Source organism: Nonomuraea turcica, from assembly GCF_030718205.1.
Taxonomy (GTDB): domain Bacteria; phylum Actinomycetota; class Actinomycetes; order Streptosporangiales; family Streptosporangiaceae; genus Nonomuraea.
Genome location: NZ_JAUZQF010000006.1, coordinates 391,656 through 448,202 on the forward strand (window position 1 = coordinate 391,656; position 56,547 = coordinate 448,202).

At 66.8% G+C, this 56,547-nt stretch carries 54 protein-coding genes and 3 pseudogenes (2 of these 57 running past the window's edge); 32 read left to right on the top strand and 25 right to left on the bottom strand.

Translation table 11 applies throughout. The features are described 5' to 3' along the window. The 4 genes in view from Q9G87_RS18635 to Q9G87_RS18650 are tightly spaced (at most 28 nt apart) and all read right to left on the bottom strand, a layout consistent with a single transcriptional unit that may run on beyond the window. On the bottom strand, positions 1-224 hold the 5' end (the start) of the coding sequence (locus Q9G87_RS18635) for a GTP-binding protein (RefSeq protein ID WP_305917639.1). Its footprint begins 349 nt before the window's first position; 224 of the gene's 573 nt are visible here — the first part of the coding sequence; its start codon is at positions 222-224; its stop codon lies off the left edge, out of view. Continuing rightward, positions 205-570 (bottom strand): DUF742 domain-containing protein, encoded by a 366-nt coding sequence (locus Q9G87_RS18640; RefSeq protein WP_305917640.1) that lies wholly within the window; start codon positions 568-570, stop codon positions 205-207. The genes Q9G87_RS18635 and Q9G87_RS18640 overlap by 20 nt, the downstream gene beginning before the upstream one ends. Before the next feature lie 2 nt (positions 571-572). Next, positions 573-1,004, bottom strand: a complete 432-nt coding sequence (locus tag Q9G87_RS18645) for a roadblock/LC7 domain-containing protein (RefSeq protein ID WP_305917641.1) — start codon at positions 1,002-1,004, stop codon at positions 573-575. A gap of 28 nt (positions 1,005-1,032) precedes the next feature. Continuing rightward, positions 1,033-2,715, bottom strand: a complete 1,683-nt coding sequence (locus Q9G87_RS18650; RefSeq protein ID WP_305917642.1) for a sensor histidine kinase — start codon at positions 2,713-2,715, stop codon at positions 1,033-1,035. Positions 2,716-2,903: 188 nt separating this feature from the next. Here Q9G87_RS18650 and Q9G87_RS18655 point away from each other — a divergent pair. Together Q9G87_RS18655 and Q9G87_RS18660 are read left to right on the top strand one after the other, a co-directional pair. Next, a pseudogene (locus tag Q9G87_RS18655) lies at positions 2,904-3,100 on the top strand (IS110 family transposase); the annotation flags it as partial. A gap of 80 nt (positions 3,101-3,180) precedes the next feature. Further along, a complete protein-coding gene (locus tag Q9G87_RS18660) occupies positions 3,181-3,735 on the top strand; it encodes a GAF domain-containing protein (RefSeq protein ID WP_305917643.1) in 555 nt (184 codons plus the stop codon). Positions 3,736-5,269: 1,534 nt separating this feature from the next. On the opposite strand, the gene Q9G87_RS18665 is transcribed toward Q9G87_RS18660, so the two are convergent. Further along, positions 5,270-6,325 carry a DUF4331 family protein gene (locus Q9G87_RS18665; RefSeq protein ID WP_305917644.1) on the bottom strand — a complete coding sequence of 352 codons (1,056 nt, stop codon included), beginning with the start codon at positions 6,323-6,325 and terminating at the stop codon, positions 5,270-5,272. Between the two features lie 12 nt (positions 6,326-6,337). Further along, positions 6,338-6,901, bottom strand: a complete 564-nt coding sequence (locus Q9G87_RS18670) for a hypothetical protein (RefSeq protein ID WP_305917645.1) — start codon at positions 6,899-6,901, stop codon at positions 6,338-6,340. Positions 6,902-7,642: 741 nt separating this feature from the next. On the opposite strand from Q9G87_RS18670, the gene Q9G87_RS18675 reads away from it, so the two are divergent. After that, positions 7,643-7,882, top strand: coding sequence for a hypothetical protein (locus tag Q9G87_RS18675; RefSeq protein ID WP_305917646.1), 240 nt, complete (start codon positions 7,643-7,645; stop codon positions 7,880-7,882). Positions 7,883-7,981: 99 nt separating this feature from the next. Here the strand turns inward: Q9G87_RS18675 and Q9G87_RS18680 are convergent, their stop codons facing one another. Continuing rightward, positions 7,982-8,266, bottom strand: a complete 285-nt coding sequence (locus Q9G87_RS18680) for a transposase (RefSeq protein WP_305917647.1) — start codon at positions 8,264-8,266, stop codon at positions 7,982-7,984. A 265-nt stretch (positions 8,267-8,531) separates the two neighbouring features. Between Q9G87_RS18680 and Q9G87_RS18685 the strand changes: the two genes are divergently transcribed. Beyond that, a complete protein-coding gene (locus Q9G87_RS18685) occupies positions 8,532-10,076 on the top strand; it encodes a type 1 periplasmic-binding domain-containing protein (RefSeq protein WP_305917648.1) in 1,545 nt (514 codons plus the stop codon). Here Q9G87_RS18685 and Q9G87_RS18690 read toward each other — a convergent pair. From Q9G87_RS18690 to Q9G87_RS18705, 4 genes are read right to left on the bottom strand one after another with little or no spacing between them, the layout of a single operon-like run. Beyond that, positions 10,066-11,256, bottom strand: coding sequence for an FHA domain-containing serine/threonine-protein kinase (locus tag Q9G87_RS18690; RefSeq protein ID WP_305917649.1), 1,191 nt, complete (start codon positions 11,254-11,256; stop codon positions 10,066-10,068). The two genes, Q9G87_RS18685 and Q9G87_RS18690, sit on opposite strands and share 11 nt — an antisense overlap. After that, complete coding sequence (locus Q9G87_RS18695; protein WP_305917650.1) at positions 11,257-12,294, bottom strand: protein kinase family protein; 1,038 nt, start codon at positions 12,292-12,294, stop codon at positions 11,257-11,259. Between the two features lie 21 nt (positions 12,295-12,315). Beyond that, entirely contained in the window at positions 12,316-13,341 is a 1,026-nt protein-coding gene (locus Q9G87_RS18700) for a protein phosphatase 2C domain-containing protein (protein ID WP_305917651.1), read from the bottom strand. Positions 13,342-13,388: 47 nt separating this feature from the next. Then, positions 13,389-14,090, bottom strand: coding sequence for a vWA domain-containing protein (locus Q9G87_RS18705; protein WP_305917652.1), 702 nt, complete (start codon positions 14,088-14,090; stop codon positions 13,389-13,391). Positions 14,091-14,638: 548 nt separating this feature from the next. Here Q9G87_RS18705 and Q9G87_RS18710 point away from each other — a divergent pair. From Q9G87_RS18710 to Q9G87_RS18755, 10 genes are all read left to right on the top strand, one after another. Further along, the gene (locus Q9G87_RS18710; protein ID WP_305917653.1) at positions 14,639-15,091 is read left to right on the top strand and encodes a hypothetical protein; all 453 of its coding nucleotides are present in this window, start codon (positions 14,639-14,641) and stop codon (positions 15,089-15,091) included. A 528-nt stretch (positions 15,092-15,619) separates the two neighbouring features. Then, on the top strand, positions 15,620-15,970 hold the full coding sequence (locus tag Q9G87_RS18715; protein WP_305917654.1) for a hypothetical protein: 351 nt from the start codon (positions 15,620-15,622) through the stop codon (positions 15,968-15,970). Continuing rightward, a complete protein-coding gene (locus Q9G87_RS18720; RefSeq protein WP_305917655.1) occupies positions 15,963-16,226 on the top strand; it encodes a hypothetical protein in 264 nt (87 codons plus the stop codon). The genes Q9G87_RS18715 and Q9G87_RS18720 overlap by 8 nt, the downstream gene beginning before the upstream one ends. A gap of 419 nt (positions 16,227-16,645) precedes the next feature. Then, positions 16,646-17,506: a phosphotransferase enzyme family protein gene (locus Q9G87_RS18725; RefSeq protein ID WP_305917656.1), complete on the top strand. Its 861-nt coding sequence runs from the start codon at positions 16,646-16,648 to the stop codon at positions 17,504-17,506. A gap of 658 nt (positions 17,507-18,164) precedes the next feature. Further along, positions 18,165-18,449 carry an AbrB/MazE/SpoVT family DNA-binding domain-containing protein gene (locus tag Q9G87_RS18730; RefSeq protein WP_305917657.1) on the top strand — a complete coding sequence of 95 codons (285 nt, stop codon included), beginning with the start codon at positions 18,165-18,167 and terminating at the stop codon, positions 18,447-18,449. Positions 18,450-18,485: 36 nt separating this feature from the next. Then, positions 18,486-19,652 (top strand): DUF418 domain-containing protein, encoded by a 1,167-nt coding sequence (locus Q9G87_RS18735; RefSeq protein ID WP_371825790.1) that lies wholly within the window; start codon positions 18,486-18,488, stop codon positions 19,650-19,652. A 92-nt stretch (positions 19,653-19,744) separates the two neighbouring features. Next, the gene (locus Q9G87_RS18740) at positions 19,745-20,752 is read left to right on the top strand and encodes a LuxR family transcriptional regulator (RefSeq protein WP_305917658.1); all 1,008 of its coding nucleotides are present in this window, start codon (positions 19,745-19,747) and stop codon (positions 20,750-20,752) included. A gap of 722 nt (positions 20,753-21,474) precedes the next feature. Beyond that, positions 21,475-22,116: a hypothetical protein gene (locus tag Q9G87_RS18745; RefSeq protein ID WP_305917659.1), complete on the top strand. Its 642-nt coding sequence runs from the start codon at positions 21,475-21,477 to the stop codon at positions 22,114-22,116. A 10-nt stretch (positions 22,117-22,126) separates the two neighbouring features. Next, positions 22,127-22,867, top strand: coding sequence for a hypothetical protein (locus tag Q9G87_RS18750; protein WP_305917660.1), 741 nt, complete (start codon positions 22,127-22,129; stop codon positions 22,865-22,867). 224 nt (positions 22,868-23,091) lie between these two features. Continuing rightward, a complete protein-coding gene (locus tag Q9G87_RS18755) occupies positions 23,092-23,631 on the top strand; it encodes a tyrosine-type recombinase/integrase (RefSeq protein ID WP_305917661.1) in 540 nt (179 codons plus the stop codon). 42 nt (positions 23,632-23,673) lie between these two features. Here the strand turns inward: Q9G87_RS18755 and Q9G87_RS18760 are convergent, their stop codons facing one another. The 4 genes from Q9G87_RS18760 to Q9G87_RS18775 form a co-directional block, all read right to left on the bottom strand. Next, the gene (locus Q9G87_RS18760) at positions 23,674-24,069 is read right to left on the bottom strand and encodes a toll/interleukin-1 receptor domain-containing protein (RefSeq protein WP_305917662.1); all 396 of its coding nucleotides are present in this window, start codon (positions 24,067-24,069) and stop codon (positions 23,674-23,676) included. Positions 24,070-24,888: 819 nt separating this feature from the next. Beyond that, positions 24,889-25,221: a hypothetical protein gene (locus tag Q9G87_RS18765; protein WP_305917663.1), complete on the bottom strand. Its 333-nt coding sequence runs from the start codon at positions 25,219-25,221 to the stop codon at positions 24,889-24,891. 218 nt (positions 25,222-25,439) lie between these two features. Continuing rightward, positions 25,440-26,063 carry an NADPH-dependent F420 reductase gene (locus Q9G87_RS18770; protein ID WP_305917664.1) on the bottom strand — a complete coding sequence of 208 codons (624 nt, stop codon included), beginning with the start codon at positions 26,061-26,063 and terminating at the stop codon, positions 25,440-25,442. A 176-nt stretch (positions 26,064-26,239) separates the two neighbouring features. After that, complete coding sequence (locus Q9G87_RS18775) at positions 26,240-26,974, bottom strand: SDR family NAD(P)-dependent oxidoreductase (RefSeq protein WP_305917665.1); 735 nt, start codon at positions 26,972-26,974, stop codon at positions 26,240-26,242. A gap of 138 nt (positions 26,975-27,112) precedes the next feature. Between Q9G87_RS18775 and Q9G87_RS18780 the strand changes: the two genes are divergently transcribed. Both Q9G87_RS18780 and Q9G87_RS18785 read left to right on the top strand, forming a co-directional pair. Beyond that, positions 27,113-27,742 (top strand): TetR/AcrR family transcriptional regulator, encoded by a 630-nt coding sequence (locus Q9G87_RS18780; protein ID WP_305917666.1) that lies wholly within the window; start codon positions 27,113-27,115, stop codon positions 27,740-27,742. Between the two features lie 52 nt (positions 27,743-27,794). After that, positions 27,795-28,148 (top strand): tyrosine-type recombinase/integrase, encoded by a 354-nt coding sequence (locus tag Q9G87_RS18785; protein WP_371825791.1) that lies wholly within the window; start codon positions 27,795-27,797, stop codon positions 28,146-28,148. A gap of 625 nt (positions 28,149-28,773) precedes the next feature. Here the strand turns inward: Q9G87_RS18785 and Q9G87_RS18790 are convergent. After that, positions 28,774-29,337: a GNAT family N-acetyltransferase gene (locus tag Q9G87_RS18790; protein WP_305917668.1), complete on the bottom strand. Its 564-nt coding sequence runs from the start codon at positions 29,335-29,337 to the stop codon at positions 28,774-28,776. Positions 29,338-29,760: 423 nt separating this feature from the next. Here Q9G87_RS18790 and Q9G87_RS18795 point away from each other — a divergent pair, with 423 nt between their 5' ends. From Q9G87_RS18795 to Q9G87_RS18810, 4 genes are read left to right on the top strand one after another with little or no spacing between them, the layout of a single operon-like run. Further along, positions 29,761-30,819, top strand: a complete 1,059-nt coding sequence (locus Q9G87_RS18795) for a tyrosine-type recombinase/integrase (protein WP_305917669.1) — start codon at positions 29,761-29,763, stop codon at positions 30,817-30,819. Continuing rightward, the gene (locus tag Q9G87_RS18800) at positions 30,816-31,832 is read left to right on the top strand and encodes a hypothetical protein (RefSeq protein WP_305917670.1); all 1,017 of its coding nucleotides are present in this window, start codon (positions 30,816-30,818) and stop codon (positions 31,830-31,832) included. The genes Q9G87_RS18795 and Q9G87_RS18800 overlap by 4 nt, the downstream gene beginning before the upstream one ends. After that, a complete protein-coding gene (locus Q9G87_RS18805; RefSeq protein ID WP_305917671.1) occupies positions 31,829-32,854 on the top strand; it encodes a tyrosine-type recombinase/integrase in 1,026 nt (341 codons plus the stop codon). Before Q9G87_RS18800 ends, Q9G87_RS18805 begins: the two co-directional genes overlap by 4 nt. A 16-nt stretch (positions 32,855-32,870) precedes the next feature. Then, the gene (locus Q9G87_RS18810) at positions 32,871-33,143 is read left to right on the top strand and encodes a hypothetical protein (RefSeq protein WP_305917672.1); all 273 of its coding nucleotides are present in this window, start codon (positions 32,871-32,873) and stop codon (positions 33,141-33,143) included. Here the strand turns inward: Q9G87_RS18810 and Q9G87_RS18815 are convergent, their stop codons facing one another. Next, positions 33,144-33,665, bottom strand: a complete 522-nt coding sequence (locus Q9G87_RS18815) for a hypothetical protein (RefSeq protein WP_305917673.1) — start codon at positions 33,663-33,665, stop codon at positions 33,144-33,146. Between the two features lie 285 nt (positions 33,666-33,950). After that, on the bottom strand, positions 33,951-34,985 hold the full coding sequence (locus tag Q9G87_RS18820) for an alpha/beta hydrolase family protein (RefSeq protein WP_305917674.1): 1,035 nt from the start codon (positions 34,983-34,985) through the stop codon (positions 33,951-33,953). Between the two features lie 440 nt (positions 34,986-35,425). Between Q9G87_RS18820 and Q9G87_RS18825 the strand changes: the two genes are divergently transcribed. Further along, on the top strand, positions 35,426-35,803 hold the full coding sequence (locus Q9G87_RS18825; RefSeq protein ID WP_305917675.1) for a tyrosine-type recombinase/integrase: 378 nt from the start codon (positions 35,426-35,428) through the stop codon (positions 35,801-35,803). A 1,095-nt stretch (positions 35,804-36,898) separates the two neighbouring features. On the opposite strand, the gene Q9G87_RS18830 is transcribed toward Q9G87_RS18825, so the two are convergent. Further along, positions 36,899-37,069: a hypothetical protein gene (locus Q9G87_RS18830; RefSeq protein ID WP_305917676.1), complete on the bottom strand. Its 171-nt coding sequence runs from the start codon at positions 37,067-37,069 to the stop codon at positions 36,899-36,901. 647 nt (positions 37,070-37,716) lie between these two features. Between Q9G87_RS18830 and Q9G87_RS18835 the strand changes: the two genes are divergently transcribed. Beyond that, positions 37,717-38,154, top strand: a complete 438-nt coding sequence (locus Q9G87_RS18835; RefSeq protein ID WP_305917677.1) for a hypothetical protein — start codon at positions 37,717-37,719, stop codon at positions 38,152-38,154. Between the two features lie 359 nt (positions 38,155-38,513). Here Q9G87_RS18835 and Q9G87_RS18840 read toward each other — a convergent pair. Beyond that, positions 38,514-39,125 (bottom strand): annotated as a pseudogene (locus Q9G87_RS18840) (IS701 family transposase); the annotation flags it as partial. Here Q9G87_RS18840 and Q9G87_RS60695 point away from each other — a divergent pair. From Q9G87_RS60695 to Q9G87_RS61345, 3 genes and pseudogenes are all read left to right on the top strand, one after another. Beyond that, a complete protein-coding gene (locus Q9G87_RS60695) occupies positions 39,069-39,278 on the top strand; it encodes a hypothetical protein (protein ID WP_371825792.1) in 210 nt (69 codons plus the stop codon). The pseudogene Q9G87_RS18840 and the gene Q9G87_RS60695 overlap by 57 nt on opposite strands. Positions 39,279-39,435: 157 nt before the next feature. Beyond that, complete coding sequence (locus tag Q9G87_RS18845) at positions 39,436-42,225, top strand: AfsR/SARP family transcriptional regulator (protein WP_305917678.1); 2,790 nt, start codon at positions 39,436-39,438, stop codon at positions 42,223-42,225. A gap of 274 nt (positions 42,226-42,499) precedes the next feature. Beyond that, positions 42,500-42,661: pseudogene (locus Q9G87_RS61345) on the top strand (competence protein CoiA family protein); the annotation flags it as partial. A 345-nt stretch (positions 42,662-43,006) separates the two neighbouring features. On the opposite strand, the gene Q9G87_RS18850 reads toward Q9G87_RS61345, so the two are convergent. Further along, positions 43,007-43,129 carry a hypothetical protein gene (locus tag Q9G87_RS18850; RefSeq protein WP_305917679.1) on the bottom strand — a complete coding sequence of 41 codons (123 nt, stop codon included), beginning with the start codon at positions 43,127-43,129 and terminating at the stop codon, positions 43,007-43,009. Positions 43,130-43,266: 137 nt separating this feature from the next. Here Q9G87_RS18850 and Q9G87_RS18855 point away from each other — a divergent pair, with 137 nt between their 5' ends. From Q9G87_RS18855 to Q9G87_RS18870, 4 genes are all read left to right on the top strand, one after another. Further along, on the top strand, positions 43,267-43,515 hold the full coding sequence (locus Q9G87_RS18855) for a hypothetical protein (protein ID WP_305917680.1): 249 nt from the start codon (positions 43,267-43,269) through the stop codon (positions 43,513-43,515). A 636-nt stretch (positions 43,516-44,151) separates the two neighbouring features. Next, positions 44,152-44,865 carry a hypothetical protein gene (locus tag Q9G87_RS18860; RefSeq protein ID WP_305917681.1) on the top strand — a complete coding sequence of 238 codons (714 nt, stop codon included), beginning with the start codon at positions 44,152-44,154 and terminating at the stop codon, positions 44,863-44,865. 200 nt (positions 44,866-45,065) lie between these two features. Further along, positions 45,066-45,368, top strand: coding sequence for a hypothetical protein (locus Q9G87_RS18865; RefSeq protein ID WP_305917682.1), 303 nt, complete (start codon positions 45,066-45,068; stop codon positions 45,366-45,368). 25 nt (positions 45,369-45,393) lie between these two features. Continuing rightward, positions 45,394-45,630, top strand: coding sequence for a DUF6247 family protein (locus Q9G87_RS18870; RefSeq protein WP_305917683.1), 237 nt, complete (start codon positions 45,394-45,396; stop codon positions 45,628-45,630). Positions 45,631-45,799: 169 nt separating this feature from the next. Here Q9G87_RS18870 and Q9G87_RS18875 read toward each other — a convergent pair whose 3' ends face one another. After that, entirely contained in the window at positions 45,800-46,420 is a 621-nt protein-coding gene (locus Q9G87_RS18875) for a hypothetical protein (protein WP_305917684.1), read from the bottom strand. A 61-nt stretch (positions 46,421-46,481) separates the two neighbouring features. Between Q9G87_RS18875 and Q9G87_RS18880 the strand changes: the two genes are divergently transcribed. Together Q9G87_RS18880 and Q9G87_RS18885 are read left to right on the top strand one after the other, a co-directional pair. Further along, entirely contained in the window at positions 46,482-46,931 is a 450-nt protein-coding gene (locus tag Q9G87_RS18880) for a hypothetical protein (protein WP_305917685.1), read from the top strand. A 697-nt stretch (positions 46,932-47,628) separates the two neighbouring features. Then, positions 47,629-47,778 (top strand): hypothetical protein, encoded by a 150-nt coding sequence (locus Q9G87_RS18885; RefSeq protein ID WP_305917686.1) that lies wholly within the window; start codon positions 47,629-47,631, stop codon positions 47,776-47,778. A 100-nt stretch (positions 47,779-47,878) separates the two neighbouring features. On the opposite strand, the gene Q9G87_RS18890 is transcribed toward Q9G87_RS18885, so the two are convergent. The 3 genes from Q9G87_RS18890 to Q9G87_RS18900 form a co-directional block, all read right to left on the bottom strand. Further along, positions 47,879-49,441, bottom strand: coding sequence for an outer membrane protein assembly factor BamB family protein (locus Q9G87_RS18890; protein ID WP_305917687.1), 1,563 nt, complete (start codon positions 49,439-49,441; stop codon positions 47,879-47,881). 841 nt (positions 49,442-50,282) lie between these two features. Further along, positions 50,283-52,037, bottom strand: a complete 1,755-nt coding sequence (locus Q9G87_RS18895; protein ID WP_305917688.1) for an outer membrane protein assembly factor BamB family protein — start codon at positions 52,035-52,037, stop codon at positions 50,283-50,285. 104 nt (positions 52,038-52,141) lie between these two features. Continuing rightward, entirely contained in the window at positions 52,142-52,303 is a 162-nt protein-coding gene (locus Q9G87_RS18900) for a hypothetical protein (RefSeq protein WP_305917689.1), read from the bottom strand. A 519-nt stretch (positions 52,304-52,822) separates the two neighbouring features. On the opposite strand from Q9G87_RS18900, the gene mobF reads away from it, so the two are divergent. After that, positions 52,823-56,547, top strand: partial view of a MobF family relaxase gene (mobF, locus tag Q9G87_RS18905; protein ID WP_305917690.1) — the 5' portion only. Its footprint extends 364 nt past the window's final position; 3,725 of the gene's 4,089 nt are visible here — the first part of the coding sequence; the start codon lies at positions 52,823-52,825; its stop codon lies off the right edge, out of view.

Below are 56,547 nucleotides of genomic sequence, written 5' to 3' on the forward strand. Positions count from 1 at the left end.
TGGATGGTGATACGGCCGAAGTCAAATGCAACTGTGGTTGTGGACTTGTCCTCTGTCCTGCTGAGATTGTCGACACCTATGCTGGCCGCAGTGATGAGTTCTTCCGTATTCAGTGGCTCGATCTCGCTCGTCGCGCCGACGAAGGTCGTCTTTCCGACGCCGAATCCACCAGCGACCAGAATCTTGACCTGGGTGGGAAACACCTCAGATTTGTTGTAAACCATCGAGCAGCTTCTCCAAGAGAACTCGGTCGGTGACGTGGCTGGACGAAGAAGACGATGCCCAGGTGGCTATGGCTCCGCAGTCCACCAGATCCGCGAGGAGGACCTTGGTGACCATCACAGGGAGTCGTATGTTCGCCGCCACCTCCGCGACCGAGACCGGCGTGCGGCACAGTTCGAGAACCTTGACATGTTCCGGATCCACGTCCGGGCTGGCCCGACCTGTGGTGACCACCAATGAGAGCAGATCCAGTTCCACAGTCGGGCGGGTGCGGCCCGCGTTCACTGTGTAGGGGCGAATCAGGGGGCCGGCTTCGTCATCAAGCCATATTTCGTCGTCACCGGCCATGTTCATCGGTTCCTGTCACCAGAACGAGCTGCCGGCGGGCGGATCGCTGTGTCCAGGAAGGGACGGACGGCTTTGATCAGCCGAGCCATCTCAAGACCGACGACACCCGGGTCGGCATCTCCCCCCGCCAGCACCGCGATAACCGAGTTGTGGCCGGCCCACGAGATGAACAGTCGGCTGGACTTAAGCTCGGTCACGACCTGGCGGACTTCGTTGCCACCGTCGAATTTGGCACAGGCGCTCCGTGCCATGGAAAAAAATCCGGAGGCGAGTGCCGCGAGATATTCTGAGCTGTCGCGGTCCAGACCGTGGGTGGCTTTCACCAGCCCGTCGGAGGACAGCAGCACACTGCCACGAATGGCAGGGACCTCCTGGGACAGCCCCTTCAGCAGCCAGGCGAGATCCGAAGTCTTGTTTGACGAGACGGCGCTCAATGGACGCTCCTTCTAGGTTTGTAATGTTCTAAAGATCGGTGTTACCAGTCCCGTCTTTAACGTCTTCGTCCTGACCACTGCGCATCCCCTTCATGAATGACGCCATCAGCCCGTGATCGAGGTCGAGGTCCGTATCGTCATCCAGGGTTGCGGGAGTGTTGAGAAGCTCGGGCGCCATACTCGCCTGAGGGCGACGTTTCGGCAGTTCCGGACGTCGGCCGGTACCTCGTGGAGGACCGAAGTCGGTCCGCTTCTCCGTTTGCCGGGCGGGCGCGCCGGCGCTCTGCTTCCTCCAAGCCTCGGACAGGTCGTCAGGGCGGGCACCGGCATCGTGGCCGCTCAGCGCTGGTGTGTCCTGTCTGGAACCGGAGGAAGGCCTCGGCGAGAAAAGCGAGCCTGGCGTACTGGCCGACGGGGCGGACTTGGGTTTCGCGGGCTCGGGGGACGTTGCCTGTCGTACGCCGGTCTCCCGCGGTTCTGAACTGATCAACTCATTCGGGATCACGACGATGGCCTGGGTGCCGCCGTAGATGTTGGTCTGCACCCTGACAACGACTTTGTGCCGACGTGAGAGGGCGGATACGACGAGCAGTCCGATACGGCCGTCCTGCACCAGTTCGTCGACGTCGACTCGTTCCGGAGCGGTGAGAAGGTCGTTCAGCCGACGCTGGGCTTCTCGGGGAATGCCGAGGCCGCGATCCTCGATCTCGATGGCCAAGCCTGCAGTTACGGCTTCTGCGCGGAGGAGCACTTGCGTGTGGGGCGGCGAGAACTTAGTGGCGTTCTCGACAAGCTCGGCGACCAGATGGATGATGTCCGCGGCCGCGCCGCCATCCACGACCCCTTCGACCGGCGGCACCACTTTGACCCGGCTGTAGTGCTCGACCTCGGCGATGGCCGAGCGCAGAATTTCGTACGTGGCTACCGGCCTGCTCCACTGGCGCCGCGAGACTGCCCCACCGATCACAGCGAGGCTTTCGGCCTGTCGGCGCAGGCGAGTACTGAGGTGATCGACCCTGAACAGGCCCTTGAGTAGTTCGGGATCCTCGACCTGGTTCTCCAGCTCGTCGAGTCCCTTCATCGCCCGATGGGACAATGACTGCATTCGCAGAGCAAGGTTGACGAAGATCTCGACTCGCTGTGTGGGACGGCCACTGGGTTTCCGGCTCGCCGCGTTGATCACCGCGTTCCAGGCCTCGTTCTGAGCTTTCTGGAATTCTTGCGCAAGGTGCGCGATGGGGTCGCCGGTCGCTACAGGCCGGAAGTCGACGCCCCGTCGTGCGGGAACCTCGCCGGCGGCGATCCGCTCTGCCAGGCCTTGCAGTTCTTGCCGGCCGCGGGACACTAAGACACCCAAGTCGCCGAGCCGGGGCTCCAAGTCCTTGAGGCGGGAGGCCGCACGACCGGATATCTGACGCTCCCGCCGGGTCGCCTTGTCCGCCGCGACGACCGCGACGAGCATGAGGGCCACCGCTCCCCCCGCAAGGACGGCCAGTGTCGGCCAAGCCTGCGGTGACGAGGGTCCCGCCATGGTCAGCACCGTCACGGCGATCAGCCCCAGGCACGCCATAAGGGCTGCTGGAAGGATGGAAATGCACAGATGGAAGGCATGAACGTTGATCGGACGACGTTTACCGCGGCCGCGTGACCTGCCACGGCTTCCGGCGTCTTGGCGTTCGGGGGCGGTGGGAGGCACGGCAGGCGCAGACATCGGGAGTCCTTGGCACAAGGGTGATAGGTCAACACGGGTCACCATACTGAGTCAATCAGCACAATATCGATCCCTGCGGCCACTTAACGTGATGCGGCATTCGGTCAGAAGGGGGACAGCGCTTGCGGTTGATGCGGGAGTCCGCGGCTGGACTGCAGCCCGCGGCGAGCCCCAAGCATGGGCGGCGTCGGCGCCAGGTGCTGGGTACCGCGTCGTTCTCCGCTCGAGGCGGTTACCCGGCGATGGAGCGCACGTCCGGCGACGTCCGCACCGTTATCGAAGGCACCGGCTCATATGGCGCCGGTCTGCTGCGCAACCTGCAGCAGGCAAGGGGCCGAGGTCGTGGAGGTTGACCGGCCCCGACCGGTCCGTTCGCCGCCGCCGTTCCGTGACCACCTTGCTATCCTCCGAGCGGGATGGCCGCAATCCGACAGGATCGGCCAGGTAAGCAGACAGGAGCCTGTGATGAGCCTTCCCTCCGCCTTCCGCCTAGTGACTCCCGTAGACCAGGAAGCGCCCCGCCGCGCTGCCCTGCTCCAGGAATTGGGCATCCGGGAGGAGCCTGACCCTGAGTTTGACGAGTTCGCCCGGGCCCTGGCCCAGGAGCTAGAGGCGCCATTCGCCATGGTCAACATCATCGGCCCAGAACGGCAGTATTTCGCCGGATTGTATCCTTCCTCGCGCGACCGGGGCGTCGACCCGGAGACGGATCCGTTCCGGACGATGGCCTGCGACCACGGTTACTGCATGTACGTGGTGACGAGGAAACATGCGATGGCGTTGGACGAAGTGATGGACTATCACCTCTTCGCCAACAATCCGGTGGTGGAGGAGATCGGGGTTCGCGCCTACCTGGGCGCCCCGTTGATCGACGGGACGGAGACCCTGGGCACCATCTGTGTCGTGGACACCAAGCCCCACGATTGGGGCACCGAGGGGGTCGCGTTCATCAAGGCCCGGGCCGCAGAGCTTGTGGAGAGGATCCATCAGCGGGCTCGTCTGCTGAAGAGGCCCAGATAACCTCGGGATGCCGTTTCTCAGAAAACGTGAGCGGCCAATGTCAGTCTGCCAGTGGGCTCAGAAGCACCGGTCTCCAGACGGAACTCTGCCGTCGGAGAAGATTATCGCGCTGTGGGGCATCGACCATACGCTCATCGACACAAGGGGTGTCGGCCGCGAGCTGTCAGCACAGGTGTTCGAGCGGGTGACTCGTGGCCTGAATCAACCGCGAGGCCAAGGCCAGGGCCCTGCTGGCAGGGCAGACAATCCCCACAGACCCCCACAGCAGCGTGTCGGCCGGCACGAACGCGTGCCGGGGCACCGTGCGGAACGCTGCTTCGACCGGGGCCGACCTGATGTGCCCGGCCGCGATGAGCTCGTCTGCGGACTTGTCTCTCAGCTCAGCGGCCTGTGCCTGGTCGATGGTCTCGTCATTCCAGATGATCTCCTTGTCGGGTGTCTTCTGGTCGTCGGCTTCGCGGAGCGGCTTGATACGGCGCCCGTTGCGAGGCGAGTTCGGCGAACACCTTCGCGGCGTGAGGGTACAAAGCCCTGGCTGTCTCCTCGTATTCGCCGTCGGCGGTCTGGCGAAGGACGGCCTGACCGCCCTCGCTGCAGAGTTCGTATTCACAGCAGCAGGAGGTCTTGCGCACTCGCGGGCGCGAGCCCGGCCCTGCCCGGCAACTGCGCTCGCCGGACGTCCAAGGGGAAAGTGTTGGCCCTGCCCGCCCGGAAGGGGGGACCCGCCGGCAAGGCCGCGGAAGGCTGCCGGGCGTACGAGGGCGCGGCGGCGGGCACAGGGTGTGGTTCGCCGCCGCGCCTGCTCCTCACGCGTGAGGTCCCGTCCGGGGCTTGGACCCCCGGCCGCCGCCTGCCGCATTTGCAACCGACGGGCCAGGGCGCTCACAGCGCCCCTGGCTGGACCGCGCGTTGTACAGCAGGGCTGACTGGAAGGCCAGCATGGACGCGAGCGCGATCGGATCCGGCTGCCGTACCATCGGCTGAACGCCGGCCGCCGTCGTGTCTGCGGTGACCGGCCAGCGCAGCTTGGCCCCCACACTTGGCCGGCCGCGTCCCGCTCGCGATCGATATCCCACGCCGAGTTAGGCGTTGCGCAGCGTCGAGAGTGACGGCACGTCAAGTCCTGCTGGATCGCCGCCAGCGCCACGACCTTTCGCATGTTCCGATCGGCCGCCTATACAGGGGCGTGTACCTGGATGACAGTCATCGCCTCTCCGCTCCATAGCCGGTGCGCGAGCGCCGGTCCGGTAGAAACCCGGCCATGCCCACGTACAGGTGGGTGTGTCGGCGTCGTCGACGGCCAACGTGACGTCGTCCGGATCATTGGCACCAGGCATACGTCTTGACCAGACCAGGGCGCAGCAGCGCATACAGCAGTCCGACAGATGAGAACCGTCTGCCATGGTGGTGTCGGGACCATGAAAGAAGAAGGCTCCTGACCCTCGCATTTGCGCTGGTCAGGAGCTTCTTCCTGCTAATGGTGGCCCTTCAGAATCCACTCTGGAGGACAGAAGGCGCCCAGCTCAGGACCGCATCACCCGCCGGTGACAGGGCGGCTGAGATACGGGAAGTGGTCGAGCAGGATGCCGGTTGCGTCCTTATAGGTCAACCCCATGGTGAGTTCTTCGTTCAGCACCAGGTCATACATGGAATCCGGGGCGCATTCCGTGATGCCCTTACCGTTCCGAATCTCTTTGTTCCAGGGGTCCCAGAGCGCGGAGGTGCCCACCTTGAAGCGCAAGACGTCGGGCAGGAGCGTGTCCGCGACGTACGCGCCGTACGCCTTCGGGGTGGCCTTGCCGTGCGGTGGATCGTCGAAGGTCTTTCGTGCCGCGACGACGGCGGCCGTGGCGTCCCGTACCTGACCCCAGAACCCTGAGGCGGGATCGCTGCCAGGGTTCTGGGGCCTGCCGTTCAGGTGGTCCTTGGGATGACTGGCGTTGAAATCCATGCCGGCGGAGCCGCCGGAGAAGTCCCATATGAAGCCGACAAGGGGGCCTGCGGCGTGCTGAAGTTGATGCCACACGCCATGCTCCTTGACCGAGGTGTTTCCCCAGTATCCAATGGTTCCCGAGCCGGTGATCGAGCTGGGAACCTCAAGGACGATCGCGCTGACGTTGGTGTTTTGGAAAGCGTTCTGGGCAGGATAAAGCGCGGTGTAACTGGGATTCGTGCCTGTTGACAACGCGGCCCGCGTCGCCACGGTGAACCGCGGGTCGTTGAAGAACGGCTCACCGCGCTCACCGGCGAAGAGCTTGATTCCGTTCGTACAGGTGACAACCTGCCCCAGCCTCGCTTCGGCCGGTGTAATGACCTTGCCCGTGGCGTCGCGGTCACGAGCGGCGCGACCGGTGAGCTGTTCAACCTTTACAGCGTCGCCGCCTGGAAAAGTAACGCGCCAGGTGATGTCTTCAAGGTAATCAAGCGGACTGCTCGTGTCGACCTTGAACTCATAATAAACTTCAGGATCGAATCCCGAGCTCTGCAGCGGCGAGACGTTGATCACGAACACCGTGCCGTTGTTGCCGGCGAAGCAATAGACATCGGTGATATCCCGCTGCGATTCCGGGATGTCAGTGTGGTGAGACATTATGCGGCTCCTCTAGCGGATGGGGGTATGCGGGAAGACGGGGTTGCGGGAGAACGGTTCGAGAGCAAGAGTGAAGAACTTGCTCATATAACCGACATCCTTGGTGGCGCCAAACTCGCCGACGAACAGCAGGTAGGGGAGCTCGCGGTGATCCCACGTGACGCGAGTGGCCTTCCCTTCCCGACCGATGAGCTCGTACCAGCCGTTGTCAAAGCCGCTAAGGACTGCGACACGCGACGGTGCTCCATGTTCTGGAATGATCGACGCGTCGACCATCATGCCATCCAGGGCTGGCATCTGAGGCCAGGCATACGCCGTTCGCGTGAGGCGTGGACTGGTGAAGTAATCCTCGACGGGAGCGGCTTTGACCCCCGCTGGCAGCAGCAGTCGGGCGCCGGGGCTGAGAAATGGGCCATGCCACCGCCGCGCGCCGCCGCGCACAATCGTTTCGGCAGCTGTGCCTGCGCCTGACGATCGGGCGCGAGTGGCGGCTGAAGCGGTGCCGGCGGGAGCGCCCAGAGCCACGATGAAGGGGGAAGCGGCGAGTCCGGCGAGAATGCCGCGCCGGTTCAACATGCGCCCTCCGACGCTGTCCGTGACTCCGTTATAAACGTCGAATCTGGATTCATATATTTACGTCCGACCATATTTCGTCACACCTTTACTGGTAAATTCGGATCAGTAACGCTGGATTGTGAACAGGGACTCCCCGAGCCTTCTGCAGTACGGCGATGGTGGTGCCGGGGATGGGAATGACTCAGCAATGGGCCGTGCACTGGACTTTATGAGGCGTGGGCAACACATCCATCGTGGGCCTCAAATGCACGCGACCATGCTGCCCACGAGGTTCCACGGAGTCCTCCACAAGGGCGGTTCGTGGCGCTCGGCGGAATGATGATCAATTGATGACCAGGGAACGGGTCAGGCCGGAGGGGTTGGGCAGGGCATGTTCTACACTCCGTGCTCTTCAGTCGCTTTCAGTAGCCTCTCCGTCGGAGAATGATCTCTAGTTGGTCATGGCGAATTTGTAACGGATGTATGTCGATTCCACATCGGTGAGTGCGGGCAGAGCTCCGCACCGATGACGTGCGGCTCTATCGAGTCCGGGATGCTATGGAGCTCCTGGGACAGAGCCGTTCGGAGCGCGCACTCTCGCACAAGCCGAAGCCGTCCATCGGGCGGACGTCCGGATAGGCGCGTTGCTCACCGGAGCTCGTACGGAAGATGTATGGGCGTTGACGTAGTCCTACGTCGTGGCCTTCGACGAGGGACCCGCCGCGCGGTGGGTCGTCCCGTTCTCATGAGAGGAGTAGACCGATGACCGAGAACCTCACCACCACAGCGGCCGGCGGGGCGACGCGGACGCTGCTGATATGCGGCATCGTCGCCGGCCCGCTCCACATCGTCGTGGTCCTGCTGCAGCTGCTCACCAGGGACGGGTTCGAGCATGAGCACGCACGGGATGGTGCGCCGACAGCACGACAAGTAGGAAGGTTCGCGCTCACGCTCGTGCCGCTACTCCCTCAGAACGCGGCACCCGATACGAACCGGCCGTGAGGGGCATCACGTCGCCTACGGCTGGTGAGCACGCCGGGCCTGCCCGTGTCGATCGAAGCGACCTGGCCGCTCGCCTTGGTGCAGACGTGTGACCAAGCGTCAAGACGCTTGTTCGCTTGCTGCACTCCGCGTCGTGGCAATGCCATCGATCACGGGACCAGGGATGGTGAGCGACTCGCGAAGGACGATCGGCCCGCTCGTCGGCGTCCAGCGTTCCGTTCCCGCGGCCCGCCGCCTGCGCGCCAATTTCACCCAGTTGCCCAGGATGCCCTCCTTGATCCCCAAGTCCCGGGCCACCAGCGCGATCGGCTTGCCGGTCTCCTCGACGATCCGAACCACGCCATCCCGGAAGTCCTGATCGAACCTTCGCCGCTTCTCTGTCATCGCCCGTCCCCCTCATAGGCGATGCCTCCACAGTAGGAGGGGAGATTCACACCGTCGCCTCCCCATGAACAGGGCCTTTGACGATGGGCTTCGACCAACCGTTTCCAGACGAACCCGCCAACTGACTGTTGTCCGGCTGCCATTGATCACGTTTTAATGACGATGAGTTTAGGCGGCCGCCGGCCCAGGGATGGGGAAGCGTGCGATCGATATTCGGGAAAGCGCGCCTGCACGGTCGTGGGATAAGTGACGGCTTGGAGTCCAGATGTATGACGAACCGGCACCGGCTCCCTCCTTCGCCGAGCGCGCCTGGAGCCTCTTACGCCAGGTGGGGACGCTTTTTCGCCGACGCTTGGTGGTGATCGTCGTTGTTGTCGCCGTCCTGATATCCACTGCGGTACTCGTGAATTACACGCAGGGATCGTGGCCATGGGGCGGCTGTGAAACAAACAGCGCGGACGTCGTCGCCATCGAAGGCGAATGCGTCGGGCTGATGGACCCAGCCGACGGGACGATGGTCCTGGGCGAGCAGTATCGCCAGATCCTGGAGGCCATCGCGGCGGAAAACCGCACGGTCGCCAAGGACAAGGACTACAGCACGATCGCGCTTATGGCCCCGATGGGGGCGGGCCCGCGCGGACTGGTCGGCGAGCGCGCCCTCCACCAGCTCGAGGGGGCGTTCATCGGTCAGTACCGCGCCAACCGTTCGGAGACGTTCCCCAAGATCCGGCTCCTGCTGGCCAACACCGGTCACGACGGCTCGAAGTGGCGGGCGACGGTGCAGGCGGTGCGGAAGAATGCCGCGACGGGAGCGACGGCGAGCCCCGGACAGGTCGTCGCGGTCACCGGAATGGGCCCGAGCCAGCAGGAAAGCATCGACGCCGCACGTGCCTTGGCCAAGGATCCCGGAATCCCGATGGTCGCCGATTTCATCACTGCGGCCGGGTTCAACACCACCGGTGAGATCGACGACGGCGGACCTATTCCTGGTCTCACCCGCACCGCGGTCAGCACCTCGGCCCAGGTGCAGGCCATCGCCGAAGAGTTCAAGAAGATGAAGGTCGGGGGGAACGCGGCCCTGATGTGGGCTGACGTGACCCCACAGGGAACCAAGGACCTTTACGCCCGCTCACTGAAGGATGCTTTCCTCGATCCGAAGCTTGGGCTCAAGCCGTACGTCGACAGGTCCGGACTCAGTTTTCCTTTCGACCCGCGTGGCGGTCCCTCGCTCCTGCGGACCATCAGCGACACGATCTGCGGGGCGAAGACCGATATGATCTTCTACGCTGGCCGCCAGGCGTTCATGCCCACCTTTCTCAAGCTGTTGCGGAGCCGGCCCTGCCGATCCACGCCCATCACCGTGGTCACCGGGGACGACGCCCAGGACCAAAATCCGAACGACCCGTCGCTGCACGACCCCGAAGCGCCCATCAAGGTGATGTTCGTGCCGCTCGCCGATCCCAAGCGGCTCGACCACCAGGACAATCCGCACCGCCAGCTCTACCGCGACTTCCGTGACGAGTTCGTGGCGCCCCACCATGGTGTGACTTTCCCCGCGGCGCATCTCGGCAGCGGGTTGGCGATCTTGGCGTATGACGCAGTGACCGCCGCGGTCACCGCGATTCAGAAGGCCGCCATCGGCGTGGACCCGTCCCAGCTCAGCCTGCCCTCCGCCGTGGCGGTGCGCGGGCAGCTCTACCTGTTCACCGGCACCAACGTCATCCGCGGCGCCAGCGGAGCCTTCACCCTCGACTCCAGGACCGGGGAACGAGTGAACGTCACCATGCCCACGCCCGTGACTATCCCATGACCACGACGATTACCGTAAGCGCCACTGCCGCGATGAGGAAGAGCAGAGGCCACCAGCGCGCGGCGGACATTCGGCTGAGCAGTACGCGCTCCAACTCCCCCGCCTCCGTGAGGCGGAGCACCGCTGTACCGATCGTGAACCGATCACCCGGTCGCAGGGTCGCATAGAGAACAGGGCGGCCGTCGATGAACGTCCCCAGACCGCTACTGTGGTCATGCAGCCGGTAGCCTGCGCTCACCTTGCGGACGGTGGCGTGCGCCGGGGCGATCCCCTCCCCGTGGATCACGATGTCGGCTGCGGGCCCGCTGCCCAGCGTGGTGGTCTCCTTCAGCGTTCCGAGGGTGGTCGGCAAGATCCTTACATGTGGCACCGTCGCCTGCGCGGTTTGCGACTGATGCCCCACGAGGCGGCCGAGCAGTTCCATAGAGGTGGGCCGCCGCGCCGGATCCTTGGCGAGGCAGTCGGCGATCAGTGAACGCAGCGGCTCGGATATCACTCCCACGTCGGGGGTCTCGGTCAGGACGCGGTTGATGATGACGGCCACGTTGCTCCCCGCGAACGGCGCCTTGCCGGTGGCGGCGAAATAGACCGTGCCTGCCCACGCGTGCACGTCGGCGGGGGGACCCACTTCGGCGTCGGCCCCTCCCACCTGCTCCGGTGCGAGATAGCCGGGGGTTCCTATGGTCGTGGTGATCGCGGCGGTCGCCTCCAGGGCCCGCGCGATTCCGAAGTCCACGACACGTGGTCCGTCCGGCCCGATGATGACATTGGCGGGCTTGAGATCCCGGTGGATGACTCCCGCGCCATGGATCGCCGCCAAGGCCGTGGCCGTATAGGTCGCCAGCCGCTCGAGCGCAGCTCCCGACAGCGGCCCGTGCGTGTCGACGAGCTCCTGCAGGGACGGGCCTTCCACGTATTCGCTCACGATGTACGGCTGGTCACCGTCGACGGCGGCGTCGATGATCATCGCCGTGTACGCCCTGGGCACCCGCGACGCGATGGCCACCTCATCCGCGAACCGCCTGCGCGCCCTTGGGTCGGCTGCCCCCTGCGCGTGGATCACCTTGATCGCGACCCGGCCCGCCTCGCCCTGGGCAAGGTAGACCGTGCCCTGACCGCCGACACCCAGGCGGCCGAGCACCTCGTAGGGCCCGATGCGCCGTGGCTCGCCGGTGTTCATTCAGACTCCCAACGTGACCGCGACGACGACGGCGATCGCCGCCAGGACGACGATCAGCACGACGATTCCCCCGTGCCCGCCGCGCGAGCCGTCCCCGACCGCGGACTTCCCCCGCTGCCACGCCTCGCGCAGGTTGGAGTCGGTCTCGACGTAGATGCGTTCCGGAGTGACGAGCCACCGCCACGACTCGCCCGCCGCCCGCCATCGCGCGATGTCCACCGATTCGGGTGCACCGTCCAGACACTGCCTTATCAGGCGGCGATGCCGCAATGGCAGGACCCTGGCGAGCGCGGCCTCGTCGAGCGACCACGCCTCGGCGCTCTCCTGAAGGCACCGCACGACGGCCCAGGCGAACTTGTAATAGTCCGACTCCGGGGTGAATCCGCCTTCACGGGGCAGCTTCCACTGCTCGGGATCGACCTCCGGCAAGGCACCGCGGCCTCCGACCGGTATGCAGGAGTCGCAGTCCAGCAGGTATACCGCGGGTGCCGGGTCGATGGTGAAGACGGCGTTGCGCAGTTGCAGATCGCCTACCACATATCCCTGCTCGTGCAGCCACTGCGTCGTCGCGAGCAACTGGCCGAGGACGGCCAGCTTATAGGGCGGCTCGTAGTAGCGCGTGCCGTAGTGGTCGCGAAGGGCACTCACCCGCTCGGGCGACCGAGTGAGCTCATCCAGATGTCGTGGCACCCGGCGGGTGCGGAGCTCGACGAACATCTGCTCGGGAGCGGGCCTGATCAAGATGCCGGTGACCCGCTCGTCCCGGACCGCCGCGACCGGCCACGCACAGCGCCGATCGAGTGTCGCGCGGTCCTGCCGGGGAAGTTCACGCCGCCAGCGCACCATGGCGAGCAGAGCGTCCTCGTCCAGCCCCGTCAGCGTCTCCTCGTCGTACCGTTTGAACAGAAACCGGCCAGGGACGCCGCTGACCTCGCACGGCGCAAGGCTGCGAGCCTGACCACCCGGGCGCAGGGAGTAGACATCGGCATCCGTGGACGGCGTCAGATCCGCTTCCTCGACCACATCTGGGGGATTCATACGTCTGCCGCCGCACTCCTGTCACAGGACGGCCGTGTCGTGACGGCCTGCCCACAACGCCAGAACGGTTCGGTCGTCATCGTAAGTCGACAGATGGAAATCCACATCGCGCAGGAAGCTGCGCAGCGCGGGCGGAGAACTCCACGATGTGACGAGCTGCTGGGCGAGTACGCTGCCGCCGCCACCCATGGCCGTCCCGAACCCGTCGCTGCACAGGACGAGCACATCGCCCGGCCCCCAATCGATCTGCCGTTCCCGCAGCTCACCAAGGTCGTCCGGCAGGGCGGACGTGACGTTGCCCGGTCGCTGCCCTTCAGGTGGGAAGATCTCGGTCCACGTCCCGTCATGGAGCCACAGCGCCGGCGAGTCCCCGATAGCCGCGCAGGCGGCGATCCCGCGTCTGCCGTCCGCGGGGATCACCCCGATCGTCAGCGTCGTGGCGGGCGGATCCGATGCTCCGGCGCTGTGTTTGCCAATGGGTTGGCCGCCGAGCCGGGCGGTGGCGCGCATGACCTCGCTGGCGACGGTGGCGAAGGCCGCGTGCCAGCCGCGGTCGGGGGTCAGGGAGAGGTTCGTGGCGGCGCGCACAGCCACCGCGGCGGCGTGTTCGGCGTGCTGCGTGCTCCCGAGCCCGTCAGCCACGGCCGCGATGACCCATCGTCTGTCCGCGCTCAGCCGTACGGCGTAGGCATCCTGCAGGGGTTCGCCGCGATATCGATGGCGCCGGCCGCGGATGCTCACGGCGCGGACCGTGGTATGCGCGAGCATGCCGCCGTCGAGTGCGACGCCTGGGGCACGCGAGTCCGCGCCGCCCGCCAGCAGGACGGGCAGCGGCTGGGGGAGCGGACCAAGTGGTGTTCTGCCGTCGGCCGCAGTGCGGGTCCTGCGGCCGAGCAGTAACTGCCCGAGAAGTACGGCGCCGCCACCAGCGATGCCGGACAGGATCCACAGCGGCCAGCCCGACGCCGTCCCGCCGCCCTGCCGCGGACTGGGCGTCACGGTCACCGTTACCGTCGGCTCCGGCGACGGACCAGGCTCCGCTCCCACCGGGCTGGCTCCTATGACCAGGAGTAATCCCGCCAGTGTCGCCCTGATCATCTCAGCTGCCGCATCCCGCCAGGTCCGCGCAGAACGGCCGTGTTCCTGTTGACCGAGGCGCTGATGCTGTCCGAGACGGCCTGCGCGATGCCGTGCAGCACGGTGGCCGCCCCTGTCCCGATCTCGCCCACGAAGGCCAGCACTTCGCCCCTGAGGGTGGTGGCGACCCGCCGCAGGGTGTCCTCCTGCACCGTCCCGAATCCGAGCGCCACGATGTACGGCGCCGGGTTAAGGCTCGCCAGCCGGTCGCGCGCGGGGCCCCAGATCTCGACGTCCTGATGGTTCTGGCCGACGTACGGCTCGCCGTCCGTGATGAAGAAGACAACCGGCGCCCGCACGTCGAATTGCTTGGACAGCTTCCGGTAATCCTTCTCAATGATCTTCACGAGCTCGCTGAAGACCGTCAGATAATCCGTCTGCCTGCCAGGTTTCAGGGCCGGAACCCTGATCGCGTCACACGGCCTGGTCAGCGGAAGCACCAGCTCGACCTTGTCGGAGAAGGACACCACGGCGACATGCGCGGCCTCACTGACGCCGGGATCGCCCGCCTCCAGCTCGAAAAGCAGCTCACCCACACAGTTGGAGAGAATCTCGAAGGGGGTGGGCCGCCCATCCTCGCGGGCGGTGTGCATCGAATGCGATACATCGCACACGATGTAAAAGGGGAAGGCGCGAGGGCGCCCGTTAGCCGATCTCATCGGCTTTTCATCCTGATAGGGATTACCGGTCTTTGCAAGGTTGCGAACAGAAGGATGGCTTCAGCGGGTTCGCGGCTAACAGCCGGTATTGTCCATCGCTCGTCCTCGAACCGGCACCTACGGCATCGTCATCGACAACATCACCGGCAGCGCCACCTTCTCCAACACCAAGGTCTCGGGCACCCGTCCGGCGGCCTCTCCAACCCGACCACCACGTTCACCATCGTCAGAAGCCCCGGCAACTCCGGCTTCTAGCCGCCGGATCCCCACAAGCGGCGAGCCGCGTTCTTATGCTCGGAGACATGACCATTCAGCGGATGGACAACGTCGCCATCGTCGTCGACGATCTGGACGCGGCTGTCGCGTTCTTCACCGAGCTCGGCATGCTGTACTTCTCTGCTGTACAGCGTTGAGCACACGGCAGGACGCCGACAACTGATCCGTAGCATGGTCAGCGGCGTGGCGTATTACCGGCTGCGTCCCCACTTGAATCGTGATCAATGCGTGTGCATCGCGAGACGGTCGGATCAGATGCTTGCGGTGTGGATATGGGCAACGCGAGTGTCTCACCCGCCGCCGAAGGGCGGCTTGCCGAGCGGGTGGTCGCCGCCGGGCTCGCCGGCATCATCCTGCCCTTCGTCCAGTTCGGCTGGCTGCTGCTCGTAGCCGCTCTGTCCGACGACTCGCGCTGCGGCCACTTCGGCTGTGTCGGCCGGTTGGGCGACGCGTGGACGGTGGGGAACTGGGCGGCGGTCGTGCTCGCCTGGCCGCTGCTGCACCTTCTTCGGGTGCGCCCGGCGTGGCCCGTCGCCGTGCTGGCGCCCTTCTTCCTGGTGCCAATCTGGGAGCTCGCCGACGTGCCGGTCGGCGTGGTCGCCGGCTTGTTCGCCTACCCACTGGCCGCCCTGGTGAGCGCGCCGCGCCTGTCGTGGCGGCGGTGCAGTCTGGTTCTGGCCCTCTTCCTTCTGCTCTGCGCCTTCCTCGCGCTTTCTTCCGGGTAGTCCCGGCCCGGGGCAGCCCTCGCATCGGCCTCACCGTAGGTCAGGATCAGGGGAGTCTGGCATCTGTCCGTAGTCAGTTCGGATCGTCTAAGGGCGTATACGGGCGTCAGAAAGGCCTGTTCGGAAGGGGCATCTGTCTACGCGGACTCCACCATGTCGCCCATGGTGTCCAGGGCTATTGTCAGCATCCGCGTAAGCAAGATCGACGCTTGTGTCGTCGCTCGCAGTCCTCGCCGAACCATCGCCTTTCCCTCTTCTCGTGCTGGATCAGCGCGGCTGAAGGAGCGGTAGTCATCGCTCGTGTACTGGTCGTCCGGCGGCACAGTCTTGACGCCGAGTCGAAGGTCAGACTCTTCATCCGGTGCAGGTTCATCCTGACGTTTGCGCGATCCGGGAGTCCTGTCGCCAGCAACATGAGGACGCTGGCCATCTACATCATCTACATCAGGGCGTTCGACCTGCGATTCCAGAGTGGAAAGGGTTCAGTGGTATCGGTAGCGTGGAAGCGCAACAGCTTGGAGGTCAACGATGTCCCCGCGTCAAGACAGCGAGGCACTGATCCCTCGCCCGCCACTGACCACCGCTGCCCTCCGGGCGGCAGTTGCTCAGATCGCTCCGGCCTACCTAAGCCAATTTGTTGACCACCTCGACCAGGCGACAGAGCAGGCGGCGCGCCAGAGTACCGTGGCACCTCTGCAGAACTTCTTGCAGCAATGGGGCGAGTTCGTGGCGATTCAGCGTTACCCCGCCCGAGCGGCCCGCCTGCACGAATTGGAGACAGAAGTCGCCACCGCCACCGACCGAGTCAAGTTGGACTCAGCCTTGGCTGAAATCGACCAGATAACGGCATCGGCGCGCCGAGAGGCCGTCGGTGAGTGACGCCTGGACTTGGGAGTACCACCCCGACGCTGAGCATGTCATTGCTGGGCTCCCACCGACCGTCATCCTTGAGGTTGAGCGGCTTGCCGGCCAACTCGCGGTCCTAGGGACGGACGCGACCCGCGCCGGCAGAGGCCCGCTGCATGGGGGAGGTCTTCGGACGCTCGATCTGTTCGGCGGCCGCGGGTTCCTCAACTTCATCGTCGCGGAGCATCTGCGCCTTGTGCTCATCGTTCGCGTTACCAGGATAGATTGACGCGATCTCGCCTGCCCACTCCTCAACGAGCCGGCCGTGGCCCTGGAGTGCATCCTCACCGTCCGTCCTCATCCATGATCGTCCAGGGCTGTTGTTGCCTGTGTTAGCAAGATCGGCCAGCACGTAACTTCCGTCGGCGCGGTTGTCACCTGAGCCACGGTCACCCGATGGAAAGACCCGACGAACTCACTTGGAGGGGCTTGGCGGCGATCGCCCCAGCCACGAACTGCGGGAACCGAAGTCCGCGATCGTGACGGCATCATCCACCGCCACCCGGCTCAGGAGGGCAGCGTTGTCCTGGTAGCCCGGATGGTCTGAGCTGCGCCGGACGTTCAACACCGGCGGGTCGGCCACGTCGAGCCGATGCTCGCAAAAAGACGTCGACCGGCTGCCCTCGGCAGCGGTAGCGTCCTGGGTCTGTGTGGAGCGAAGTACGACCGCCGACGACGACTCAGGTCCGCGACGCCTTCGGTGTCGAGGTGGGCGAGCTGCGGCCGCATCCGGGCGGGTTCGAAGCGGATGCGTTCACCGACGGGCGCTGGTTCGTGAAACTTTGGCGTCAGCAGCCCGACAGCGACGCTGGTCTGGCGCTGACCGCTGAGTTGGCAGCTCGGGGCATCCCCGTTGCTGCGGCGGAGCGAGCACTTGACGGCTCGTACACCTCCGAGCATCATGGCCGGCGCTACGCGCTGTTCCCGTTCGTCGACGGCCGCCAGGGAACGTGGAACGACGCTGACGCGATCGCGCGGGCGATGCGCGCCGTGCACGAGGTAACTGACCTCGTCCTGCCCCGCACCGATATGGACGAGTGGTGCATCGAGGTGCTGCGCGACCGGCACGACCACCCTTGGATCGTCGACCGCCGCGACGAGATCATCGCCAACGTTGACCGGCTCGAAGCGGTGATCGAACGGGCACGCGCGATCGACGTGCCCCACGTCGTGTGCCACCACGACCTGTTCCCTCACAACGTCCTCGTTGACCGCGACGGTCGCATCGCGACGCTGCTCGACTGGGGTCACGCGATGCTGGCACCACGCGAGCACGATGTGTTCGCCGCCTTGTGCGGGCCCGACCCTGTGCGCTTCCTGCACGCCTACGGCGCGGAGCGACTCGACCTCACCCACCTCGAGTACGCCCGGCTCGCCCGCTCGCTGCGCGACCTTGCAGTCCGCATCTACAACGAGGTCGACCTGGAGGGCGTCAACACCTGGGGTTTCGACGGGTTGCGACGAGTGGACGCCGATCTCGTGCTCTCCCGACCTTTTTGCGATCGCTGAGGTCGCCCGCCGTGGCCTGTCGGTGGCGATAGCAGGAACGGGGTGGCGACGGTCAGCGCCAGCGCCACGGACGCTAGGTCGGCGACGCGAGTGGCTGTCGCACGAATCACGAGAAGGTCCTTTCCTGAGCGGCGGGGTCCGAGTCCCCGCAGCGTTTGCTTTCTCGATGTTCCTTTGTGGCCGAGTGGATGATCCGCACCGTTTCCTCCTCGCGGTTCGCCGGGAGCGCCTATCCGCCGGGCGTGGGGGAAACGGCGGGGAAACACGCCGCCTCGTTGAATCGCCTCCACCTGATCGGCTCTCGTAGAAGGAGGACCCGTTGGTGCACAGGAATGCGACGCGCGGCCAGACGTCTGGCGACCCTCGCGGCGGTCCGTTCTGGGCCTGCTGGGAGCGGTCCCGCTGGCAGGTGCCGTGACGGCCGTCCCCCGAACCAGCGCCGCCCTGGCCGCGACGGCAGCCTGGCCCTGCCCGGCCCGGACCACACCTACACACCCAGCCCGGCGCACAACCGATCGGCGGGGACAGCGTTGCAGGAGATCCACTGGCTCGCCGCGCAGGTGGCCGCGGCCGACGTCAAGCAGTCCGGCTACCGGCATGCTTTACATGATATTTTTTGCATATCAAGCATGTTTTGGATGACGGAAGAGACGGTCCCATGGCCTCCAACGAGAGCAAACCCTTCTACGGCCCTGGTGGCCGGGGCTTCTATGGCGCGGTAACGGTCAGCGAGCGGGGCCAGATCGCGATCCCGGCTCAGGCGCGCCGCGATCTCGGGATCAGACCGGGCGACAAGCTGCTCGTGCTCGGCGATCCCCAGCAAGGACTGGCGCTCATGTCGATCGAGCATCTGATGCGGAACCTGCAGGGCTCCTCGGCACTCCTAGAGCAAATCCAGAAGCATGCTCTAGGTGACACCGAGGAGACCGAACCGGAGGAATGACGCCGTTTACGGCAGAAGTCATTGAGGAGATCGGTCTTGAGGACGTCCCCCCAGGAACAAGCTCCACCGCATGGCCCGACCGGCCTGGCCGCACGAGCCCTGGCCCCAGACCTGGCCCGCGGCCTCATGCTGCTGGCCATAGCCTTCGCCCACGCACCACTGTTCGTGGTCGACGTCGACCGCGGCTCCGCCGTGGCCAACGAGATCGCCGGCTTCTTCCACCTGCTCTTCGTCCACAACCATGCGCGGCCGATGTTCGCGTTTCTGTTCGGCTACGCGCTGGTGCAGCTGCTGGAGCGGCAGCTGCGACGCGGCAATGACTGGGTGGGCGTCCGCAAGCTGCAGCGCCGCAGAGGATGGTGGCTGGTCGCGATCGGCTTTATCCATGTGGCCGTGCTGGTCCCCATCGACATTCTCGCGGTGTACGGCATGGCCGGCGTCCTGCTCGCCGGCATGCTGCGGGCCAAGGACTCCACCCTCCTCTGGACGGCGGGGATCAGCTTGCTCCCCGCCACCCTGGTGGTCGGATTCGCCATGTGGCTCGCGATGTCTCAGAACATCTCCCCATACGCCATGGGCAGCATCGCCGCCGATGACCGAGGCATTGGAGAGATGTTCCTGGCCCGGCTCCAGGGCTGGCCCTATGCCCTGGCCCTCGGCGTCATCTCGGTCGTTCCCGGGGTGGTCGCCGGCATGTGGGCGGCCCGGCGGCGGATCTTGGACGAGCCCGCTCGGAACCGGAGGTTCCTGGTCCGTACCGTGGCGATCACCACGGTGCTGTCTGTCGTCGGTTCCGTTCCCGCTGGTCTCATCCAGGCAGGGGTGTGGGCTCGGCCCTCGGGCGTCGCAGTGTGGATCGTGGCGCTCGCGCAGCCGCTCACCGGATATCTGGGCGGAATCGGCATGGCCGCGATCATCGGATTGATCGCGATCGCAGCCGTGCGGCGGCGGGGCCGCCTGACCACAACCATCGAAGCGCTCGGGCAGCGTTCCATGAGCCTGTACCTGTTCCAGTCCACCGTGTTCATCGCAGTCTTCCATCCCTACGGGCTGGGGCTCCAGGACGATCTCGGCCTTGTGGGCGCCCTGGGCGTGGCCGCGGCAACGTGGCTGATCTCGCTTGTCATCGCCGATGTCATGCGGCGCATCGGACACCGTGGCCCGGCGGAGATCCTGCTGCGCCGCCTCGCCTACCGCCAATGAACATCACTCATGCAGCGGGCAGGTCCTCGCTTCAGGGCCAGCTCCCTCATGCCATGCTCCAGGAGATCCTCAAGAGCGAGGTGATATAGAAGATGTTCGACGTGCTCGGGCTGAGCCCGGATGCCCAGGCCGTCTACCGGGAGATGTTGCAGAACCCCCTCTTGCGAGCCGCGGAGCTGGCAGCGCGGGTAGAGCTGTCGCCGATGCGGCTCCACGACGTGCTTGGCGAGCTGACGCGGCTGGCCTTAATCCAACAGTCCTGGGAGCGGCCAGGCGAGTTTCACGTCGTCGATCCGGAGATCAGTCTCACCGCGCTGCTGGCCCAGCGTGAGGCCGATCTCCTCCAGCGTCAGCGGGAAGTGACCGCGAGCCGTTCCGTGATCGCCGACGTTATCGCGGAGTTCGCTGCGCGGAACTGGCCGCCGCACCGGCAGCAGACGAAATATCTGAGGGGAATCGACGCCATCAGGACACAGATTGAAGGGCTGGGCCGCCAGTGCCAGTCCGACATCATGGCGTTCGTTGACGGCGGTCCGCAGACCGAAGAGAACATGAAGGCCAGCCGACCTCAGGATCGGGCGGTGCTGGAGCGCGGCGCACGAATGCGCTCGATCTACCTGGACAGCCTCGCGAACGACCCCTCGACCCTCAGCTATGCGAGGTGGCTCGTCGAGCAGGGAGCAGAGGTTCGCACTTTACCGGTCCTGCCACTGAGGATGATCATTTTTGACCGCCGGGTTGCCATGCTCCCGCAACGTGCGGATGAAACCGCGGCAGGCGCAATGCTCGTCTATGAACACAGCGTGATCATCGCGCTGTGCGCGCTCTTCGAGAAACACTGGCAGGAGGCGGCCTCGCTTGGGATAGCGCCGGAACGGCAGGAGAACGGCCTGACCCGACAGCAGCTTTCCTTGCTCAACTTAATGGCCGAAGGCAACACCGACGAGGTGTGCGCCCGCAAGCTGGGAGTCTCGGTGAGGACGGAACGGCGCCTTGCCGCGGAGATTTTGGCCGCCCTCAATGCCAAGAGCCGCTTCCAGGCGGGGGTTCTGGCCGCCCGCGCCGGGTGGCTGGACGCCGAGCCGGTCGGCAAGGAATAGTCACCCAAGGTGTCGGCATCGTCCTGCCATCGCAGCATTCTGCCAGCCGCAGATGCTGACATCAGGTCGCCAGGTGATCCAGACTCACAAGAGTCAGACAACCCCACATCAGGGACTCCCAGCACATGAGAGGCCAAGTGATCATGCGCAAGGCGGTTCTCCTGGTCACCGCCGCCCTCGCTCTCGCCGGCGCGGCGTTCTCGAGCTCTGTCACAACGAGCACTGCGACCGCGAGCAAGCCGGTCGAATGCGACTGTGACCGAAACGTCAATCTTGGCTGGCAGGACGACGTCGTGGCCTAGGGGCCAGCACTTTCCCTTTCACAACGAGCCGGCCGGCGACGCTGGTCCCGGGTCCGACGGCAGTTTCGCTCCCGGGACACGTCAAGCAAGCTTGTCGAACAACAAGATCGGCAACAACACGATCAGTTCGTACCGAACCAGTAAGACGAGTAGCTGCGCCTGATCAGCGTCAGTCGACCCGGCGGGTCCGTTTGCCGCGCACTCAAGCACCTCGCCGCAGGCTTGTATGCAACGCCATCTCCGACCGGCCGCTGTTGCACAAGAAATGCCATCGCCTTCGTCTGTCGCGCATCAAATCCCGACTGTAAGCCTAAGTGGTTGACGTCGCAACACAATGGAGATGAACGATGCCTCCACGCATCCAAAGAACAGTCCCGACCATTGTCACTAAAAAACAGAATCGGATCTGGAGTCGATGAGATGATCGTGCAGCTACCTGACATCAAGGGCTCGACTCGGGGCCGACGGTGGCAGGTCGTTATCGCCACCGCAACGGCGCTGGCGCTTATTACCGGTACTGCGTGGGCCGCCGATTTTTACAACATGGTGCCTAATCCCAATTACGACCGCGTCTGCACGAAGGGTGACAAGTACGGGTCGGGAAACGTGTGCCGGAGCGACAATGCCTACTGGACAGTCTTCCGGGAGAACAGTCTCGAGTCTGCGGAGAAGACTCGCGTCGCGACGGTACTGAAGGAACAGTACGGCCCCACGGCTCTGGAGGTTCACCTCGTCTCCGATCCGGTCTGGACCGGCGACAACGAAACGGACCTCATCTTCGCCGAGGGTGACGTGCCGGGCAGCTACGAAGGCATGTCGTGGTGCGACGATCCCCTGGAGCTACACACCTGCGACCAGCACATGGTGCGCATCCAGGCGGGCTCCTACAGCAACGGGATGATCTGCCACGAGGCAGGGCACGCAGTCGGGCTGCTGCACGGCCAGAATGCCGATCCCCCGGTGAGCAACACGCACCACCAGCTCGGGTGCATGAAGACGCCCGTACCGTCCGACGCCGTACTCGGCAGCGTCAACGCCGACCACATCAATGCGGCCTACTGAGGGGGCGACGGTGAAGCACAGCAAAGCATGGGCGGCCGCTGTGGCAGGGGCGGTCTTGGTCGGCGGTGTCCTGGCGACGGCGTTCACGATGAACGGTGTCCAGAGCCGGGGCGACGGTGGCGGCACAGGCGGGGTCGTCCTGGCGCATGGGTCGGATCGGCTGCCGAGTCACACCGCCTCGGACTGGGTGACCTATGCCGACCACGTGGTCGTCGTCACCGCCGAGGCGGAGCGGGAACTGCCCGCCAACAAGGATGAGCGCGCGGCCGGGCAGGGCTACCTGCCACGCGAGGTCACCCTTGCGGTCAAGGAGACGCTCTGGTCCCACGAGGGTGCGGCCAAGCCGGTGCCGGAGCCGCGCTTCGTCTGGCCCGCCGCCGGCTGGACGTTCGGTGAGGACGGCAGGCGTCTGCTGGCGATGGAAGGCCAGCCTCGCATAGAGGTCGGGCACACCTACATCCTGGCCATCGCCTGGGTGCCTGGATACACCGACGACGGGGAGGTCGTCCCTGGGCAGTGGCGCGGCCTCGGGGAGAAGTCCCTGCTGCCGTACGACGGCGGAGTGATCGGCAACGGCGAGTCCGAAGGACGGCTGCAGACCGCCACGTCGGACGGGCACGATCCGGCGGCCGCAGAGCCGGACGGCCCCTCCCTCGAGGAGGAGATGAGGGGCAAGCCTGCCGCCGACCTCGCCGCGGAGCTGAAGGCGGCGCAGCCCGGCGAGCGACAGCGATTCGGTCGCACCCGCTGATAGGTGAGGATTGCGATAGGAGGCCGGTGACGCGTCCGGCCTCCTCATCAGGCATCGTCGGACAAGTTCCGCCAGGACCTTCCCTACCTGACCCCGGCCTGGTCTCGCGAACTGCAGGCCGATCGTGATGATCGTCTGCTGATGACCGTTCGCCTCATGCAGCAGCGGCGTCGCGACGATGTCCGGCAACACCGCCTGCGCTGCATTGGCGAAAACGACCGTGCATGCTCCCAGTCCGAAGGCCGGGATCGCTGGGTGAAACTCTCGGGCTGCGTTGGGAGGACGTCGATCTCGACCAGGCTGAGATGACGATCGGCTGGCAGCTCCAGCGCGTCGCGGGCAAGCTGCTGCACCGCCAGAGAAAGACCGACGCGTCCGACGCGACGCTGCCCTTCCCGGAGATCGTCACGACGGCCCTCCGCGCCCGTAAACGGGCACGCGACATCGCCCGGGAAGCGGCGGGGGACGACCGGCAGGAGACAGGGCTAGTCTTCACCACCGCCAGCGGTCGGCCTATCGAGCCGTCGCACTTCAGGCGCAGCTTTGCCAACGCTGGTGAGAAGTCCCGCGTCCGCAGGATCCATGTTCACGCCACTCGCAAGACCTGTGCATCCCTGCTGGTAGCCCTGAATGTTCATCCCCGTGCAGCCATGCAGATCCTCCGGCACAGCCAGACTTCCGTGACCATCAACATCTACAGCGAGGTCTCATCTGACGAGACGCGCCAGGCGCTCAAGCGACTCGGCGAACATTTCATTTTTTGACGCTCACGTAGTAAGGCCACTTCAACCGTGGCCTTACTACGTCTAGTCAATCTCAGGCAGAACCGCGCCTGCAATCTTCGCAGCGATTTCGGCTACGGAGTCGCGGCTAGTCTCGAACCCTGCAAGGTCCGGCAGAATGCCGCTGTACTGCGCGACGTCCTCAAACGTAACACCGTGCAGTACAGGGATAAGGGTGGGCTTGTTTAGCAGGGCTCCTAGCTCTCGCTCCGTCCAGAAGCGGCCAGCGAGGTATGCAGGCGTAAGAAGCGCGATACCAGCTTGCGCACGCCGCAGCCCTTGATCCATCTGAAGAGCTTGACTCTTACCGGGGCGGATGGCGATCTCATCGAACCAAACCGCCACGCCCAGGCCCTCAAGGTGTTCCCGCAGTTCGCCAGCCACCTGCGACCCGTCAATGCGCGCGTAGCTCAGGAACACGTCCTACTCTCGTGCGTCCTGAACCGAGATCGCCTCTTGAATCCGGTCAGCGAGCTGACGCTCTTCCACCGTGTAATGCAGCGACGTGCCGGTTGTAGTCTACGATCACTTTCTGGTTATGCCGCTCAACCTTCCGGTTGTACTGATCAACTTCGTGCTGAAGCTTGGCCTGGGCCTGCTTGATCTGACGATTCTGTTCCTGTTGGGCCTTACGCAATGCCGCCCTTACGGCACTGGAGCTAACCCTTCTCGGCATGTATCCCCCTCAAGGCACATCTACCCCCCGCGTAGCAGAGCGGTAGTACCGCGAGGGTAGAGGGTGGCCCTGACAAAAGCCCCACAGCTGAGTTTGGCGGCGGTGAGGGGCCCACGTGCCCGCGTCCAAGGGTTGGGGACGTACGGCGCCGTAGCTGCAGCTCGCAGCTGTACAAGATCGGAAAGGTCGCTTCCCGATCATGGGAGTGGCCTGTGACCTGGGGTGGATCCTAGGAGATTCGAACTCCTGACTTCCTGCTTGCAAACGAAGTCGAACAGTTGCGCGGTGTGGCGAAACGTGCAGGTGATGCTGGGGGCGATGTGCAGGGCCGTCTTGAGAGTCCATGGTGGTTTTAGGCCGTTGTCACTCAGTTGGACACTCAGGTTCGGAGGGGCGGGCCGTGGCCGGTGATCGTTGCCTCTTCGTCCCGAACTCGCGGCGTGGAGGTCGCTAGGGTCGTTGCGGTGGTCAGGCTGTGCATGCAGATCGCGAATGGTCGTTGATGGCCGATGCAGTTGCTGCACTTGGTTGCTGCATCCTCCCTCATGTACTGATCATCGACGTCAACGCGGCGGGCGATCTTCAATCACTTGTAATGTGCACCATTCGGCACCTGTGATCATGTCGATCAGTGCTCTCCATGCCTTTCCTGAACAAGCAATCATGTTTACTTCGCTCGCAGGTGGCACTGTGATGTTGTGAGGCGCGCTGCCGGTCCAGTCGATCTTGAGCTGTACGACGTGTTGTCCAGGAGATACGTCGATCTCAAGGACGCCTCCGCGGCGAAGCGAGCCTACCTGTGCGCCGTCTATAAGAACCGTGTAGGCGCGAGACCGATCACGCCATCCGCTGCGTTGACGGGCGATCACTATCTTGCCTAAGGGTTCGTCGGCCACGTTTCACCACCGATAGGTCGATTTGCCATGTTGAGTCTGGCGATCGTCCCAGACAGCTTCCATGAACAAAGCCCCGAAAGGCCAGGCAGATCAGAGGCATTTCAAACCGCTCACAAAGGTGGGCTTCGGGGCATCTCCTCGTTGGGCAGAGTAGCCCTAACCGGGCAGGACGCGCTAGGTAAAGCCGCCGTTCGCGTGTGCATGCCTCTCGGTGAGCTTCAGCCGGTAAATTCGTTGACGCCGAGAGCGAAGTCCCAGTGGCCCACCCCGTTGCCGGCGAGTCCCACCGTGACCACGCCCACTCCTTCCAGCCAGTGCGCCATTTTCAGGCCGCCAACGTCCAGCGGGCGCAGCCCGATGCTCTCGATGAATGCCTTCACGCTCGCCTTCGCCTGCGCACTGTCGCCGGCGATGAAGACGTTGGGTCGGCCCTTCTCCAGGACATTACGGAAGATGGTGTTGAATGCCTTCACCACACTGGCGCCGGCCGGGGCCACCTTGGCGACTTCCTGCGCGATCGAGGTCTCCTCGCTGTGGGCTAGCCCGTCGAACGTAGCATTGAAGGGGTTGCTGATGTCGACGATGACCTTGCCCGCGAGGGCGTCTCCGTACTCGACGACGACCGAAACGACACCGTCGTACAACAGGGCCGTGATGACGATGTCCCCGGCCGGGACGGCGCCCCACTTTCCCGCCGTCGCGCCGCCGCCGAGAGCCTTGGCCAGGTCATCGGCCTTGGACTGATCGCGGCCCATGACCTCGACGGTGTTGCCGCCCGCTACCGCCAGCGTGCCGATGGTACGGGCCATGTTCCCCGTACCGATGATGGTGATGTTGCCCATGAGGTGTGCTCTCTTCCTGTTCTCGAGGTTTTGCTGTGTCTCGTTCGTGTCGGGTCGGGCCCAGCGCGTCGGCCGCCCGCGCAACATTTCGGCGTGTTGCGGATGTCCGCGTTCGAGATCAGTTCCTTGTGGCGACTGGGTTGTTGCGGGGGGACCCGCGGTATTCCGGTGTGTGGTCAGATGGCGGTGGTGCCGCCGTCGGTGACCAGTTCCAGGCCGTTGACGTAGCTGGAGTCGTCGGAGGCAAGGAACAGGGCGACGGTGGCGATTTCTTCGGGGCGGCCCATCTTTCCGCGGGGGATCAGGGACTCGAATGCGGCCTTGGTGGCCTCGTCGAACAGTTCTTCCTGTTTGGCGGTGGCGACCTGGCCGGGGGTCAGGACGTTGACCCGGATCTTGCGGTCGCGCAGTTCGTTGAGCCAGACGCGGGCCCAGGCCTGCTGGACGGCTTTGCTTCCGGCGTAGAGGCTCCAGCCGGGGAAGGCGCCGAGTGAGGCGTTGGATCCGGTCATGAAGATCGAGCCGTTGTCGTTGATCAGCGGCAGTGCTTTCTGCACGGTGAACAGGGTGCCGCGCGCGTTGAGCCAGAAGGCGCGGTGGAAATGTTCCTCGGTGATCTCGCCGAGGACGGCCGGTTCCCCCATCCCGGCGCTGGCCCACAGCACGTCGATCGAGCCCTTTTCCCGCTTGACGGTGTCGTACAAGCGGTCCAGGTCGTCCAGTTCGGCGGCGTCGCCCTGCACGGCGGTGACGTTGCGGCCGATCAGCTTGACGGCGTCGTCCAGTGCTTCCTGCCGCCGGGCCTGGATGAAGACGTGAGCTCCTTCCTCGACGAACAGCTTGGCGCCGGCCAGTGCCATGCCGGTGGATCCGCCGGTGATCACCGCTACCTTGCCATCGAGCTTTCCCACGATCACTCCTCTTGGAGTTGGGTATTCGGGACAGTCTGCAAGCTATGTACACCGTACTGTTTGCGTAACGTATCGGATGGCCAACCGGAGCGCAAGCTATGTACACCGATAGGTACCCATCAGGGCTACACTGGGGACATGACGGAGTTGGAGAAGGGCCCCCTGGGCCGGCGCCGTGGCAGGGGCGCGCGCGAGCGAATCCTCAGCGCGTCACAGCAGCTGTTCCGCGATCAGGGCATCAACCGCACCGGCATGGACCAACTCTGTGCGGTTGCCCAGGTGTCCAAGCGCACGGCCTACCAGCACTTCACCAGCAAGGACGAACTCGTCGCCGAATACCTGCGCCGATTCGATCCCGACGTCATGCCCGGAGTGTTCGACCGCACCGACCTCACGCCCCGCGAACGACTCATCGCCGCCTTCGACATGCCCGCGTCCACGCCCCTGTGCCCCTACATCGCGGCGGCCGTCGAACTCCACGACCCCCAACACCCCGCATCCCAGTACGCACGCGACTACAAGACCGCCATCGCCGCGCGGCTCACCGAAACCGCCCGCGAAGCCGGCGCCACCAACCCCGAACAACTCGGCGAACAACTGGCGCTACTGCTCGACGGCGCCTCGGCCCGCGCCCGAGTCCTCAACAGTGAATCCTTCCCCACCGCCGCCGCCATCGCCGCCGTCCTCATCGACAACGCCATCCCCTCGTCACCTCCACGGCAGCCCAGCGGTGACTGGTCAGCTACTCGGGGCGGCGTGGCGAGTTGATCTGTCCCACGGTCACGTGGATGCGCGAGCGGTGAAGGCGCTTCGTCTCCTGATGGAGACGCAGGAGCAGAAGCAGGCCAGTGCAGAGGGCGCGCCGACCGGCACGGGCCTGGTGTTTTGCACCAAGAACGGAACACCGCTGAGTGCGGCCAACGTACGGCGCGACTTCCGGAAGGTGGCCGACAACGCGGGCCTGGCCGGCGCGGAGTGGACGCCGAGGGAGCTTCGGCACAGCTTCGTGTCATTCCTGTCGGACTCGGGAGTTCCGATCGAGGACATCTCGCAGCTGGTGGGCCATGCGACCACCGTGGTCACCGAGACGGTCTACCGCTTCCAGTTGCGCCCTGTGCTCCTGCAGGGTGCCGAAGCGATGGACAGTATCTTTCCTGCGGCCGAAGATACGTAGTCACTCAGATAGACACGCACCCCCGCTTACCGATCTTAAGCGGGGGTGTGTTCTTGCTGGTGGAGCCTAGGAGATTCGAACTCCTGACTTCCTGCTTGCAAATCGGTCTGATCTTCGATGGCAACGGCCTCGACCTGCGCGGAGGACGGTCCGCGAGTGTCCGTGATTGACCGCTGCTGACCGCCCTTAATGGCACGCTAATGGCACGACGATCACGCCCACCACCTGGCTATTTGAGCGCGACGCGCGTACCCCTGCCTCCTGACGCTCCCGTCCGCCGTCGTCCCGCCCGAAGGGGAGGCGGGCCAGGGCCACGGGGACAAGGTGGAGCCCCCAACTGGGTTCTGGCACACTTTCCGTGATTCGGTGACGGTGGGTGATCGTCTTCTGTGATCATGACTGCGGTGCACTCACAATGATCTTGACGTGCTGTTCCTCACCTGCAGGCCATCGCTATCGAGCGGTACGAGCGAAGGCGGCGGCGTGCGCCGCCGCGCGGCCCGAGCTTGCGGGCCGCACGCTGCGCGTGCGGCCTGGGGGCCGTTCTCGCGCGCGCCCGCCACTCGGGCCGCGACCAGGCCCGAACGCGGAGCCTACGCCAAAAGAACTCACGCGTGAGGCCGTCCTACGGAGCCGTCGTCGTCATCTCGAAAGCATCGAACTCAGCACGGGTGATCTCGTGGACCACGACAGGTTGGCCATGCGCAGGCACGACGGTTTCGAACCCAAACCGCATACCGATCTTGTCCATGACTCGTTTTGAGCGAACGTTGTCGACATGCCGGATGCTAACGACGCGGTCGAGACTACAGTCGATGAGCCCGAATCGCAGCAGCGCTCCAGCGGCCTCTGTGGCATAGCCGGCCCCCCAGTGTTGGCGACTCAGACGCCACCCGATCTCCACCGCAGGAAGAATCTCGGGAAGAAAGGTCGGTACCGTCAGCGCCACCCACCCGGCGAACTGCCCAGTCTCCTGCACGATCACGGAGAGCATGCCGAAGCCACGCTCTTCCCATTCTCGTTGAACACGGGCGATCCCAGCCGCAGTCCGATCGCGATCCAAAGGCAACACCGACCCATCGCCGATGTAGCGCATGACCTCCGGGTCAGCATTCATCGTGGCGAGCGGATCGATATCGTCCTCGTTTGGGCTACGCAGGAGGAGCCGCCCAGTCGTCAGCGAGATCATCGGCCGATTCTCTCATGTCGGTGTGATGAACACCGCACGGAGGAGGGTGAGCAACCCTCCAGCAACAAATTCTGCCTCCGGCGGGGCACTCCGGCTCCGGGATGATCGCCGTTCGGGCCTGAGGTCCGTTGATGGCTGAGGTGGAAGCTTGATCATCCCGCCCGCCATCGACCCGGGACAAGCCGAGCAGACCAGGGCCACGGGGCCAAGGTCGTTCCTCCAGTTGGGGTTCTGGCGCATTCTCTGTGGCCCGGTGACTGTGGGTGATCAGCGGCTATGGTGCGAGGAGGACGCGTTTGCGGAGTAGGTCGAAGTTGGCCCGGCCGAACATCTGCCGTTTGAGCATCTTACAAGTTACGTGGAATCAGACCGTTGGGGTGATCATGTCCTCTTCGGTTCTCGTCACGTACTTGAGGGGCAGTGTTGGGCACGTTGGTGTTGGAGGAGAAGTGGCCAGTCCTGGGGAGGTACGACAAGGCGGCCGAGTGGCTGGGCATCTGGGTTGATCTGGGTCGGGCGCCGCGGACGATCGATGCCTACGCGCGTGGGATCACGGAGTACCTGGAGGTGTGCGAGCGGGACGGCGTCGACCCGGTCACCGCGAACAAGGCAAACGTCGCGGTGTTCGTGCGGGAGCTGGCGACCCGGCCGAACCGGCACGGCGCGAAGTTGGTGTCCCTGGACTCGGGGACCGGGTTGTCGAACGCGACGATCCAGCAGCGGCTGGTGCCGGTCAGGCTGTTCTACGACTTCCTGATCGAGGAAGGCCTGCGGGAGAGCAACCCGGTCGGGCGCGGGAAGTACACACCCGGCCGACGCTTCGGCGGTCAGCAGCGCGGGTTGGTACCGCGATTGTCGAAGTTGCCGTGGATCCCGGACGAGCAGCAGTGGATGCGGGTTCTGCAGGTGGCTCGTGGCAAGGGCATCCGGAACCGGCTGATGCTGGCGCTGGCCTATGACGCGGCGCTGCGCCGGGAGGAGCTGTGCTCGCTGCGGACCGATGATCTGGATCCGGCGCATCGGACGTTGCGGGTCCGGGCAGAGACGACGAAGAACCGGCTGGAACGGGTGGTGCCGTACTCGGCGGCGACCGGGGCGCTCATGACGTCCTACCTGGCGCACCGGGCCACGATCAGCCGGGCACGCGGTCCGTTGTTCTTGTCGGAGTCGCGTCGCAACCACGCCCAGCCGCTGAGCTTGTGGACCTGGTCGAAGGTCGTTCGCGGGCTCGCTCTGGAGGCCGGAGTGCCGCAGTTCTCCACGCATACGACACGGGACCTGTGCTTGACGGACCTGGCGCGCATGGGCTGGGAGCTGCACGCGATCGCGACGTTCGCCGGCCACAGGTCGACCGAGTCGACCTTGGCTTACATCCATCTGTCGGGTCGTGACCTGGCGCAGAAGCTGGCCAGCGGGATGGACCACATCCACGCCTGGAGGGTTCAGATGCTCACCGGCACCACCGCGCAGGCGGCGCGGTGACGGCGGCACTGACCACGGCCGCCAGCGAACTCGCTGAAGGACGCTGGTCCTGGCCGATCCCCGCGGATCTCCACGACGCCGAGGTTGTCCTCCGCGAGGCCGAGGTCACCGCGATCAGCGAACTCGGCCTGGAGAACCTGCGGCGGTTGAAGCGACACGATCCTCAGGCCCCGGGCTGGGCGGCGATCAGACGGCTGCTGCGCCCCTTGGAACTGGCTGACGGGAGCCTGGACTCTCCGCCGACCAGCCACCGCCGCCGAGCCATGGCCGATGCGACAGCGCTACTCCTGTTGCGCTGCGCGCAGACCAGACGGGCGTTTTGGGGCTGGACGGCCGCCGAATGGGTGGACGTACTCGGCGCCGACCAGACCGGATTCCGGCAGTCGGTACCCGCCTGGGCAGACGATGCGGTCCGCTCCTACGTGGCCAACCACGCCTACCTGCTCGGCGGGTTCAACGAGTTCCATCGGCTGGGCAGCTTCCAACGTCTCCCGCTGGCCTGGCGAATCTTCGGACGGACCCGCGTGGACGAAGAGATCAAGAAGGTCAGGGCTGTGCTGGCCGGATGGGGCTACCGGCTCGGCCAGAACGACGACAAGCTCCTACCGATGGTGATCTGCCAGCTGTTCCTGCTCAACCGCAGCCCGCACCTCGAAGATCTGGCCACCGATCTGTTCGACCGCGTCCGGACCGAACGGCTCTTCGGCAACGGAGCACGTCTCAACACCCTGCACGCCGTTCAACGCGCGGTCGCCGACCTCGGATTCTGCCGGCCGCCCGTCCTGACCACCGGCGGCGCCACCGCGAAGGCCGGCGGAGCACCGCAGGTCTGGACGCAGTGGGTCGAACGCTGGCACGCCACCTCGACGTTGACCCCCAACACCAGGAACGGAACCCGCTCGATCCTGCTCAAGATCGGCAGGTGGGCTGCTGCGGAGCAGCCCCAGGCCACCGATCCGGCCGCCTGGCCCGGCAGACCTGCGCGGCACTGGCCGCCGCCCTGGATCGGATGAACGTCGGGGACTTCGCCGAACGCACCGTCGGCCTCAAGGAACGGATGGGCAAACCGCTGGAGGCCTCGAGCAAGGCCAGCCAACTCGCCGCAGTCAGGACGTTCTTCCGGGACTGCCAGGAGTGGGAATGGCTGCCCCGCCGGTTCGACCCGCAACGAGCCCTGGCCACCCCACGCAGCATCGCCGCGCTGCTCGGCCCCAACCCGCGCGTGATCGCCGACGACATCTGGGCCAAGCTCCTTTGGGCCGGCCTCAACCTCACCGCCGACGACCTGCCCGTCACCCAGGCCGGCCTCTTCTACCCTCTCGAGCTGGTCCGCGCGGTGACACTGACCTGGCTGTTCAGCGGCCAGCGCAGCGATGAGATCGCCCGCCTGCGGGTGGGCTGCATCCGCTGGCAGCACGACGGGCAGACCATTCGTGGTGACGCCACCGACGTGCTCGCCCAAGACGCGGTCTGTCTGCTCGACGTGCCCACCCATAAGACCGGGACCGCGTTCACCAAACCGATCGACCCGCTCATGGGCGAGGCCATCGAGGCCTGGCAGGCTATCCGACCGGCCCAGCCCACGATGGTCGACCGCCGCACCGGCGAGCACGCGGACTTCCTGTTCGCCTTCCGCGCCCGCCGCGTCCCATCGACCTACATCAACAGCACCATCATCCCGCTGCTCTGCCGCAAAGCAGGCGTCCCGACAGCAGACGTCCGTGGCAACATCACCAGCCACCGGGCCCGCTCCACCATCGCCTCACAGCTCTACAACGCCAAAGAACCCATGACCCTGTTCGAGCTGCAGGCCTGGCTTGGCCACCGCTCCCCGCAGTCCACCCAGTTCTACGCCAAGATCACCCCGACCACGCTGACGAAGGCCTACGACGACGCGGGCTACTTCCAACGCAACGTCCGCACCATCGAGGTCCTTATCGACCGGGCCGCGGTCGAGAGCGGAGCCGCGGCCGCTGGCGAGCCGTGGCAGTACTACGACCTGGGGCACGGATTCTGCAACCTACACCTTCTTTGAACAGTGCCCGCACCGGATGGCCTGCGCCAAGTGCGACGTCTACACCCCCAAGGACTCCTCCAAAGCGCTGCTGCTGGAAGCCAAGGACAACCTGCAGCGCATGCTCGCCGACGTCCCGCTCACCGACGACGAGCGCGCCGCGGTCGACGACGGCCAGGCTGCCCTGGACCGGCTGCTCGGCCAACTCGCCGACGTCCCCACCCCCGCCGGGCCCACACCCCGGCACATCAGCGCCCCGGCCCAGGCGACCCTGCTGCCGGTCATCGAGATCAACCGGAGGCCGACCTAGTCAGGCCGCGCCACAGCCCAGTGGATGCCGCACGAATTCTGGATGGGCGTCGCCGAGATCGATGCTGTTCTCATCAAGAGCGTTGGCGACGTGGAAGCGGCCCGTGTCGAAGACGAACTCCACCGCGAGGGTGCCGGCCGCCACGTCACGACGTGATGGCCGCCACTCAAGTAGAGCCACCTCGCGTAGTTCCTGGCCGATGAACGGCTCAAGCCGTTCATCGGCGCTGGACCACGCAGGTGTCTCCTCGACGTACTCCCAGCCGGTGATCGCAGCCGTCGTGTCGATGGTGTTCCAGCTGATCGATAGCTCATCGAACTTCCAGTGGCAGATCTCTACCTGGACACCGTCGAAGTCCAAGACGACGGGGCAGTCAGCGAACCAGTCCCCGTCCTCGACGAAACGCACGAGGGCGAACCCAGTCAGACGCCTGCCACCAAGCGCGGCCAAGCCCGGTCCGCGTTCCGCCCGGACGGCTTTGAGCCCGACGAGGAAGGTCGGCTCGAAGCCGGAAATGCCCAACACGATAGGCGATTGTCCAACTCCTTCACCCGAACAGGCAAGCTAGTACTGTCCTGTCTCATGAGACCTCCTTGAACTGCGGTGCCTCAGAATGGATGAGACGAGTCGATGAAGTCGCGTCTCATTGATCATGAGGCAGATTTGTGGATGTCTCGGCCCGTAAGCGTTGACGGGCTTGGATCCGGATCGCTTTGGCGATCCGGTGCCGGTGGCGGCGGGGATCACCTGGATAGGCCTTCAGCCCACATAAGCCCAGAACCCACACTGGTGCAGGGAAGTAGTCGCTCATCCGGCATCTTCCAGGAATCGGGTCAGCGCTGAGATGTCCATCTCGTGCCCCGCCTCGGGCGTGACGATCAGCGAGACTGCATCCTTCGCACCCGCGGCCTCGTAGATGCTCCGCAACTCGTTCACCGATGCGACGACGGATTCGTTGTAGGAGGCCGATTCGTTACCCGGGCCGGGCACGTCGCGCTCGCCGTACTGCAACGCGATGGGACGGGCGGCGTTCAGCCCGGCGATGTCCGAGCGATCCAGCCAGCGCAGGACGTCGGGCACGCAATGTGCGGCGGCGTTGCGGCATCGTGAGAAGATCGGGTCGAAGGAGCCGAGACTGCCGCTGGCGTAGATGCGGCCGACCCGCGTGCTGAACACAGGGTAGGTCAGCGCGAGGTCCCCGCCGTAGGAGATCCCGGCCACGTCGATCTCTCCAGCGCCCAGGGCGGCAGTCAGCCAGTCCTCCCAGCGGAGCAGGTCTTCCACCGTGTCGCCGAGGAGGACGCGCCCCTTTTGCAACCCGTCAGCGATCAACGTGCTCTTCTGCCTGCCATCCGGCCAGTACTCCAGTGTTTCCCCGGGAAGGTCGTAGGCGAGATCGGCGAGGACCCCGAACCCGCGCAGCTCCGGGCACAGTACGGCGTGCCCGGCCTGCGCCAAGGCCAGCGCGAAACGGTGATGATAGTCCTCGGGCACCCCCGGCAGTCCGGCGCATGCCTCCACCTCGCCGTGTCCGTGGATCGCCAGTACGGCACGCCGCCAGGCCATCCGAGGCATCAGTAGGTAGGCGCTCAGCCAGAGCTGGTCATCCACCTCCATCACCAATGCCCGCACGCTCACCCCGTCGACAGTGGCCCGGCGAAGCTCGCGCACCGAGCAGGCCGCGACCGGCACGCGTACCCGCAAAAGCTCGGCAAGTTTGCTCCTCGCCGCCGCCTGCCAGTCCGTGAAGGGCAACGTCGAACGCGCGAAGGCCAGGCGGGGCTCCAGCCGCGGATTTCGATGGCGCAGCCGCAATTCCGAACGGGTGATGGGAAAGTCCATGGGATCTCCTCAGTAGTTTCCAGCAGGTTCACCGAGATGCCTAGTTGCAGCGCTTGGCCACCGCGCCATCCTCTGAAGCGTCTCCAGCCTCTCGATACACCGGCCCAATGCGATCAATGCCTCAACAAGATGAGACGGCACGCCGGATGCCTCGGATCAGTGAGACTGCCTCAACCTCAACGAGACAGGACAAGTATCCGCCTGAGTCGAAGAGCCCGCTTGACAGATCAGATTCCACATAATGATGCGGTTGACCTGGCCTTCGACTGGGCCGGAGCTCCACGGCAGGGTAAGGCCGGCGGTCACGGCTGCTTTGTCGCGTTCGATACCGCGGATGAAGGAGTTCAGGCCCGGGAGTGTGCTCTGTCCGGCGTGGGTGAGCCACTGGTCAAGCTGGTCGCCGTGCCGGTCGCTCATGATGGTGGCGAAGGTGCGGACGTGTGTGGACCGACGGGCACCTTTCCGTGTTTCTCGGCAAGCGCGGGGCGTTCCTCCGGGGGAGCAACTTCCGACGTGAGGCCAAGTGGTCTGACGCGCTCAAGGAGATGGGCGTACAAGGGCTCCACTTTCACGATCTCCGGCACACCGGCAACACCCTGGCGGCCCAGTCTGGAGCGAGCCTTGCCGATCTCAAGGCGCGCATGGGACACGACAGCGACTGGGCCGCGCTCATCTACCAGCACGCCACCCGAGACGCGGATCAGAAGATCGCGGACGCGCTCTCGGCCCGCGTCGAGGCTGAGCGGAAGAAGGCGAAGAAGAAGCCCAAGAGGGGAGATGACGACGGCACTGCGGGTGTGCTGGTCCCCGCGAGCTAATGACACGTTAATGACACGAACACCCCGTCACAAGATCAGTGGCGGGGTGTTTTCCTGGTGGAGCCTAGGAGATTCGAACTCCTGACTTCCTGCTTGCAAACAACGTTAGGTCAATCCACTTACCTGGGCCAAACCAGGTTGACCTGGGGAAATGGGAAAAATGATGTTGACCGATCGGTGTTGATCGGGGCTCACTCCTCCCAAAAACCTCCCACCCTCCCGCCGTGATCCTCGTCGAATAAAGGGCAATCGATCAGGGCTGGTTGTGTTGAGCGTCGAGAAACCGAAGTGAGCGATCAGTGTCGCGGTAGATGGCGCAGGATTTCCTCGGTCAGTCGGGTCTCGAGCGCGCAGCGTCATCGCTGAGGTCCTCGACGGCAAGTCGGACGACCGGAACCCCGCAGCGCTGCCATTGAAGGTCTCGGTTGCGGTCGTCGACGTAACGGCGTGCTCCACGGTGGTGAGGGCCGTCTGTCTCGATGACCAAGGCGCGCCCTCTTCCCGTGACCAGCACGTCGGGGCTCCAGGTGTGGCCCGTGCGCAACCTGACGCCGGGGAGGGGAGCGATAGCGATGGTGTCCTGTTCGGGGAACCGGATTTGTAGCCGCTTGAGTGCCCGAAACACCCTGAGTTCCTCAGCGCTTCCGAAGGTCAGCCCGTCCTCGACCGGGTGATTGGCACGTCCGGTCTCCTGGCGAGCCTGGTTGGTCGGCCGCTCAGCGTCAGACGGGTGGTGAAGGTGGCCCGCCAGTCGTCATCAATGGCAGGCAGCGCCGGCCGAGCCTGGACATACGCCACGTTCTCCTCGCCGTTGCGTTCCGCGACGCTACACCTACCCCAACACCCGGGCTCCTGGTGTCCACCTGGAGCACCTCGACGCCACCTGGGCGGGCGGAGACTAGATCAGCATCACCGCCACACTGGAGGTCACCAATGCCGACGGTTCGTGGAGTAGCGACAAGCAGCCCGCCGAGCCGTCGCGGTTCCGGCTGCACCGCGGCACCGAGACGAACCTCCGATCAGCCTGCTGACCACAAGGCGCGCCGTCCAGAACAACGGCAGGACGGGCCCCTGCCCCCGGACCAGGGACGACGCTTAGTCGCGTACCCAGAAGGAGTCCGGTAGTGCTTCGATCTCGACCATGGCCTGTTCGAGGTCCGCAGCGAACGGCAAGAGTGCCTGGTAGACCTGCTCACCGCCCTCGGCGAGCCGCCGGATGGCCTCGGCGTTCTTCCGCGCCCGGTCGGCCACCTCGAAGCCGAACACGCCGAACGGCCCCCCCGTAGCCGTAGGCGTCGAGCAGCAGGTGCAGCCGCCGATACCGATCGTCGAACGTCGTGAACCTTCAACGGGCGTGAGCCCCCGGCTCACAGGGGCGGACAAAGGACGATCCGCAGGACGCGAGCGCAGCAAGCGCCCTGTGCGCGGAATATGCAGGCCCATCAACCCCGAACGGACAGAACGGGATCCGCTCGCGTGCAGGGGCTCGAATCAGCGTGGTCCGGGTGTGAGCGCCAGCCAGAACTGATTCCGCGGGAATCGCCCGGCCGGCTGTCCGACACCGTGGCGGTCAGCGGCCCGGAGCAGGCGGAGCTGTAGAGGCCACAAGGCCCGGGCGTCACGTGGCTGGTCAGAACATACCGCCGACATACCACCGGCACGCCGCCTCTCATTACGATCATTTGTCAGACAGCGAGTCAACCGCCACGAGAGGGCGTTATGCGACTGGCCAACATCCTGCGGAAGACGGCAATCGTCGGAGCCGTGGGCCTAGCGGTGTCGATCGCCGGCACCACGGTGCTTCCCCGGCCAGTGAGACGACGACCACAGAACACTTGGTATGACCAAGGTCCGTTGGCGGGAATCGATTGACCTCGGCCGATCGGCCTCGACAGGAAGTAGTGATCACAAACATGCGTAAGATCGCACGCCGCGCCGCGAGTCTGGGTGCCACTGCGGTGGCGGCGGCAGCCATTGGCCTGGTAGCAGCACCATCCGCGAACGCCGCGATGACCTGGTACACCGACCCGCCCACGAAAGCCTCGAACGTGACGACTGTCGCCAGCGCCTCTCTGCCGGGCGGCGGCAGCGTCCAGATTCGTCAGGGCAAGTACGGCAACTACACGTACGTCTGGGGGCGGGTCTCGTCCCCAGCGTCGAAGTACAACGAGCACTACGGCCTGACGTTCGTCGTCGGCGGATGCAATGTGTCTGGTGGTTCGAAATCCAGGGACATCGACCACACGACCTACACCCCCGCCGCCCGGCGAAACAAAGACTGTAAGTACTACGCGCGCGTTGACCACCACACCACGAGCGAGACTGTCGCTTCTACCAGCTACAATCCGTGACCGGCAGCTACCCTCGATAAACGCCACCAAGAGCAACCCCGCTGCAAGGACCCCGAAGCCACCGGGGTCCTTCCGCGTTTCGGACACTGGCCTTGGGATGGCAGCTACGACACCTGATCGCCTTGTGATCACCAGCAGTGCAGCTAGAAAGTGCGGTCAACGGTGCACAACGGGCGTTGTTGCCCGGCCACTTGCGGTACTGCCCGAGCAGCCGGTCCCGCGACCGCGCGGGCGGCAGCGCACCACGAACTCGAACCCGTACGCCGCAGCGTGCTCACGGGCAGCGGCTTCAACGCCCCACCACTCGACCGGCTCGCCGGACCGGGTGACCCCCAGCGCGTTGTGCAGCACGACGGCCCGGCCGGAGAACCCTGGATGCCGTCGAGATCGACCCGCCAGTTGCCCGCGATGGCCAGTACGTAGCCCATATGGCGCGTTTCCAGGGCGGCGCGCAGACGCGGGTCTTGACCATAGACCTCATCACCGGTCATCCAATGCGCGGGTACGCCCGCGTCCAGCGCGGCCAGGATCATTGCGGTGGCCAGGGCGGGCTTGGTGGCAAAGTCGGCGTCGTCCGGGATTCCGGCCGCCTGGCACCGGCCCCGGTCGGCCAGCCAGGTGTGCTCGGGCAGGTAGAGCCGCCGGTCCAGCATTGCCCGCCCGGCTGGGGTGGCGTAAGCCAGGAGCACGCCGATCTGGCAGTTCTCGATCCGGCCCGCGGTGCCGCTGTATTGGCGCTGTACCCCGGCCGAGCCGGTGCCCTTCTTGACGAAGCCGGTCTCATCGGCGATTAGCACGCCGCCGGGACCGCGCCGGTCGACGACGATGTCACGGATGTCATCGCGGACCGCATCAGCGTCCCAGCGGGCGGTGCGCAGCAGCCGCTACAGGGCCTGCGGCCCGAGAAGATCGGCGTGTTCGGCCAGGTTCCAGCAGTTCTTACGGTCGATATTGGCGAGCAATCCGCGCACGTACGCTGCGGCAGCGCGGCGCGGTTCGACCCGGCCGACCCGGCTGGCGATCCGGCCATCAGCTCGTTGAAGATGACCATCCAGCCGTCAGGGTCTACGCTGTGGCTCGCAGTCACCGCACGATCTTTGGTTGTCTTCGCAAACTCCGAATGATCACGTGGTGGCCGTCGACACGTCCCCGATCCCTCAAGATCGCCACGTGTCACTGGACGCCGTGCCGATGCTGATCTTACCCTGGTTGGCGATCTTTTCGTCATAGCAGCCTGAATCGCTAGACTTCCGAATCTTCGTTGACGACGGGAGCACTCCCTTGAGGCTGGAGATCAGGTGCCTTGGCCCCTGGGAGGTCGAGGCCGACGGTGTCCCGGTGAAGATCGCTGGGCAACGGCGGATCGGGGTACTCGCCCGGCTCGCCCTGGCCGCTGGGCAGCCCGTACCCACTGATCGGTTGCTGGCCGACGTGTGGGAAAGCAGTTCCGCGGCCAAGCAGTTGCACATCGTGGTCTCGAAGCTCCGGGAGACGTTCGCTCCCCACGGTGGTGCCAAGATCATCCAGACGGTGCCCGGTGGTTACCTGCTCGCGGTCGAGCATGACCACGTGGACGCCCACGCTTTCACCCGCCTGTCCAGGCGGGCGCGCACCTCCCACGCCGAAGGTGCGATGGCGACCGCGGACGCGCTGTTCCGCGGGGCGCTCGGGCTGTGGCGGGGCCCGGCGCTGGCCGATGTCGACACTCCCTGGGCGAGGGTCGAGGCCGACCGGCTGGAGGCGGAGCGGATGTCCGTACTGGAGGACCATGCCGAGCTGCGCCTGGCCGCCGGTGACCACCGCGCCGTAGCCGGCGAGCTCGCCGTGCACGTCAGAGCGCACCCGGTGCGGGAGCGGCCCGCCGCCCAGCTCATGCTCGCCTTGTACCGCGACGCGCGGGCGGCGGAGGCGCTTGAGGTCTACCAGCGCCTGCGCCGGGTCATGGTCGAGGAACTGGGTATCGAGCCCGGCGCCGAACTGCGCCGCCTCCACCAGGCCGTTCTGGTCAAGGATCCGGTGCTCGACCTGGCGCCCGCGCAGCAGGCGACGCTGGCCCGACACGTCGCCCCGGCCGAGTTGCCCGCCGATACCCGGGCGTTCACAGCGCGGGCGGCCGAGATCGAGCAGCTCCATGCCGACCTGGTGAACGGCGCCGCGGTCACCGTGATCAACGGGTCCGGCGGCATCGGCAAGTCCGCGCTGGCCGTACATGTCGCCCATGCCGTCGCCGGGCGTTTCACCGACGGCGTCATCTACGTCAACCTGCACGGTTCCACCGCCGGACTCGCTCCGCTGGCACCCATCGAAGCGCTCCGCCGCCTGCTGCGCTCCCTGGGGCTGGACGGCGCTGCCCTACCCACGGACACCGAGGAGGCCGCCGCCCGCTACCGCTCGCTCACCGCCACAGGCCATCTGCTGGTGATCCTCGACAACGCACGGGATGTGCGTCAGGTGCGCCAGCTCATCCCGGCCGGGCGGGACTGCCGCGTCCTGATCACCAGCCGCGATCCGCTGGCCACCCTGGACAACGCCCGCCACCTGCACCTCGGCAGGCTCGACGACACCGACGCGGCCACGCTGCTCGCCCGGGTCGCCGGATCCGACCGCGTGGATGCCGAGCCGCGGGCGGCGGAGGAGATCGTACGGCTCTGCGGCGGTTTCCCGCTCGCCCTGCGCATCGCGGGAGCCCGCCTGGTCGCCCGTCCCGATTGGTCGCTCTCCGACCTCGCGGTACGGCTGGCCGACGCGACCCGGCGGCTCGATCTGCTGGACTACGCCGATCTGGCCGTACGCGCCAGCATCGCGGTCAGCCACCAGCAGTTGCGCGAGGAGCCAGCCGGGCAGGACGCGGCGCGGCTGCTCTCCCTGCTCGGGCTGCTGGATCTGCCCACGCACACGCCCGCCACCACGGCCGCGCTGGCCGACTGGACCGAGCATCGCGCCGAGACCGCCCTGGAGCACCTCATGGACGCCCGCCTGCTCGAACACGCGGGGCCGGGTCGCTACCAGTTCCACGATCTCATCGGGCTGTACGCGCGGGAGCAGGACGTCGCCGACGAGGAACGGGCGAGCGCGGCCGGTCGCGTGCTGCACCACTACCTGGCCACCTCGCAACAGGCCGCTGCCGTGGTGAACGGCCGCGACGTGAGGGCCGCCGTCTTCGCCGCCGATCAGGCCGGGGAGGAGATTGCCACCCTGGAGGCCGCCAACGACTGGCTCGACCGCGAGCGGGACAACCTGCTGGCCGCGGTACGGCAGGCGGCGCGGGAAGCCGATCGCTCGGCAGCGGGACTCGCCGACGCGATCCAGTGGCTGTTTCAACGCCGAGGATGGTTTGCCGAGGTCGTCGGGGTGAGTGAGGAGGCGCTGCGGCTGGCCAGGGAGGAGGAGGACTGGGCGACCCAGGCCTACCTGCTGCAGGGGCTCGCCCACGTCCACCAGCAACTCGGGCGCTTTCAGGAGTCCGTATCCTGCATGGAGGACGGCCTGGCCTGTTGGGACCGGGCCGGGCTGCCTGACCGGAAGGCGGGGATCCTCAATGACTTCGGCACCACGTACACCGTGATGGGCCGCTATGACGACGCACTCACCGCGCTGGAAAGTGCCCTCGTCATCACCAAACGGACGGGGCGCAGGGACCACGAGGCCTACGTTCGTAACACCCGGGCGCAGGTCTATTACCGCCAGGGGAGGTCCGGAGAAGCCGTGGATGAGGCACGGCGTGGTCTGGCGATGCTGGAGGAGCACGGCAGCACCGGTGGCCTCGGCCTCTTCCACGACACCCTCGCCGACGCCTTACGGGCCCATGGCATGCTCCACGAGGCAGTCGAGGAGTACAAGCAAGCGATCAAACTCCAGCGCGAGGCCGGATTCACCATCGGAGCCGCCGTATCCCACTGGTGGCTCGGCCACACCCTGCACGACCTGGGGCAGCACGAGCAGGCCAGGGAGTCCTGGCGGGAGTCACTGGAAATCTTGCGCGAGACCCGCCTGCTGACCCCCGCCGAGGTGGCCGACTACCTCGCACAGCCGGTCCCGGACACACCGGAACCGATCAAGAACCAGTTGTGACTGTGCGTCCGCCGGAGCCCCTTGGAGATAGGTGAACTGCTCACCAACGACACGCTGGTGGGCTGCCGCCGGAGATGGATCTGCCGTAACCGCTGGCGCGTCCCGGGCGAGGTGACGCAGATGACGTGCCCCTGCTGCTGGACCGACCAACCGGGGCCAGCAGCGTAGCGCTGGCCGCCTCGCTCCCGGCACGGTGGGCCTCGACGGCGGATCTCCGTCCAAGAGAAATGTCGGCATCGGCTCGTAGTAGCGCTCGTGTCCAGGCGTGGCGCACGTGCATCTGGAGCAGTGGACACCTGCCCGCAAACGCCGGGCCGATGTGGCCGTTGAACTCACGGATGGTGGCCGCCTCGCCTTGGAGGCCCAGCAGGCGTACTTAAGCGATGAGGAATGGTGCGTCCGGCATCGTGACTACGTCGCCGCTGGGATCACGGACGTGTGGTTCTGGAGACGCAACGCCGACATCCCTCGGCGCATCCTCGCCGAAGGCGTGCCAGCGTGGCTTATCCACACCGGCGCCAGCGTGGCAGCAACGACCATCAAGGCCTTTCTCGGGCGCCCACACCCCAAGGGCTGGCGATGGTGGAACGAGCCCGACCAATCGATGTACGCGCTGCATCACCCACCGTGTCCCGCTGACGACATGGTCGCGCGGCTCATCCCATTGGCTGGCCTACGACTCGACCGATCCGGCGCTGTACTGCCCGAGTCAATGCAACAGGAACTGACCGCCTCTCTCCATCAGGCCATACAGGCCGCCGCAGAACGGCGAGCACAGCCGCTACTCGACAAGCAGCATCGACAGCATGTCGCACGCCACCACGTCGGCCAGGCCACGAGACCACACGGCCAGGCCCAGCGACGAAGGCCCTACCTGCAGCGTCTGCAGTCGCCCACTCGACACGTGGCTGGCCACGTTCGGCCGTCACATCGGATGTGGACCTCGGTGGGACACGCCGCCTCACCAATAGGTGGCGGTGCCGGGCGACACGTCCAGTCGGCAGCGTGCTCCGGTTGTCCGGACTCGACATGCTGGGGCCCATGGAGACGAATCCCCCCGCACACAGCAGGGGGCGCGAGCTTACCCAGACCGCCGTCGAAGCGATCGTCAACCTCGTTCCGGCGGTAGGCAGCACCATCGCGGTGCTGCTGATGGCAGGCCTCGTCCATTTTGCCGAGCGATCATGCTGTCAACATCGTCCTGGCCTGGACTCTCACGTTGCGTGCATGTGTGTGATGTTCAGAACCGTCGACGAAGAGGCGTCCGGTGCTGTGCATTCTCTGAACTAGGTTCAACGGGTTCGGTCGGCTGATTCAGTTGTCGGTAAGACACCGAGTCGATCTGGGACATGACCTGCGGTGATTGGGACCATCCGCAGGTGAAACGAGGAACAGCGTTCTGGCGCGAGCTTTTCCTGACTCGGCTCAGCTCCGAGCCGACCATCATCGTGCGGGATGTCGTGGCTGAGGTTCTGGAACGCCAGCCCACGAGTTCGGAGATGAACCCTGCTCGTAATGCGAGTTATCACCTCACTGACGCCGGTCAGGCGGTGTTGATGAGCCTCTATCCCTGGCAGGCCAGGGGTGAGGATCACGGCTGGGGCGAGCGGCGGGCGTCCTGCTTAACGGTGGATGACGCCCTGGTGCAGAGATTGCCGTTCTGCGTCGATCGCAGTGCGACGCAAGGGCCAGGATGGACGAAGGACAGGGAGTCTGAGGCATTCAAGAAGGCCTCAGCAGCGACCAGGCCCGAGCTGGAGAGGCTGGAGACAGCTCGCGGAGCTCGGGTTCCTTCGCCGTCGTTAACGAGGCCTTATGCAGTGCGCGGGGAGTATCAGGGCGTTGATGTGGCGGGCTGCCTAGCCCGCCGTGGACGGGTGAATCGGCGTGTCGACACCGCCGGGCGTAGCTCAGGGTGTAGGGGGTGTGCTGATGACGGAGCAACTGAGCGCCTCTCCTGCCGTTCAGCCTGCTGAGAGTGGCCGGGGCGACAAGGCCATGGACAGAATGTCGCGTTCGTGGTTGTGGCGGCTGGGCGTGAGAAAGCCGAGCGCGGTCATGGTGGGGGCGGTCTCCCGGCAGTGCCATCGGTGTCAGGCCGGAAGCTGGCGGGCACTGGCGACCGAGTACTTGGTGCGGCGTGGCATCGTGCCCGATGACGCGGCGGTCCAGGCGCGCTGGGCAGTCTGGCGCGACTATCTGGTCACCTATGCGCGCGCAACGGGAAACACCCGGGGACAGACGGCCGAGGACTGGGCAGATCAGATGCTGAGCTGGGGCGGGCCGGACAAGACGTTCCACTGCCAGCTGCCCCGCCCGGTCGTCGCCCTGGTATGGCTGGACATCCTCGGCCAGAAGCTCACCGTCGAGAAGATCAACGCAGTGGCGCCGACGGTTCCCAAGGCCAAGGGCTTGACGTGGCAGACGTTCCAGGCATGGAAGGACGTCGTCGCTCGCGGCCAGGTGCCCACTCCGAAGGCCGTGCGCCAGGCGCTGAAGGATGTCCAACGGCCGCAATCGCCGAGGCCGACAGCCGGGCCGCGAGTTGGAGGTCGCCCGGTTCGTGGCCGACGTGGTGGCCGACACCGATCAGGGACCGACCTGGTCCGAGGTCGGGGAGGCCTTCGGCTGGAGCCGTGAGCAGTGGAGAGTGGCAATCCATGCCCTAGCCCGCCAGGGATGGCTGCGCTTCACGAAGAAGCCGCGCTCGCTGAGGCCAGGCCCGCGAGCGCCGCTCGCGAGCGCCTCCGAGGAATGTGACCGGCGCTCGGACGGTCCAGCCGCCCTAGTGTGGTCGAGCCGCTGAGCGAACGCCATGTGCCCTGGTAGGGTCGGCCGTCATGAGCTGGCCAAAGACCCAGACCGCTGCGGTGCCACCCGGCGGTGGTGGGCGACGCCCGCCCACCATGTGCGGCTTCGGCGACGACGGCGCCGACAACCATGACCGTGAGCGCGACGGCGGTCGTGAGCAGGTCCGCCGGCATGGCCCGGCGCCGATGTCGCGCGAGGTGTATGCCGCCGCCGAGACGGCGCCCGTGCCGGTGGATGCGGAGCTGGCCGCGTTCGCCGCGGCGCATCCGGACCGTCTCGGGCCGCTGGTGGAGCTTCGCCGGCAGGCGCTGGCGTTCCTGTCCGCGGGCTGACCAGCGCGAGGGAGAGTACGGAATCGTGATCATCGCGCTGGAGCCGCGACCGGACAAGACGCTGCCCGCCATCCGCCAGGCGCTGACGCACCCGCGTGATCTGGAGTGCTTCGACGCCGATCTGCCCGTGGTCGTGGAGCAGGCGCGAGCCGAGGGCGACTGGCGGTTGGTGGAGGAGTTCACCCATATGTGGTGGATCATCGCGTGCGTCAGCATGCAGGATCCGGCCCCTGAGCAGCAACCAATCGGTCAGTGGCGGTAGCGGGCCGACGCCAGCGGGCCTACCGCTGGCTATGCAGGTGGAACCGGGAGCCATATGTCGGTCGGTTTGAGAGCCACTTGCTAATCAACTGCCCTGGAGTGCTAGTGAAAACGAGAGCCACGTCCCCGTGGATCTAGGGCATGGCTCTGGTGACGCTGGGTGAGTGTGATCAGCTGGCTTGTTCGGTTCTGGCTCGGGTCTGGGCCAGGCGGTAGGAGTCGGTGCCGGTCTCGTGTAGTCGGCCAGGGCCAGGCGTGCAATCGCCGGGGCGTCCCGCTCGGCCGGGAAGTGCCCGCGTTGGTGCAGGCCGCGCAGGCATTGGAGGAGCGGCCAGCAGGAGCGGGTCGGTGGCGGCCAAGTCCACGAGGTCGCCGATGTCGGCGAGGTCTGCGAGCAGTCCCAGCGCGCCTCGGCGCAGCGTCGGGGCCCTGGCCGGGTCGGCGGCCACGTCCGGCTCGTCCACGTCAGCGGTCTCGATCGCGCGGACGGCCTGGTAGAGCAGTTCGCCGACGGGTTCACCGCGCAGGGTGTCGGGGTGGACGGCGATCTCGGCGCCCAGCCAGGCGATGCGAACGCGGGTTGGTAGGTCCGCCTCGCGCCGAGTCGGCCAGGGCCGGGTCCGCAGGTGCAGGTGGAGGCGGGCCAGGGCCAGCGCTGCCTCCGGTGCGGCGGGCAGCGAGTCCGGCAGCACGGTCAGGCGGGACACTTGGTGAGCGTCGAGGCGTTCGGCCATGCCGATGAGGCGCTTGGCCCGCAGGTGTGGATCCTCGTGCTTGTCGACCGATATCATCGGCGCTCAACTCCATCCGGTCCGGCGAACAGCGCCCAGCGTAAGGGTCCACACTGGGATCATGACCCGACCCCAGGACTTGGCCGCCGAGATCGAACGGGTCAGCGACGCCCTGGAGGCGATGATGCCCACCCGTCACGTGGTATCGCTGGCGCTGTACGGGCCGGTGCCGCGCGACAGGGAGGTGTTCGAGTTGGTCCGGGACCTCTACCGAGCGCACGGACCGGCGGGGACGGCCGAGTCCGTCGCGGCGCCCGAGGACCCGCAGGTGCTCCTGGCGCAGATCCGCTCCTGGTACGGCGTGTCCGACATCGGCGAGGCCGCCGGACGTGCGGAGGCGGAGTTCCTGGCTCAGTACGCGGTGGAGCTGATCGCCGAGACGCTCGGCCCGACCCGCTCCGTCCACCCGGTGGAGTTCCGACCCAATGGCTGGTACGCGGCGGTGTGGGCCGAGCGGTTGCTGCTCACCGAGGAGTGGGCGGCGATCATCTCGCTGACGGGGGACTCCTGACCGCTCCCCCGCCCACACCGTGAAGCAGATGGAGTGAGCCGTGCCGCCATCCGAACCGCGCTGCCCGGCCAGCCGGAGCCCCCGCTCATCCCGGCCGAGGGCCCTGCCGAAGCGTCCAGTTAAGTTACTCGCGGGTACCGCCAACGGCTGTCCGCAGGTTCCTCAACCCCGGACTCGGTACTTGATCGCGATCGGCCGACCCGACAGCCCTGCACGAGAATCTCGGCGAATCGCCGCGAATACCTCCACCTTGGACTGAGGGTGTGTCACCAGCGTCTCCTCACACGGAGTAACGCTTCGATACTCGCATTGCGAACCCTCAGGTGGCTCTGGAATTCGCTAACACGGCTCCAGCCCCACCGAGCCCCACAGAGCCACTGACCGACATCTGGCTCCCGGATTCACCTACAGGGCCATACCGCCATCCAGCGGTCCGATACAGGTGAGCCGCTCTACGTGAAGACGCGGTCGACGACGGCGGCCTTCTCGCCGAGATCGCCGCCAAGCGCGGCATCGAACTGCCCAGGCCGCCGACGGCTGCCGACGAGCCTCAGCCGGAAGGCTAGGCCGCATCGCCCTGAGGGGCGGAGATCAGTGGGGCACGCAATCGGCGATGGGTGTAGCTCGTCCGCACCCACCCACTTTTGATCCGTAGGTTCCGGGTTCGAGCCCCGGGCGCCGCGAGCCGTACCCGAAGATGGGCTACGGTCTCGGGCTGTTCGTGCAGAACCTGGGCTCGGGCTGCGGCACCGTCTACCAGCACAACGGGCTGCTGGATGGGCTCGTCAAGGAGGTGTTCTGCAGCACGTCGGGTGGTTCTGTCGATGAGGCCAAGCCGACTCGGTAGACGGGTCGGGCACCCCGGACAAGCGCGCTGCCGTTTCGGCTTTATCGCACCGGCCGGGTCGCGCACTCACTCCGTGGCTGAGGCCACTTTCAGACACGGTTCAGTACGGAGCGTCGAGGATGCGTCCGTCCGCGGTGCCGATGAGGACACGGTCGTTCTCCGGTACCGCGAGCGATGTCCCGGAGGTGGGCATGCCGTGGACGGTCAGCGACTGCCTCCAGCGGGGCCTGCCGTCCGCGGCGCCCAAGGCAACGACCTCGCCCGAGTCCAGCGCCACCAGGACGGTGTCCCCAGCGGCGTCCATCGCCGTGACGACGGCTTCGCATTCGTAGACCCATTCGGGCTCGCCGTCCGCCCGCCGCCGCACCACGAACGCCGCGATCCGCCAGTGACTGTCGGGTGCGACGGTGGCGGCATGGACCAGTGCGCCCGGCAACCGGACGCCAGGCCCGCCGGAGAGCCGGGCACCGCGTCCGGCGTCCCAGTCCAGGGGGAACAGCGGCCGGACCGCGCCGGAAGGCTCCAGGGCCGCAATCCACACGCCGTGCGGTGTGGACTGGAGGAACAGCAGCTCCGAGCTCCGGCGGATGACGAAGGTGGTGTTGGCGAACTCGTACTGGCCCAGGTCGAGAGGCGCCGACTCCTGCTGATCAGGGGACACCAGGATGGTGGCGGCCTCGGTGGGGGCGTGCCGGGTGTCCCGCAGCATCACCCAGCCGTCCTGCCTCCCGGTCACCGCGACAGGGGTCTGCGAACCGGCGGGACGCAGTACCTCGCCGTTCTGGAGCGACAGGCGTTCGGCGCCGTTCGGCCGGTACCGCACCCGGGGTCCATCCCAGACGGGCTTCCACTGGATCTCCACCCAGGCCGCCCGCTGATCCGGCGTCACCACGATCCGCCTGCCACCACCACCGGGCACCGGCGCCACCCACTCCCGCAGACCGGACGGCAGCCACGACTCCAGCCGCACCCCGTCCAGCGCGGCCAGGACCCGGCCGTCGCGCAGCAACTCCACCGCCCGGACCTGGCGGCGCGGTGTAAAGGTCATGGCGCTGAGCGATTCCAGGGTGCGATGTGCCGCCTCCGGAGCGTCTGGGGCCACCGACGGCACGCGTTCTCCGGTCAGCTCGGCCGGACCGATCGACTTGGCGGGCAGGGCCGCCCAGTCGTCACGGGCGATGGACGGCGCGAAACACCAGGTGTCATGCTCGCCGCTGTCGTCGTCGATCGCGGCCAGGACCAGGTCGAGGTGGCGTTCGTTCCGCCACCGCGCGGACCGGACCTCCCTGTCCCAGGCGAAGGCGGAGACGGCCTCACCCGAGAGCAGGTCAAGCAGGAGCAACTCGCCTTTGTAGAAGAAGCCGCCGTCGTAGCTTCCGGTGCCAATGGCCGCCAGCGGCAGCACCGGGTGGAACGCGATCGTGTTGACCGGCCACCGCGACGGCAGCAGGTACCGGCAGCGCAGGCCGTCCATGCCGTAGACCCCGATGCGGTGGGCGCTCAGCACGCTGGTGAGGGTGCCGGGCTGCCACCCGGGCGGGCCGACCGCGCCACTGGCGACGACGAGCCCCCGCGGCTCGCTGACGGCCGCCACCGACGGAAAACCGATCTCGGCGAAGGGACGGTCGCCAAGGACACGATTGACGATCAGCGGATCCGGCACGGGCACCTTCCAGGGACGGCGAGTCGGACCATCCTCGCAGTTCTTTCAAAGTTCCGGCTCAGGGGCCTCGCCTCCTGACCGTGCCCGGGCGAGTGCGGAGCCCTGCGCGGATCATCGGGATTACCAGGCCAACTGGGATCTCGCAAAGGCGCCCCCGTCAGAGCTGACACCGAGTTCAAAAGCCACAACCCTCCTTCCGGCTGGCCGAACGGCTCCGCGAACTCGACATCTACTCCGGCCAGGCCCGATCCACCGCCCTGTTCCAACTCGCGACCGACCTGCCCGCGGCCGTCTTGGCGCGCATGCTCGGCATCCACATCGGCGTCGCGGTCGCATGGCAACGCGCCAGCAGCGGCGACTGGGCCACCTACGCTGCCGAAGTCAGTCGCAGAGCACCCCACTGACGAGAGGCATTCAGACACTTGGAATATCCGACGTCGCCAGGGCTGCCTACCCACGCCGACCTCAAAGACGCCGTCAGCCATCTCCCCACCGATCAGTAGGGCCACCGCTGAACTGGGCGAACTCAATCGCGTGTACCTGGCTGCACGAGCCTTACCGACACCTCGCGACCGGTCGACCGGCCTGTGGCGGCAGAAGGACGAGGCTCTGCTGTCGTACCGCTCGACGGGCGTCTGGGAGCCGGTCGCCCGGATGGACGTGCGCGCCCTCGCCGTCATGGACCGCGGACTTCCTTTGCGGCATGCCCGTTGATCTCGGCGGTGATGGTGAACGGTCCCGGCTCGGCCTGGGTCGGCCAACCCGCGGCCACCAGCCACTTGACCCGCGGTGTTTCCGCCGGTGCCGGACACCTGGTCAAGCGCCTCACCAGTGTCCAGCCCTAGGCGAGCTTGTCTGCCAAGGCGGTGTGGATCCGGCGGGCCTGCTTCGGCGGGAAGCCGCGGACCTGCACGATCACTCGGCCGACACGTATGAGGTGGGCGGCGATCAGCGAATCCGGGTCGGCCATGACCTCGGCCCGGCCGCCCGCGGTCGGCTTGCCACGGAACAGCACGTCGGCGTCCTCCGGCCGGGCCGCGACCCAGACCACCGTTAGATTCACCCACCAACCGCCGGCCAGGTGGGCTTCACACTCGGAGTAGGGGACCTTGACGTCCCCAACCGCGCGCGGGTTGTCCAGTTTGTTCCGCCCGTCCGGCCGCCGCCCGTCGCGGCGCCCGGGAACGGTCCTGACGAGGTCGAGGCAGTCCGGCCAGTCCTTCGGATTCACCCCCGCGAGTTCGACCGGTCCGGCGGCCGGCGTGCTGCTGTGGGCGGACAGCCGGTAGGGAGCGGGCCGGTGTTCGGGCGGCCCGCCGTGCAGCACGAGCAGCCGGTCCCCAACGGCGTCAATCCAGGCAACCGGGCCGTTGTCCGGGCCTGTGGACACCGGCAGCGCGGAGACCGTACCGGCGCCAAGGTCCGCCACGCCGATCTGTTCCGGCAGCGCGTACGGTGCCCAGTGTGGCGGGTCGAAGTGGGCGCCCCGCCAGCTGTAGAGGCGGTTCCCCACGAGGGCCCAAACCGTGTGGTGGACCGGCAGCGTCACCTGCCGCCGGCGGCCGTCCGCGAGTGTGACGAGTGTGGCCCGGTGCGCCACCACCTTCTGGTCGGCGTCCAGCACGGGTTCCACGGCCACGAGGTGGCCGTTCATGAGTTCCATCCGGCAGACGGGCTTGCAGGCGCCGTCCAGCCCCTTCGTCCGGTCGGTGGTCCTCCCCGCCCGGTCGATCACCGACGGATCCTCGCCTTCCCTCAGGATCAGCGTGTAACCCTCCGCCACGGAGATGAGCGTGCCCATGCTGAACGGGGCGGTGGCGGTCCACAGATGCCGCCCGGTGGCGGGGTCGAACCCGAACAGTTTGCCGGTGGCCGAGGGGAAGCAGAACTCCCAGGCGACGAACACGCTGCCGTCCACCGACCTGCCGTCGCCGGTCCTCGCCACGAGATCCAGGGAGCAGTCCTCCTTGTCCGGCTTGTACGGCGCGACCCAGCGGGACGCGCCGGTGCGCACGTCCACCCCCTCGATCGAGTTGGGGCCGTTCTCGTTCTGATGTCGCACCGGCAGCACCCCCGGCCCGATCAGCAGCCGACCCGAGTGGTCTCCGACGTGGAGTTCCTTCGCGGTGGCCCAGAGCCGCCTGCCCGTCCCGGTGTCCAACGCGGTGACCCGGGTGGCGGTGAGGTCGTCGGAACGGGAGCCGGTGCGGATCGCGGTGCGGATCACCACGGTGTCCCCGGTCGCTCCCAGGCTGATCAGCTCGCGGCCGGGTTCGCGGTAATGCCACAGCTCCGCGCCGGTGGCCGGGTTCCTGACCGTGAACCCGTCGGGTGCATGGACGAAGAGCCGCCCGTCGTGCAGGGTGACCACGGCGGTCTGCTTGCCCTGGGAGTCGCCGAGGTCGATTCCCCACTCCTGGCGAAGCACGCCTGGGGCCGGTCCCGAGGCGGTCAGACGGGCCGGCCGTGCCGTACTCGTGGTGTGGTCTGTCCTGATCTCGGGCGCGTCGGGAGGCTTCGGCGCCGAGGGGGGCGACGTGCAGCCGGTGAGCAGCAGCACCAAGGCGGCGAGGGGAGCGATTGTTGTCCGTAACACCCGAGTGACGCTAGAGACAGCGGATAGCGCCCCGCTTGCATCCCGCTAACAGATCACTCGGCGAGCCCCGTGCCGTTCAACGCCGGGCCCTGCGAGGGGAGCGGTCAGATGCGACCCAGCTTCTCGGCGAGGGCGGCGTGCATCGCATCGCGACGTTGGCAAGATCCGCCACCTCGACCACGCGTCCCGGTCGAGGTGTGCGTTTCGGCATCCAGCACCTCCTGGATCCGCTCCACCGTCCGCGCGCTGACGCCCAACTCGACCACCTTAGACTTGATGCGCTCCGCCAGCGAATGGGCCGCCGTGTCGGCGCACCACGCCCATCAGGCCGCCCTCTCGGTCACCGACACGCGCGCCAGCGGTTGCAACGGCACCGATGCCAAAACGGCCGCGAGGAGATCCCAACGACCGCCGGGTCGAAGTCCAGCAGCATCCGATGATCGCGCTCCAGCCAGGAGTCATACCCCACGTGCCTGCCGACGGCCGCCGACCACGACAACAGCCTTCTGCACCACCAAGATCGAAGCCGAAGGCGGAATCCGACAACTCAACCTGAACACCGACACGAGTATCGACAACACCACGCGGACACCGACAACTTCAGCTGCAACCGACAATCTGACAACCATCATTGCCATAAGTAATCCTCAAATGTCATCCTTTCACCCAACAAGATCAAAACAAAATAACAAGATCAAAATAAGAACTCACGTATGGCTCCGCCATACGACGGGACAGCGCCCAAGCCCCCACCCCTGGCGGCGCGGGCCGGGGGGTGATCGAAGGTGGCGTGGGTCACGGTGCTCGGTCCCGACCCCGCGCAGATCGACTACCGGCTGCGCGAAGGCGCCGGCTGCGACCAGGTGACCTACCGGCTGGCCGACGGCGCGGCCAATGGTGAGGCCGCGCCGGTTCTCCCGGAGTGGGAGAAGGGACACGGGCTGACGTGGATCGGCGCCGGTCTCGCCCAGTTCGGGATCGATGGGATGACGGTGGGCGCCCCGCTGACCACCGCCGAGCATCACCAGGCCGCCCGCCGGTTGATGGACGGGTGCCACCCGGACACCGGCGAGCAGTTGGTGGAGCCGAAGAAGGCGACCAGCCCGCTGTCGCAACTGGCCGGCGAGGCGTTGCTGGCGGCGCTGCAGCAGGCCGCCGCCGAGCACGGCGGCACGGTGGAGGACCTGGTCGCGGGAGTGAAGTGGGCCGTGGCCCGGGCCGGCAGGCTGGAGCGCGGGGTGGCTCGGCGCGGCGCGGCTTACAAAATCCCGATCGGGGACGCCGAGCGGCTGGCGGCCGCCGCCGGTCTGGACCTGGACGCGCTGTACGATGCGGACCGGCTGGAGGCCGCGCGTGCTCACCGCGATGCTCGGGTGCAGGTCGGCAACCGCGGTTATGACGTGACCCTGGATCTGCCAAAGAGCGTGAGCGTGTGGTACGGGCTGGCCGATCCCGAGTTAGCCCAAGGGATCGAGGACGCCTTCGCGCAAGCCGTGGCCGACACGGTGGCCGCCATCGAGCGGTGGGCCGGCTACGGCATCCGCGGGCAGAAGGGCGACGGCAAGCTCGGCAGGCGGGTGGAGGGCACCGGCCTGGCGGGCTGGATCATGTGGCACCGATCGGCCCGGCCGACCGGCGGGCAGGTCGGCGACCCGCATCTGCATGCGCACGTCGTGCTCGCGAACATGACGCGCTGCGTCGACGGCGCGTGGGGCGTGTTCGGCGACGGCGGCCGCGATCTGTACCGGCACGACAAGGCCGTCGGCACCCTGGTCCAGGCCCGGCTGCGGCGCCTGCTCACCGAGCGGTACGGCATCGCCTGGACGCGCGACCCCCGCACCGGCGCATGGGAGATCGCCGGCATCGGCGCCGAGCTGCGGGAGCTGTACTCCAAGCGCGGCGAGCAGGTCGCCGCTGAGCTGCTCGGCGCGATGGGCCTGGACGACGTCACCACGGCGAGCACCGCCCAGCGCAAGATGGCCGGCGCCCGGACCCGCGAGGCCAAGAACAGCGCCCCGGCCGGGCCGCTGGACACCCGGGCGTCCTGGCGCGCGCAGGCCCGCGCCGCCGGCCACGACCCGGCCGCCGTGACCGCCGCCTGCCTGGGCTCCGCCAGCGGCCTGCCGGAGCGGCCCAGCCCGGCCGCGATCGCCGCGTGGATCTGGCGGCCCGACGACGGCCTGACCGGCCACACCAAAATCGTCTCCCGGGCCGACGTGCTCGCCGAAGTGATGGACGCGCTGCCGGACGGCGTCGCGAATCTGGCCGACGCCGACGCGCTCACCGACCAGGTGCTACGGCACGGCCCGGTGGTGCACCTGGCGACGCCCGCCAGCGCCGTCACCTTGACCAACGGCCAGTGCTACACCTCCACCGACGTCACCAGCGCCGAACAGATCGCGCTGGCGGCCGCGCGCGCCGGATACGGCGCGGGCCTGGCCGTGGTCGACCCGGTCGCCGCCGAGCTCGCGATGCAGGCCTTCGAGGCCGGCGCCGACCTGGCGCTGTCGGACTCCCAGCGCGCCGTGCTGGCCCGGCTGCTCGGCGACGGGCACGCGGTGGAGGCGGTCATCGGCGTGGCCGGCGCGGGCAAGACCACCCTCATGTCCGCCGCCCGCAGCGCGTGGGAAAGCCGCGGCCTGGTCGTCGCCGGCGCCGCCACCGCCGCGGTGGCCGCGATGGGGCTGGCCGCCGAGTCCGGCATCACCTCCAGCACCATCGCCAGCTGGCTGCGGCGCATCGAGCGCGGGCCCGGCCTGGACGGCATCGACGTCCTGGTCGTCGACGAAGCCGCGATCGCCGACGACCGGCACCTGGCCGCCCTGCTCACCGAAGCCCGCCGCACCGCCACGAAGACGGTCCTCATCGGCGACCCGGTCCAGCTGCGCGCCATCGGCGTCGGCGGCACCTTCGCCGCGATCCACCGCCAGGTCGACGGGCTACTGCTGAGCGAGAACCGGCGCCAGCGCCATCTCGGCGAGCGGGCCGCCCTCGCACTGTGGCGCGACGGGCAGCGGGAGGAGGCGCTGCGCACCTGGAGCCAAGCCGGACGGGTGCATGCCGGGCGCACTGCGGACGACACCATGGCGGCGATGCTGACCGACTGGCAGCAGGCCCGCCTCCGCTACGCCGGCGACGTGCACGCCGAGCTGGCCGCCGTGGCGCTGCTGGCCGGCAGCAACGCCGACGTCGACCGGCTCAACCATGCGGCCCGGGCGCTGCGCCGCGCCGCCGGCGAACTGTCCGGCCCCGAGGTGCGCAACCGGCAGCCCGGCGGCCGCACCCTCGCCCTGGCCGTCGGCGACCACGTGCGCATCCACACCAACGACTACCGGGCCCGCCGCGGCCAGGGCGCCAACGTGCTCAACGGCTACCGCGGCCGCGTGATGGCGTTCGACGCCCAGCGCCGGGTGCTGGTCGAATGGCGCGCCCCGCACCCCGACGGCCCGCGGCTGGAACGGGAGTGGATCACACCCGGCTACATCGCCGCCGGCGGTCTGAGCCACGGCACCGCCATGACGGTGGCCGCCACCCAGGGCGCCACCGTCGACCGCGCGCTGGTCTACGGCTACGGCTTGGACCCGCACAGCCTGTATGCGGCGATGTCGCGCGACCGCGAGGCCGCCCGCCTGTACCTGCCGCGCGAGCTGCTGGAGAGCGACGCCGACCGGGCCCGGCTCGGCGAGCCGGACAGCTACGCTGTCGAGCTGGATCGCGCGCTGGCCGCCTACGCCGCCACCCTGCAAGGCGATCGCGCCGATCGGCTGGTCACCGCCGCGCCCGAGCCGATCGCCCACCAGCGAGCCGCCGAGCGCGCCGCCGAGCGGGATGCCGACTGGGATGCCGGTGGCCGCCCGGGCGACGCCGAGCACGCCACCCCAACCGCGGCGGCCGCCGAGCCGCCGGCCGACCCCGAGGCCGAACGCGCCCGGCGGGAGCTGCAGGACGCCGAGCGCGAGGCGAGGGCCGCCGTCGAGCGGGCCAGCGCGCTACTGCGCCTGACCCAGCTCCCACTCGGCGTGGGCTTGCTGACCGACGCGCAGTTAGACGGGCGGGTGCGACCGCTCGCCGAGCGCGTCGCCGCGGCGGCCGCGCAAGTCGAGACCGCCGAGCAGCACGCCCGCCGCTACGCCCGCGACGGCGGCGGCCCCGCCGAGCGCGCCCTGGAGGAGACCCGGGCCCGGCTCGCCGAGCAACTCGCCCAGATCGAGGCCGCCGAGCGAGCGGCGACGCGGCTGCAACAGGCCCGCCAGACCGTGCTCGACAGCCGCGAGCAGATCCGCCTACTCGGGCAGCACGAGGCCGACCTCGCGCGCGAGCTCGACGGGCTGGGCCGTCTGCGACCCGCGCACCGGGCCCGCCGCCGCGAGCTGGGAGCCGCGCTCCCGCTCATCGGCGAGGACCTGGCCGCCGCGCGCGAGCGCCTGGCCCCGATCCTCGCGGAGGGCCCGGCCCTGGAAGCGGCCGCCCGACGGGCCGCCGCCGCAGCCCCACCCGCTGCCGACTGGCC

What these genes read in the sequence shown, in the direction of transcription:
- Q9G87_RS18810 (WP_305917672.1), top strand. Translation starts at nt 32,871, where the DNA reads ATGGCCTGCGCCAAGTGCGACGTCTACACCCCCAAGGACTCCTCCAAA.
- Q9G87_RS18875 (WP_305917684.1), bottom strand. Translation starts at nt 46,420, where the DNA reads ATGATATCGGTCGACAAGCACGAGGATCCACACCTGCGGGCCAAGCGC.
- Q9G87_RS18865 (WP_305917682.1), top strand. Translation starts at nt 45,066, where the DNA reads ATGAGCTGGCCAAAGACCCAGACCGCTGCGGTGCCACCCGGCGGTGGT.
- Q9G87_RS18755 (WP_305917661.1), top strand. Translation starts at nt 23,092, where the DNA reads ATGCTCCCAGTCCGAAGGCCGGGATCGCTGGGTGAAACTCTCGGGCTG.
- Q9G87_RS18790 (WP_305917668.1), bottom strand. Translation starts at nt 29,337, where the DNA reads ATGATCTCGCTGACGACTGGGCGGCTCCTCCTGCGTAGCCCAAACGAG.
- Q9G87_RS18670 (WP_305917645.1), bottom strand. Translation starts at nt 6,901, where the DNA reads ATGTTGAACCGGCGCGGCATTCTCGCCGGACTCGCCGCTTCCCCCTTC.
- Q9G87_RS18835 (WP_305917677.1), top strand. Translation starts at nt 37,717, where the DNA reads ATGCGTAAGATCGCACGCCGCGCCGCGAGTCTGGGTGCCACTGCGGTG.
- Q9G87_RS18780 (WP_305917666.1), top strand. Translation starts at nt 27,113, where the DNA reads ATGACGGAGTTGGAGAAGGGCCCCCTGGGCCGGCGCCGTGGCAGGGGC.
- Q9G87_RS18770 (WP_305917664.1), bottom strand. Translation starts at nt 26,063, where the DNA reads ATGGGCAACATCACCATCATCGGTACGGGGAACATGGCCCGTACCATC.
- Q9G87_RS18665 (WP_305917644.1), bottom strand. Translation starts at nt 6,325, where the DNA reads ATGTCTCACCACACTGACATCCCGGAATCGCAGCGGGATATCACCGAT.
- Q9G87_RS18675 (WP_305917646.1), top strand. Translation starts at nt 7,643, where the DNA reads ATGACCGAGAACCTCACCACCACAGCGGCCGGCGGGGCGACGCGGACG.
- Q9G87_RS18740 (WP_305917658.1), top strand. Translation starts at nt 19,745, where the DNA reads ATGTTCGACGTGCTCGGGCTGAGCCCGGATGCCCAGGCCGTCTACCGG.
- Q9G87_RS18660 (WP_305917643.1), top strand. Translation starts at nt 3,181, where the DNA reads ATGAGCCTTCCCTCCGCCTTCCGCCTAGTGACTCCCGTAGACCAGGAA.
- Q9G87_RS18805 (WP_305917671.1), top strand. Translation starts at nt 31,829, where the DNA reads ATGAACGTCGGGGACTTCGCCGAACGCACCGTCGGCCTCAAGGAACGG.
- Q9G87_RS18710 (WP_305917653.1), top strand. Translation starts at nt 14,639, where the DNA reads ATGGGCAACGCGAGTGTCTCACCCGCCGCCGAAGGGCGGCTTGCCGAG.
- Q9G87_RS18695 (WP_305917650.1), bottom strand. Translation starts at nt 12,294, where the DNA reads ATGAATCCCCCAGATGTGGTCGAGGAAGCGGATCTGACGCCGTCCACG.
- Q9G87_RS18690 (WP_305917649.1), bottom strand. Translation starts at nt 11,256, where the DNA reads ATGAACACCGGCGAGCCACGGCGCATCGGGCCCTACGAGGTGCTCGGC.
- Q9G87_RS18685 (WP_305917648.1), top strand. Translation starts at nt 8,532, where the DNA reads ATGTATGACGAACCGGCACCGGCTCCCTCCTTCGCCGAGCGCGCCTGG.
- Q9G87_RS18880 (WP_305917685.1), top strand. Translation starts at nt 46,482, where the DNA reads ATGACCCGACCCCAGGACTTGGCCGCCGAGATCGAACGGGTCAGCGAC.
- Q9G87_RS18745 (WP_305917659.1), top strand. Translation starts at nt 21,475, where the DNA reads ATGATCGTGCAGCTACCTGACATCAAGGGCTCGACTCGGGGCCGACGG.
- Q9G87_RS18680 (WP_305917647.1), bottom strand. Translation starts at nt 8,266, where the DNA reads ATGACAGAGAAGCGGCGAAGGTTCGATCAGGACTTCCGGGATGGCGTG.
- Q9G87_RS18885 (WP_305917686.1), top strand. Translation starts at nt 47,629, where the DNA reads ATGGGCTACGGTCTCGGGCTGTTCGTGCAGAACCTGGGCTCGGGCTGC.
- Q9G87_RS18785 (WP_371825791.1), top strand. Translation starts at nt 27,795, where the DNA reads ATGGAGACGCAGGAGCAGAAGCAGGCCAGTGCAGAGGGCGCGCCGACC.
- Q9G87_RS18640 (WP_305917640.1), bottom strand. Translation starts at nt 570, where the DNA reads ATGGCCGGTGACGACGAAATATGGCTTGATGACGAAGCCGGCCCCCTG.
- Q9G87_RS18715 (WP_305917654.1), top strand. Translation starts at nt 15,620, where the DNA reads ATGTCCCCGCGTCAAGACAGCGAGGCACTGATCCCTCGCCCGCCACTG.
- Q9G87_RS18855 (WP_305917680.1), top strand. Translation starts at nt 43,267, where the DNA reads ATGGAGACGAATCCCCCCGCACACAGCAGGGGGCGCGAGCTTACCCAG.
- Q9G87_RS18650 (WP_305917642.1), bottom strand. Translation starts at nt 2,715, where the DNA reads ATGTCTGCGCCTGCCGTGCCTCCCACCGCCCCCGAACGCCAAGACGCC.
- Q9G87_RS18705 (WP_305917652.1), bottom strand. Translation starts at nt 14,090, where the DNA reads ATGAGATCGGCTAACGGGCGCCCTCGCGCCTTCCCCTTTTACATCGTG.
- Q9G87_RS18820 (WP_305917674.1), bottom strand. Translation starts at nt 34,985, where the DNA reads ATGGACTTTCCCATCACCCGTTCGGAATTGCGGCTGCGCCATCGAAAT.
- Q9G87_RS18730 (WP_305917657.1), top strand. Translation starts at nt 18,165, where the DNA reads ATGGCCTCCAACGAGAGCAAACCCTTCTACGGCCCTGGTGGCCGGGGC.